General features: G+C 66.4%; 52 protein-coding genes and 2 tRNA genes (2 of these 54 running past the window's edge). 20 read left to right on the top strand and 34 right to left on the bottom strand.

The window, feature by feature from the left end; translation table 11 throughout:
• The 9 genes from BM436_RS08810 to BM436_RS08850 all read right to left on the bottom strand — a co-directional run.
• Positions 1 to 841, bottom strand: the 5' portion of a protein-coding gene (locus BM436_RS08810; RefSeq protein WP_093555136.1) for a peptide chain release factor 3. It extends 827 nt beyond the left edge of the window; 841 of the gene's 1,668 nt are visible here — the first part of the coding sequence; the start codon lies at positions 839 to 841; its stop codon lies beyond the left edge, outside the window.
• Between the two features lie 63 nt (positions 842 to 904).
• Entirely contained in the window at positions 905 to 5,530 is a 4,626-nt protein-coding gene (locus BM436_RS08815) for a PilC/PilY family type IV pilus protein (protein WP_093555137.1), read from the bottom strand.
• Positions 5,531 to 5,583: 53 nt separating this feature from the next.
• Positions 5,584 to 6,162, bottom strand: coding sequence for a hypothetical protein (locus BM436_RS08820; protein ID WP_093555138.1), 579 nt, complete (start codon positions 6,160 to 6,162; stop codon positions 5,584 to 5,586).
• Positions 6,159 to 7,331: a PilW family protein gene (locus tag BM436_RS08825; RefSeq protein WP_229489687.1), complete on the bottom strand. Its 1,173-nt coding sequence runs from the start codon at positions 7,329 to 7,331 to the stop codon at positions 6,159 to 6,161. The genes BM436_RS08820 and BM436_RS08825 overlap by 4 nt, the downstream gene beginning before the upstream one ends.
• Positions 7,328 to 7,819: a type IV pilus modification PilV family protein gene (locus tag BM436_RS08830; protein WP_229489689.1), complete on the bottom strand. Its 492-nt coding sequence runs from the start codon at positions 7,817 to 7,819 to the stop codon at positions 7,328 to 7,330. The genes BM436_RS08825 and BM436_RS08830 overlap by 4 nt, the downstream gene beginning before the upstream one ends.
• Positions 7,771 to 8,403: a pilus assembly FimT family protein gene (locus BM436_RS08835; protein ID WP_093555140.1), complete on the bottom strand. Its 633-nt coding sequence runs from the start codon at positions 8,401 to 8,403 to the stop codon at positions 7,771 to 7,773. Before BM436_RS08835 ends, BM436_RS08830 begins: the two co-directional genes overlap by 49 nt.
• Complete coding sequence (locus BM436_RS08840) at positions 8,391 to 8,819, bottom strand: type IV pilin protein (protein ID WP_307664846.1); 429 nt, start codon at positions 8,817 to 8,819, stop codon at positions 8,391 to 8,393. The genes BM436_RS08835 and BM436_RS08840 overlap by 13 nt, the downstream gene beginning before the upstream one ends.
• Positions 8,820 to 8,946: 127 nt before the next feature.
• A complete protein-coding gene (locus BM436_RS08845) occupies positions 8,947 to 10,314 on the bottom strand; it encodes a sensor histidine kinase (RefSeq protein ID WP_093555141.1) in 1,368 nt (455 codons plus the stop codon).
• 2 nt (positions 10,315 to 10,316) lie between these two features.
• On the bottom strand, positions 10,317 to 11,003 hold the full coding sequence (locus tag BM436_RS08850) for a response regulator transcription factor (RefSeq protein WP_093555142.1): 687 nt from the start codon (positions 11,001 to 11,003) through the stop codon (positions 10,317 to 10,319).
• Positions 11,004 to 11,132: 129 nt separating this feature from the next.
• On the opposite strand from BM436_RS08850, the gene BM436_RS08855 reads away from it, so the two are divergent.
• Together BM436_RS08855 and BM436_RS08860 are read left to right on the top strand one after the other, a co-directional pair.
• Entirely contained in the window at positions 11,133 to 13,175 is a 2,043-nt protein-coding gene (locus BM436_RS08855) for a methyl-accepting chemotaxis protein (RefSeq protein WP_093555143.1), read from the top strand.
• Between the two features lie 222 nt (positions 13,176 to 13,397).
• Complete coding sequence (locus BM436_RS08860; RefSeq protein WP_093555144.1) at positions 13,398 to 14,207, top strand: Crp/Fnr family transcriptional regulator; 810 nt, start codon at positions 13,398 to 13,400, stop codon at positions 14,205 to 14,207.
• Here the strand turns inward: BM436_RS08860 and BM436_RS08865 are convergent.
• From BM436_RS08865 to BM436_RS08920, 12 genes are all read right to left on the bottom strand, one after another.
• On the bottom strand, positions 14,110 to 15,621 hold the full coding sequence (locus BM436_RS08865) for a CHASE3 domain-containing protein (protein ID WP_093555145.1): 1,512 nt from the start codon (positions 15,619 to 15,621) through the stop codon (positions 14,110 to 14,112). The genes BM436_RS08860 and BM436_RS08865 overlap by 98 nt on opposite strands.
• Positions 15,622 to 15,734: 113 nt before the next feature.
• Positions 15,735 to 16,367, bottom strand: coding sequence for a response regulator (locus BM436_RS08870; protein ID WP_093555146.1), 633 nt, complete (start codon positions 16,365 to 16,367; stop codon positions 15,735 to 15,737).
• A gap of 185 nt (positions 16,368 to 16,552) precedes the next feature.
• Positions 16,553 to 16,957: a MerR family transcriptional regulator gene (locus BM436_RS08875; RefSeq protein WP_093555147.1), complete on the bottom strand. Its 405-nt coding sequence runs from the start codon at positions 16,955 to 16,957 to the stop codon at positions 16,553 to 16,555.
• Positions 16,958 to 16,979: 22 nt separating this feature from the next.
• The gene (locus BM436_RS08880; protein WP_057157010.1) at positions 16,980 to 17,327 is read right to left on the bottom strand and encodes an integration host factor subunit alpha; all 348 of its coding nucleotides are present in this window, start codon (positions 17,325 to 17,327) and stop codon (positions 16,980 to 16,982) included.
• A 184-nt stretch (positions 17,328 to 17,511) separates the two neighbouring features.
• The gene (gene pheT, locus BM436_RS08885; RefSeq protein ID WP_093555148.1) at positions 17,512 to 19,938 is read right to left on the bottom strand and encodes a phenylalanine--tRNA ligase subunit beta; all 2,427 of its coding nucleotides are present in this window, start codon (positions 19,936 to 19,938) and stop codon (positions 17,512 to 17,514) included.
• Positions 19,939 to 19,952: 14 nt separating this feature from the next.
• Positions 19,953 to 20,969, bottom strand: coding sequence for a phenylalanine--tRNA ligase subunit alpha (gene pheS / locus BM436_RS08890; RefSeq protein ID WP_093555149.1), 1,017 nt, complete (start codon positions 20,967 to 20,969; stop codon positions 19,953 to 19,955).
• Between the two features lie 104 nt (positions 20,970 to 21,073).
• Entirely contained in the window at positions 21,074 to 21,433 is a 360-nt protein-coding gene (rplT, locus tag BM436_RS08895) for a 50S ribosomal protein L20 (protein ID WP_093555150.1), read from the bottom strand.
• A gap of 25 nt (positions 21,434 to 21,458) precedes the next feature.
• Positions 21,459 to 21,656, bottom strand: coding sequence for a 50S ribosomal protein L35 (gene rpmI, locus BM436_RS08900; RefSeq protein ID WP_057262756.1), 198 nt, complete (start codon positions 21,654 to 21,656; stop codon positions 21,459 to 21,461).
• A 198-nt stretch (positions 21,657 to 21,854) separates the two neighbouring features.
• A complete protein-coding gene (gene infC / locus BM436_RS08905) occupies positions 21,855 to 22,376 on the bottom strand; it encodes a translation initiation factor IF-3 (RefSeq protein ID WP_093555151.1) in 522 nt (173 codons plus the stop codon).
• 54 nt (positions 22,377 to 22,430) lie between these two features.
• Positions 22,431 to 24,338: a threonine--tRNA ligase gene (thrS, locus tag BM436_RS08910; protein ID WP_093555152.1), complete on the bottom strand. Its 1,908-nt coding sequence runs from the start codon at positions 24,336 to 24,338 to the stop codon at positions 22,431 to 22,433.
• 205 nt (positions 24,339 to 24,543) lie between these two features.
• A tRNA-Val gene (locus BM436_RS08915) sits at positions 24,544 to 24,620 on the bottom strand.
• Positions 24,621 to 24,682: 62 nt separating this feature from the next.
• A tRNA-Val gene (locus tag BM436_RS08920) sits at positions 24,683 to 24,759 on the bottom strand.
• Positions 24,760 to 24,868: 109 nt separating this feature from the next.
• Here BM436_RS08920 and BM436_RS08925 point away from each other — a divergent pair.
• A complete protein-coding gene (locus BM436_RS08925; RefSeq protein WP_177307068.1) occupies positions 24,869 to 25,327 on the top strand; it encodes a cache domain-containing protein in 459 nt (152 codons plus the stop codon).
• Positions 25,328 to 25,332: 5 nt separating this feature from the next.
• Entirely contained in the window at positions 25,333 to 26,280 is a 948-nt protein-coding gene (locus tag BM436_RS08930) for a cation diffusion facilitator family transporter (protein WP_093555154.1), read from the top strand.
• A gap of 91 nt (positions 26,281 to 26,371) precedes the next feature.
• Here the strand turns inward: BM436_RS08930 and BM436_RS08935 are convergent, their stop codons facing one another.
• From BM436_RS08935 to BM436_RS08945, 3 genes are read right to left on the bottom strand one after another with little or no spacing between them, the layout of a single operon-like run.
• A complete protein-coding gene (locus BM436_RS08935; RefSeq protein ID WP_093555155.1) occupies positions 26,372 to 28,624 on the bottom strand; it encodes a RelA/SpoT family protein in 2,253 nt (750 codons plus the stop codon).
• A 42-nt stretch (positions 28,625 to 28,666) separates the two neighbouring features.
• Positions 28,667 to 29,017 (bottom strand): RidA family protein, encoded by a 351-nt coding sequence (locus BM436_RS08940; protein WP_093555156.1) that lies wholly within the window; start codon positions 29,015 to 29,017, stop codon positions 28,667 to 28,669.
• A 25-nt stretch (positions 29,018 to 29,042) separates the two neighbouring features.
• The gene (locus tag BM436_RS08945; protein ID WP_093555157.1) at positions 29,043 to 29,930 is read right to left on the bottom strand and encodes an alpha/beta fold hydrolase; all 888 of its coding nucleotides are present in this window, start codon (positions 29,928 to 29,930) and stop codon (positions 29,043 to 29,045) included.
• A gap of 114 nt (positions 29,931 to 30,044) precedes the next feature.
• Between BM436_RS08945 and BM436_RS08950 the strand changes: the two genes are divergently transcribed.
• Positions 30,045 to 30,839 (top strand): 3-hydroxybutyrate dehydrogenase, encoded by a 795-nt coding sequence (locus BM436_RS08950; protein WP_093555158.1) that lies wholly within the window; start codon positions 30,045 to 30,047, stop codon positions 30,837 to 30,839.
• A gap of 152 nt (positions 30,840 to 30,991) precedes the next feature.
• Positions 30,992 to 32,311: a dicarboxylate/amino acid:cation symporter gene (locus tag BM436_RS08955; protein ID WP_229489790.1), complete on the top strand. Its 1,320-nt coding sequence runs from the start codon at positions 30,992 to 30,994 to the stop codon at positions 32,309 to 32,311.
• Positions 32,312 to 32,371: 60 nt separating this feature from the next.
• Here BM436_RS08955 and BM436_RS08960 read toward each other — a convergent pair whose 3' ends face one another.
• Together BM436_RS08960 and BM436_RS08965 are read right to left on the bottom strand one after the other, a co-directional pair.
• The gene (locus tag BM436_RS08960) at positions 32,372 to 33,022 is read right to left on the bottom strand and encodes a CoA transferase subunit B (protein ID WP_093555159.1); all 651 of its coding nucleotides are present in this window, start codon (positions 33,020 to 33,022) and stop codon (positions 32,372 to 32,374) included.
• A 10-nt stretch (positions 33,023 to 33,032) separates the two neighbouring features.
• Complete coding sequence (locus BM436_RS08965; RefSeq protein WP_093555160.1) at positions 33,033 to 33,731, bottom strand: CoA transferase subunit A; 699 nt, start codon at positions 33,729 to 33,731, stop codon at positions 33,033 to 33,035.
• 99 nt (positions 33,732 to 33,830) lie between these two features.
• Between BM436_RS08965 and BM436_RS08970 the strand changes: the two genes are divergently transcribed.
• Positions 33,831 to 34,391 carry a LuxR C-terminal-related transcriptional regulator gene (locus BM436_RS08970; RefSeq protein ID WP_093555161.1) on the top strand — a complete coding sequence of 187 codons (561 nt, stop codon included), beginning with the start codon at positions 33,831 to 33,833 and terminating at the stop codon, positions 34,389 to 34,391.
• Between the two features lie 21 nt (positions 34,392 to 34,412).
• On the opposite strand, the gene BM436_RS08975 is transcribed toward BM436_RS08970, so the two are convergent.
• On the bottom strand, positions 34,413 to 35,189 hold the full coding sequence (locus BM436_RS08975; protein ID WP_093555162.1) for an SDR family oxidoreductase: 777 nt from the start codon (positions 35,187 to 35,189) through the stop codon (positions 34,413 to 34,415).
• Between the two features lie 264 nt (positions 35,190 to 35,453).
• Here BM436_RS08975 and BM436_RS08980 point away from each other — a divergent pair, with 264 nt between their 5' ends.
• The 3 genes from BM436_RS08980 (at position 35,454) to fliK (ending at position 39,318) form a co-directional block, all read left to right on the top strand.
• On the top strand, positions 35,454 to 37,082 hold the full coding sequence (locus tag BM436_RS08980) for an electron transfer flavoprotein-ubiquinone oxidoreductase (RefSeq protein WP_093555163.1): 1,629 nt from the start codon (positions 35,454 to 35,456) through the stop codon (positions 37,080 to 37,082).
• Positions 37,083 to 37,369: 287 nt separating this feature from the next.
• Positions 37,370 to 38,257: a flagellin N-terminal helical domain-containing protein gene (locus BM436_RS08985; protein ID WP_093555164.1), complete on the top strand. Its 888-nt coding sequence runs from the start codon at positions 37,370 to 37,372 to the stop codon at positions 38,255 to 38,257.
• A 104-nt stretch (positions 38,258 to 38,361) separates the two neighbouring features.
• Positions 38,362 to 39,318 carry a flagellar hook-length control protein FliK gene (gene fliK, locus BM436_RS08990; RefSeq protein ID WP_093555165.1) on the top strand — a complete coding sequence of 319 codons (957 nt, stop codon included), beginning with the start codon at positions 38,362 to 38,364 and terminating at the stop codon, positions 39,316 to 39,318.
• Between the two features lie 12 nt (positions 39,319 to 39,330).
• Here the strand turns inward: fliK and BM436_RS08995 are convergent, their stop codons facing one another.
• The 7 genes from BM436_RS08995 to BM436_RS09025 are packed head-to-tail and all read right to left on the bottom strand — an operon-like array spanning position 39,331 to position 45,671.
• Entirely contained in the window at positions 39,331 to 41,418 is a 2,088-nt protein-coding gene (locus BM436_RS08995) for a flagellar biosynthesis protein FlhA (RefSeq protein WP_093555166.1), read from the bottom strand.
• The gene (locus BM436_RS09000) at positions 41,415 to 42,554 is read right to left on the bottom strand and encodes an EscU/YscU/HrcU family type III secretion system export apparatus switch protein (protein ID WP_093555167.1); all 1,140 of its coding nucleotides are present in this window, start codon (positions 42,552 to 42,554) and stop codon (positions 41,415 to 41,417) included. Before BM436_RS09000 ends, BM436_RS08995 begins: the two co-directional genes overlap by 4 nt.
• The gene (locus BM436_RS09005) at positions 42,547 to 43,353 is read right to left on the bottom strand and encodes a flagellar biosynthetic protein FliR (protein WP_093555168.1); all 807 of its coding nucleotides are present in this window, start codon (positions 43,351 to 43,353) and stop codon (positions 42,547 to 42,549) included. The genes BM436_RS09000 and BM436_RS09005 overlap by 8 nt, the downstream gene beginning before the upstream one ends.
• A 12-nt stretch (positions 43,354 to 43,365) precedes the next feature.
• Positions 43,366 to 43,638, bottom strand: a complete 273-nt coding sequence (fliQ, locus tag BM436_RS09010; RefSeq protein ID WP_093555169.1) for a flagellar biosynthesis protein FliQ — start codon at positions 43,636 to 43,638, stop codon at positions 43,366 to 43,368.
• A 22-nt stretch (positions 43,639 to 43,660) separates the two neighbouring features.
• The gene (gene fliP, locus BM436_RS09015; RefSeq protein WP_093555170.1) at positions 43,661 to 44,425 is read right to left on the bottom strand and encodes a flagellar type III secretion system pore protein FliP; all 765 of its coding nucleotides are present in this window, start codon (positions 44,423 to 44,425) and stop codon (positions 43,661 to 43,663) included.
• On the bottom strand, positions 44,422 to 44,799 hold the full coding sequence (locus BM436_RS09020; protein ID WP_177307080.1) for a FliM/FliN family flagellar motor switch protein: 378 nt from the start codon (positions 44,797 to 44,799) through the stop codon (positions 44,422 to 44,424). The genes fliP and BM436_RS09020 overlap by 4 nt, the downstream gene beginning before the upstream one ends.
• Before the next feature lie 5 nt (positions 44,800 to 44,804).
• Positions 44,805 to 45,671 (bottom strand): FliM/FliN family flagellar motor switch protein, encoded by an 867-nt coding sequence (locus BM436_RS09025; protein ID WP_143133023.1) that lies wholly within the window; start codon positions 45,669 to 45,671, stop codon positions 44,805 to 44,807.
• 482 nt (positions 45,672 to 46,153) lie between these two features.
• Here BM436_RS09025 and fliE point away from each other — a divergent pair, with 482 nt between their 5' ends.
• The 10 genes from fliE to BM436_RS38465 form a co-directional block, all read left to right on the top strand.
• Complete coding sequence (gene fliE / locus BM436_RS09030; RefSeq protein ID WP_093555240.1) at positions 46,154 to 46,513, top strand: flagellar hook-basal body complex protein FliE; 360 nt, start codon at positions 46,154 to 46,156, stop codon at positions 46,511 to 46,513.
• Between the two features lie 87 nt (positions 46,514 to 46,600).
• Positions 46,601 to 48,391, top strand: a complete 1,791-nt coding sequence (fliF, locus tag BM436_RS09035; RefSeq protein WP_093555172.1) for a flagellar basal-body MS-ring/collar protein FliF — start codon at positions 46,601 to 46,603, stop codon at positions 48,389 to 48,391.
• Complete coding sequence (locus tag BM436_RS09040) at positions 48,375 to 49,403, top strand: flagellar motor switch protein FliG (protein ID WP_093555173.1); 1,029 nt, start codon at positions 48,375 to 48,377, stop codon at positions 49,401 to 49,403. The genes fliF and BM436_RS09040 overlap by 17 nt, the downstream gene beginning before the upstream one ends.
• Positions 49,403 to 50,101 carry a flagellar assembly protein FliH gene (gene fliH / locus BM436_RS09045; RefSeq protein ID WP_093555174.1) on the top strand — a complete coding sequence of 233 codons (699 nt, stop codon included), beginning with the start codon at positions 49,403 to 49,405 and terminating at the stop codon, positions 50,099 to 50,101. The genes BM436_RS09040 and fliH overlap by 1 nt, the downstream gene beginning before the upstream one ends.
• Positions 50,098 to 51,408 carry a flagellar protein export ATPase FliI gene (fliI, locus tag BM436_RS09050; RefSeq protein WP_093555175.1) on the top strand — a complete coding sequence of 437 codons (1,311 nt, stop codon included), beginning with the start codon at positions 50,098 to 50,100 and terminating at the stop codon, positions 51,406 to 51,408. Before fliH ends, fliI begins: the two co-directional genes overlap by 4 nt.
• Positions 51,405 to 51,842, top strand: a complete 438-nt coding sequence (fliJ, locus tag BM436_RS09055; protein ID WP_093555176.1) for a flagellar export protein FliJ — start codon at positions 51,405 to 51,407, stop codon at positions 51,840 to 51,842. Before fliI ends, fliJ begins: the two co-directional genes overlap by 4 nt.
• Before the next feature lie 107 nt (positions 51,843 to 51,949).
• The gene (fliD, locus tag BM436_RS09060; protein WP_093555177.1) at positions 51,950 to 53,338 is read left to right on the top strand and encodes a flagellar filament capping protein FliD; all 1,389 of its coding nucleotides are present in this window, start codon (positions 51,950 to 51,952) and stop codon (positions 53,336 to 53,338) included.
• 44 nt (positions 53,339 to 53,382) lie between these two features.
• On the top strand, positions 53,383 to 53,772 hold the full coding sequence (gene fliS / locus BM436_RS09065) for a flagellar export chaperone FliS (protein ID WP_093555178.1): 390 nt from the start codon (positions 53,383 to 53,385) through the stop codon (positions 53,770 to 53,772).
• A 31-nt stretch (positions 53,773 to 53,803) separates the two neighbouring features.
• Positions 53,804 to 54,082, top strand: a complete 279-nt coding sequence (locus BM436_RS09070) for a hypothetical protein (protein ID WP_229489700.1) — start codon at positions 53,804 to 53,806, stop codon at positions 54,080 to 54,082.
• On the top strand, positions 54,079 to 56,210 hold the 5' portion of the coding sequence (locus tag BM436_RS38465; RefSeq protein WP_143133025.1) for a flagellar hook-length control protein FliK. It continues 202 nt past the right edge of the window; only the first 2,132 of its 2,334 coding nucleotides appear in the window; its start codon is at positions 54,079 to 54,081; the stop codon falls past the right edge of the window. Before BM436_RS09070 ends, BM436_RS38465 begins: the two co-directional genes overlap by 4 nt.

Below are 56,210 nucleotides of genomic sequence, written 5' to 3' on the forward strand. Positions count from 1 at the left end.
TGGCGGAGCCGAAGAACACGGGCGTCTGCACGCCGGCCAGGAATTCCTCCAGGTCGAACGGGTGCGAGGCGCCGTTCACCAGCTCCACTTCCATGCGCAGCTGGTCCATCTCGAGCGGGAACATCTCCTGCAGGCGCGGATTGTCGATGCCCTTGATGACCTCGAAGGACTGGTCGGCGCTCTCCTCGCCGGCGCGGAACAGCAGGATCTCGTCGCGCAGCAGGTGGTACACGCCGCGGAAGTTCTTGCCCATGCCGATCGGCCAGGTCACCGGCGCGCACTGGATTTTCAGCACCGATTCCAGCTCGTCCAGCAGTTCCAGCGGGTCGCGGCATTCGCGGTCCAGCTTGTTCATGAAGGTGACGATGGGCGTGTTGCGCATGCGGCAGACGTCCAGCAGCTTGATGGTCTGCGCCTCCACGCCCTTGGCCGCGTCGATCACCATCAGCGCCGAGTCCACCGCCGTCAGCACGCGGTAGGTGTCTTCCGAGAAGTCCTGGTGGCCGGGGGTGTCGAGCAGGTTGATGATGTGGTCGCGGAATTCGAACTGCATCACCGACGAGGCGACGGAAATGCCGCGCTGCTTCTCGATCTCCATCCAGTCCGACGTGGCGTGGCGGCCGCTCTTGCGGGCCTTGACGGTGCCGGCCATCTGGATCGCGCCCGAGAACAGCAGCAGCTTCTCGGTCAGCGTGGTTTTACCGGCGTCCGGGTGGGAGATGATGCCGAAGGTGCGGCGGCGCTTGACTTCGCGCGCGATCAGCGCGGGCGTCTTGCCGCCCGCCGCTTCGCTGTTCTCAACACTGTTTTCCGGGTTACTGCTGTCGATTTCGTTGGCCATAATTCGCGACCATTTTATGGCCCCGCAAAAAACCCATGATTTTACAGGTTTACAACCCCGCCTTCAATCTGTCTTCACCCTGCGCCAGCCCACCTTGTGCGCGTTGGCCGAATTGAGCTCGGTCAGCGGCTTGGTCAGGGTCTCGCCCTTGGCGGTGGTGACGATCATCTTCAGCTCGCCCTTGGGCAGGCGGATGATGATGAAGCCCACCGCCGCCGACGTGTTGGACAGCGTGGTGCCGGCCACGGTGCCGGTGGGCGGCGTGCCGGTGCACACGTCCAGGCCATACACGTTGCTGGAGCCGCCCACCGAGCAGGCCGACGAGGAAGTCGGCATGTTGGTCACCACGTTGGCCACGCCGCTGACGATTTTCGGGTCCAGGTTCATGCGCTCGCCCGCGTTCAGCGTCCAGTCGAAGTACCAGCCGCTCTGGGTGTTCAGGTCCACGTCGTTGGTGGTGATGGTGTAGGTGTTGACGTTGCTGCTGGAGCCTTGCAGGCTCAGGGTCTGCCGCACCATGCCGGCGCCGCGCACGCTGACGGCCGCGTTCACGTCCTTCACCAGGTACAGGCTTTGCACGTCGGTGTTGGCGGTGTCGGGTACGTCCAGCAGCCGTCCGGTGCCGAACAGCACCACGCGCTGCGCGTACAGGGTGCCGGAGGCGTCGGCGGCCTGGCACAGCGTCACGTCCGGCCGCGTGGTGATGGGTTGCAGCGCGCCGGTGTCGCCCAGTTTCAGCAGGCCCACGTTGGTGGTCGCCGTGTCGGTCAGGTCGAAGCGCCACAACTGGCCCTGGTTGTCGCCGCCGTAGATGTAGGTGACCACGGGGTCGGTGGCCGGGTCGGCCGAGATGGCGGTGATCTTGGCCAGCCCGGACGGCGTGGTGGTGTCACCGGCCAGCGTGGACACCTTCTTCAGGATGGCGCCGGTGGCCACGTTGACGATGTACAGCGTGCCCTGCCCGTTGCCGGTCGCCACGCCGTCGGTGCCGGGCACGTTGTTGTAGCCGGAGGTGAGGAACACCACCCACTGCCCGCGCCACATGCCGTATTGGGCGTTGCCGAAGGTCAGGCCGATGTCCGGGTCGTTGAGGGCGCAGACGGTGGAGTCGGCGCACAGCTCCCACAGCACCACCGGGTTGGCGGGGTCGGTCACGTCCAGCGCGTAGAAGCCGCGGCCACCGCCGTTCAGGCCCGCCACCAGCACGGTCTTCCACACGCCGCCGATCTGCACGTCGCCCAGCTCGGGCGAGCCGTCGGTGGTGAAGATGTGGTTGGTGCCGTAGGTGGTGCTGGAGAGGTTGTACAGCTTCTTCATGGTGATGCGCGGCACGTAGGCCCACAGTTCCTCGCCGGTGGCGGCGTCGAAGGCGTGCAGCATGCCGTCGTTGGCGGCGGTGAAGACGGTGCCCGCGCGGGTCGCGTTGTCGGTCTTGAACTGGTCGTAGCCGGTGGTGGTGTAGCTCTTGCGCGGGTCGCGCATGTAGGCCGGCTTGGACGAGGCGATGTCGCCCAGCACGATGGGGATCGGACCGGCCGCGCCGGACGGCGTGTTGGTCGTCATCGTGTAGGCGCGGAAGATCTCGTCGTTGGCGTAGGTCTGCACGCCGCGCAGCCAGTTGACCATGTGGGTGCCGTTGTTGACGATGTCGCGGTCGCTGGAGGACAGCAGCGTGCACTGCGACAGCGAGGTGCACTTGTTGGCGAACCAGGCCTTCTCGGTGGCGTTCATGGCCGCGTACTTGAATTCCTTCTTGGCGCCGGTGGTCGCGGTGTCCTGCATGTAGATGGTGCGCGAATCGTCGGCCACCTTCAGGCCCACGGTGTCCGAGCTGACCCACACGGCGGTGGTACCGACGATGCCGGTGGCGGGGTCGATCTTCTTGTCCGACAGCTCGCCGTACCATTTCACGGTGGTGAAGGTGTCCGAGAAGATGTCGTTGTCCTGCTGCGAGATGTTGGGGGTGGAGGTCGCCGCCGCCGCCGCCGCGCCGACCGAGACCTGCATGTTGGCCAGCGCGGACGCCAGCCCCTCCACCACTTCCTTCGGTTCGTTGGCGCTGAAGTACTTGCCGTGGCCGTTGATGGCCGCGTGCCACAGGTCGTCCACCCGCTCTTGCACGGTGCTGGCGGTGCTGGTGGTTTGCGGGTCCGGCCAGACGTAGGCGCCGCCGCCGTTCCAGGGGCAGCCGCTGGTCACGCCGGTGATCAGGTTGTAGAAGTCCCCGCCCACCTTGGGCGCGGTGTCGTAATTCGCCTCGTAGGTCATCACGCCGTCCATGCCCAGGCCCAGCGTGTAGGTGTTCATGTGCAGGTGGGTGTTCTCGCCGGCGGCGGCGGGCACCGATCCGGGCTTGGTCATGTCCGGTTCCAGCGAGGGCCGCAGCGAGACCGTGCCGGTGCTGGAGCCGCCGTTGTACCAGTGCAGCGCCACGTCCGAGATGGAGGGCTGGGTTTGCGCGCGGGGGTCCACGCAGCCGCGGCTCTGGGTGCAGAAGCGGTCCGAGCTCTCCACGTTGTCGTTGTTGACCACGTTATTGGTGCTGCTGCCGTTCCAGTAGCCGTCGGTGGTCAGGATCAGGAAGTTGGGCTGGCACGGGTACTGCACCACCTCCTGGCCCGCCGCGTAGTTGTAGGGCGTGAGGTTGGCGTACATGCGGCCCACGTTGTCCATCGCCGTGCGGATCGGGGTCGAGCCGCTGGTGGTGGTGTTGTACAGGGTGCTGTACCAGTTGGTGCGCGAGGTGCCGGTGAAGTCGGCCGGTTTCATGTCGATCGCGCCCGCCGCGCCGGCGGCGGACAGCTTCACGTAGCCGACACGGTAGTTGGCGTTGATGGCGGCGAAGGCGATGCCCACCGACGTCTTCATCATTTGCAAGCGGCTCTTGTAGTAGGTGTACCAGTTGGCGAAGTTGGTCATTTCCTCGGTATAGGTGCACACACCGGCGGTGGCCACGCAATCGACCCGGTCGGCGGCCTTGGGATAGGTGGTGCCGCTGACGATGTTCACGCGCACGAAGGTGCTGGGCGCCTCGGAACCGGACGACAGCGCCGCCGTGGTGGCCGGTATGGTGTCGGTGATGCTGGTGCCGCTGACGGTGGTGAAGGCGACGCTGCCGCCGTTGGTCAGCGTGCCGGTGGTGACGGTGCCGGTGTTGGAGGTGACCGTGCTGTTGACGATGCAGACCGTGGTGCTGGGTTGCTGCGCGCAGTAGCCGGTGATGTTGTTGCCGCCGGTGTAGGCCTTGATGGTGGCGCTGGTGGCGGCGTTGGCGTTGATGGCCGCGACGATCTTGGACACCACCGTGGTGGCGCCGACGTTCCTGGTCAGGCCGATATTGCTGGCGATGGTGGTGCCGGCCAGGCGCACGTAGGACAGCGCCGGCGTGCCGCTGTTGGCCGTGGTGCCGGTGACCGACAGCAGCGCCGTCGGCGGCTGGCCGGTGGTGGCCGGCGTGGCGGTGACGGTGTTGACGTTGACGGTGATGCCCCAGCCGGAGCGGCTGTTGTCGTTGATCGTCAGGCAGTTGGTGGTCGACTTGGCGCCGCTGCACAGCACCGGCACCACGGCCACCACGCTTTCGCTGGCGAGGGTGATGCCGAAGGTCGAGCAGGCCGGCACGGTGGGCTGGCCGATCGGCGTCTTCACGCAGGCGTAGTACTGGTTGGTCAGCCCGGTCTTGGCGATGATGCTGGCCGCCAGCGCGCTGGCCAGAGTCTGCTGCTTGAGGGCGGTGTTGGTGCCGCTGGAGGCCGTCACGGTGCCGTTGGTGATGGTGCGCTGGGTGGAGGGGTCCGGGATGGTCACGGACGTGATGTTGAGCGAGCTGCTGGAGCCGGAGGCGCCGATCGTGATGGTGCCGTACGACGCCACGGCGCCGCTGGCGGTCGAATAGCGGGGATAGATGTAGCTGCCCACGCGCTTGGCCTGGCAGGTCACCAGCGCGGTGGTGGTGCACCAGCGTACCTTCACCGGCACCGGATAGCCGGCCGGCGCGGCGGCGCCGGCGGCGGTCGATTTGCATACCGTCATGGTGTCGTCGGTGCAGTATTCGGCCACCGCGATGTTGTAGTAGTACGGCCCGGTGGTGATCGCGGTGGCGGTCCTGTAGGTGTTGTCCGGGTAGGTGTAGGTGGCGGTGTTGAAGCGGCAGTCGGTGGTGTTGCTCGGGTCGCACCACTTGAGGTCGGGGAAGCCGTTGGTCAGGTTGATGGTGGTGTCGCTGGCGCCGTACAGGTCCTTGTTGAACACGCCGAAGCCGTCGCTGGCCACGCTGGTCCAGTTGCTGGTGGCGGTCGCCGTCTGTTCCGCGTAATAGGTGCCGTCGGCCTTGATCGGCGGCTGGTAGCGGATCTTGGGGTTGTAGATCTGGCGGTTGAAGTCCGGCGACATGAACGGCGGATGGCCCACGTTGCACGAGGTGACCCCGTTCGACAGCTTGGCGCTGGAGCGGCACAGGTTGTCGTTGACGTGGTCCGGCGTGTAGTGCTGCTCCATGGAGCCGGAGTTGTCGAACAACAGCATCAGATTGGGCTTGACGGTGCCCGTGCCCGTGATGTTCAGCAGCGGCACCTGCGCGATGTTGGTGGTGGCGGCCAGCGCGGCCGGCGGCAGCAGGGCCGCCGCCAGCGCGAGGAGGGCGAACAGCGGCGCGGCCGGGCTGGCGAGGGTGGCGAGTTTGCGGTTCATGTCGGGTCCTAATAAAAAGGCGGTGCGGTGCGGCGGAGGCGTGCGGCGGGCCGTCACGGCCCCATCATCACCACCGCCTGCGTGACCACATTGCCGCCGCGCGCGCCGAAGATGCGCGAGGTGACGACGTAATGCAGTTCCGGAATGGCGTTGTACTCCGAGCGGTCGGACGACAGGCTGTCGCCCAGGCGCGTGGCCGCCCCCACCCGCGCCTTGCTGGAGGTGACGGTGCAGCGGTTGACCGGGTTGGTGGAGTTGTAGTCCCCGGCGAACATGCACATGCGGTTGATCACGTACTGCACCCGGTTGCCGGCCGGGTCGGTCAGCGTCACGGCGCCGGTCCAGAAGCCCGTGCTGTTGACCGACAGCGTGGGGTTCATCGTGGCCTGGTAGCCGTTGGCGGCGTCGTTCTGCAGCAGCGTCGCGCGCGGCGTGGTGCTCAGATACTGGAACGCCGTGTGCAGCCCCAGGTCGGCCGCCTTGCTGAGCGCCGAGTCGTAGGCCAGGTTGGAGGTCGTCAGCGTGGTGGAGGTGGTGGACTTCACCAGGTACACGCTGCTGATCAGCATCACCGTCAGCATGATCAGCATGACGGGCAGCGCCAGGCCGCTTTGTCGTTGATGGGGCGTCATGCCGGCCTCCAGCCCGCGTTGCGGATAGGGACGATGGTTTCGAATACCCGGTAGCGGTAGCACTTCCAGTCGACCGGGTCGCCGGTGATGGCCACGCTCACCGTGACCGGCGCGGCGGCCACGCCGGCCGGGCTGGCCGCGGCGAACGCGGTCGGCAAGGTGCTGGTGGCGCTGCACACGCCGGAGGAGCCGGGCTTCTCCGGCGCCGCGCTGCGCGCCACCACGGCGATGCGCACCGCCGCCACGCGGCGGTAGTCGCCGGCGCTGCCGACGCCGCCCAGCCCGTCCGCGTCGATCATGGTGTTCGACCATTGCGACACCTGCATGCCGGCCGACGCGCTGAAGATGGCGTCGGCGCGGGTGTCGAAGCCGTATTGCGCCTTGAGCGCGACGATGTTGTCCACCACCGCCGAGCCGGCCGTGGTGGCGCCGGCCAGGTTGCTGGCGCGCAGCAGCAACACGCCGTTCTGCACCGACCAGGTGTGCAGCGACAGGTTGCGCGCCGGCCCCAGGTTGAACACGCGGGCGCGGCCGGCGGTGTAGGCGTTGCCGCCCAGCGTGCCGCTGTTGAAGCGCGCCGCGCCGCCGCTGGCGAAGGCCAGCGTCGAGGTCAGCGGGTCGGCGCTGAGCTGGGCCACGGCGCAGTTGCCGCCGCCGCTGGGCTCGGGCGCCACCACCACCACGTCGCCGCTGGCGAAGCCGAACGGGGCCTGGGTGTCGATGTCCAGCGCGTCCGCGCCCAGGTAGGTCGAGCGCACCTTGACCGAGCCCACGCCGCTGGACGCGCTGCCCGAGTACAGGCTGAGCTGGTCCGAGCCGGTGGCGCTGTTGGTGATCACCACCGGCGCCAGCGGCGTGATGGTGGCGGCGCCGCGGGTGGCGCTGGCCAGCGTGTAGCCGTCGGTGTCGCTGAGGGTGGTGTCGCAGCCGACCAGCAGCTCGTCGTTCAGGCCCCAGCCGGCCTGGGCCGCGTCGCCGTTGATGGAAAACAGCGCCAGCATGCCGTTCTGCATCTGGTCCGAGCCGCCCAGCGAGGACGTCTTGTTCTTCTCGGCGCCCACGATCAGGCGGGTGGCGAACATGATGGCCAGCAGGCCCACCGTCACCGCCACCATCATCTCGACGATGGAAAAGCCGCCGGCGCGGCGCGGACGAGTGAGGCGCATCATGACGCGTCCGCCACGTAGGAGGTCAGCACATGGCGGTTTTCGGCGCCGCCGGCCTTGCGGGTCCAGCGCATGCTGATGTCCACCCGCGAGCGGCCCACCTGCGGCGTCACCACCACCGACACGATGGCGTTCGGGATCGCCACCCGCGTCTCGGCCAGCCAGGGCGACAGCTGCGCCGTCGGCGTGCCGTTCTCGGCCACCGCGTAGCTGGCCAGGTTGGCCGTGTCGTTGCTCATCATGCCGAGCAGGCGCTCGCCGGCGATGGTGGCCTCGGCGCGCGCGCCGGCGTCGGACAACGCCGAATAGGCGCGCGCCTGCATGCCGACCGTGCCCATCAGGCCGATGCCGAGGATGACGATGGCGATGATGGCTTCCAGCAGGGCCACGCCGCGCTGACGGCGCGGCGCCGGGGGCCGGCAAGGGATGCGGGGTGGCGTGTTCATGGCGGGCAGGCGCGCGAATCGGGCGCGTTCACGGTGGGGTTGCATTTGGTCGCCATGCCGGCCAAGGTCACGCTGACGGCGACGGACGGGATTTCGCCGTGGTAGCGATCGGCCGGGTCCAGGCGGATGCGGGTCAGGCGCGCGTCCACCGTGGTGTCGACCCAGCCCAGCGAGGTGAAATAGATGGTCGAGGCGCCGTCGGGCACCAGGCTGGGCGCCAGCACGTCGGACTGCGGCAGCGAGTCGGCGGCGCGGAACACGGAGGTGAAGCCGGCCGCGCCGTCCGGGTCGTTGGCGGCCGCCGTGGTGGTGGTGGACCACGCGCCGCTCTGGTCGTTGCAGGGCGTGCCGGTGACGGGGAAGCAGATGTCGACCTGCCAGTCCATCTGGCCGTTGGCCAGGTTGGGCGACAGCACGATGCGGCTGGCGGCGTTGTGCAGCACGGCCTGGCGGCGCGCCATCGAGAAGCCTTCCGCGTAGAACTCGCCGGCCGAGGTGGCCTTGTTCATGGTCACCCAATGCGACATGCTGGGCATGCCCAGCGCCAGCACGAAGGCGATCACGGCCAGTCCCATCATCAGCTCGATGAGGGTGGCGCCGCGCTGCCGGCGTATGCCTAGTGGGAACATACGCCGCCCTTGCGGTCCACCCAGCAGGTGGCGCTGGTGCCCCAGCCGCTCGGCGAGCCGGTGGTGGCCTGGCTGCCGTTCTGGTTCACGGTGTAGACGAAGCCGTCCGTCTTGCCGATGCCGGTGGCGGTGATGACGTAGGCCGAGGTGGTGGCGCCGGACAGCGCGTAGGTGAAGTTGGACGTGTTGGCGGGGAAGGTGCTGGCGGCGTCGAAACCGACGTAGGTGCGGTTGTTGGCCCAGAACTGCTCGGCGGCCGGCTGCGCCCCGCCCAGGGAGGAGAAGGCCTCGCTCAGGCGGCCGCGGGTCAGGTAGTCGGTGTACGCCGGCAAGGCCACGGCGGACAGGATGCCGACGATGGCCACGACGATCATGATCTCGACCATCGAGAAGCCGTGTTGTATGCGTTTCATCATGGTGCGCTCCGTGGTTGCATGGCCCCATGCCATGCCGGTCATGGTAGCGTCCGTAGCTTGCATTTCCCTGAGGAAATGCTGACAAATTCCTGACAAGCGCACAAACCTTGGATTTTCGGGCGGATTTTCAGGGGAAACGCACGGAGAACAGCGCGCCCTGCCCGCTTGGGCCGGCACCGACGGCGATCGCGGCGCCGTGCGCGGCGGCGATGTCGCGCACGATGGCCAGGCCCAGGCCGCTGCCGGTGGTCTTGTCGTCCAGCCGCACGAAGCGGTTGAACACCGCCTCGCGCCGCGCCGGCGGGATGCCGGGACCGGAATCCTCCACCTCCAGCAGGCCGCCGCCCTGCGCGCCCGCCGCGGCCGGCGCGCAGCGCACCGTCACCGTGCCGCGCTCGGGCGTGTAGCGCAGCGCGTTGTCGACCAGGTTGTCGATCAGGTCGCGCAGCAGGAAGCGGTCGCCCATCACCTCGGTGCGCTCCAGTTCGAAGCCCAGGTCGATGGACTTGCGCGCCGCCTGCTCGACGAATTGCTGCACGCTGTCCTCCACCAGCAGGTTCAGTTGCACGGGCTCCAGCCGGGTCTTCTCGAAATGGCTGGGCTCGGCGCGCGCCAGCGCCAGCAGCTGGTTGGTCTGCCGTATCATGCGCTCGGTCGATAGCAGCATCAGCCGTATCGAATGGGCCGTCTCCGGCTCCTCGTGGCGGTCGGCCAGCCACTCGAGCTGGGCCTTCAGGCCGGCCAGCGGCGTGCGCAGCTGGTGCGCCACGTTGGCCAGGAAGTCGTGCTGGGCCTGGGCGCCCTCGCTGACCTTGGCCAGCAGGCCGTTGAAGGCGTGCACCACGGGTTCCAGCTCGTAGGGCACCTCGGCCTGCTGGATCGGCGCCAGGTCGTCGCGGGCGCGCGCGTTCAGGTTGGCGCGCATGCGGTCCAGCGGGCGCAGGCCGTTGGTGACCGAGAACCAGATCAGGCCCACGCAGGCCAGCGTGAACAGGCCGTCCAGCAACACCAGCGCGCGGAAAATGGCCTGGCGGATCTGCGTGCGCTTGCGCAGGGTCTTGGCGACGCCGATGTAGGCGATGTCGGCCGGCGCCGCGCCAGCGTCCAGGCGCAGGGAGGTCACCCTGACCGCCTCGCCGCGCATCACGCCGTCGTAGGCGAGCGCCGCCCCGGCCCGGGCCGGCTGGCGCAGCGCGGGGAAGTCGGCGTCGCCGGCGATGGCGCGGCCGGCGCGGTCGCGCACGACGAAATAGACGGCGTCGGCGTCGTCGTTGCGCAGCACCTGCTCGGCCTGCGGCGGCAGGTCGATGCGCCAGGCGCCGCCCTCGTTGGACAGGCGCGCGCCGAGCGCGCCGGCGGCGTCGGACAGGCTCTGGTCGAAGGCGATCTGCGCCGGCAGCCAGGCCAGCATATAGGTCAGCGCGCCGCCCGCCAGGTTGATCAGCAGGATGGGGGCGATCAGCCACTTGAGCAGCCGCAGCCGGATGCTGGACACGGTCAGGCGCCCGCGGAAGGTGTCTGTTCCAGCATATAGCCGAAGCCGCGGATGGTGCGGATGGTGATGCCGGCGTCGGCGATCTTCAGGCGCAGCCGCGAAATATAGACCTCCACCGCGTTCAGGGTCATCTCCTCGCCCCAGGGCAGGATGGCGTCGATGATCTGCTGCTTGGACACCACGCGGGCGCCATGCTGCAGCAGGTATTCCAGCACCGCCCATTCGCGCGCGGACAGTTCGATCGTGCGGTCCTTGACGCGGGCGCGCTTGGTGTCGCCGTCCAGCGCCAGGTCGCCCAGCGCCAGCACGGCGGGCTTGGGCGCGTTGCGCCGCACCAGCGCGCGCAGCCGCGCCACCAGTTCCGGCGTGGCGAAGGGTTTCACCAGGTAGTCGTCCGCGCCCAGCTCCAGGCCGCGCACGCGGTCCTCGATGGCGTCGCGCGCGGTCAGCAACAGCACCGGCGTGTGGTTGCCGCGCGCGCGCAGGCGGCGCACCACCTCGAAGCCGTCGATGCCGGGCAGGCCGATGTCCAGCACCACCACCGCCACCTCGGCGGCCTCGGCGCGCTGCAGCAGGGCGTCCGCGTCGGTGCCGCTGCGCAGCACGTCGACCGCCATGCCGTGGCCGGTCAATATGCGGTTCAAGCCATCCGCCAGGACGGCATCGTCTTCCACCAGTAACACGTGCATCAATCGCCTTTCGCCGCGGCCCCGCCGCATGGTGCCCGTACTATAGAGCCGCGCCGGCCATTCATCAAGTTGTCATATTTCGCAGGCATTATTGCGTTGAAGCAATTTCAATCCCCTACGGAATCCCCCATGAAGACCCTCCTCCGCCCTGCCATCGCCCTGATGCAGCGCCTGCGCCTGTTCCACAAGTTCATGCTCGTTACGCTGGTGTTCCTGTTGCCGCTGCTGTTGGTGGCGGCGTTGCTGATGAACGAGTTGCACAAGTCCATAGCCGTCACCGAGCGCGAGCAGCGCGGCGTGGCCTACATCGGCCAGTTGAAGGACGTCACCCGGCTGGTGCAGCGGCACCGCGCGCTGGAACGGCTGCGCCTGGCCGCCCGCCAGCAGGTCGACGGCAAGGCGCTGCGCGACGACATCGCGTTCCGCTTGAAACGCCTGGATGCCTGGCAGAAGGACGCCGACGGCCTGTCCGGCCTGCCCGAGTGGGCCGCCGTGCGCCAGGCCTGGAGCGCGCTGTCCGAACGCCAGGCCGCGATGGACGCCAAGGACAGCGTCGCCCTGCACGGCGCCCTGATCGGGCAGATCGGCAAGCTCGGCACCCTGGTGGCGGACCGCTCCAGCCTCAGCCTGGACCCGGAGGTGCAGACCTACTACCTGATCGCCACCTTCATCAAGACCCTGCCGGACATCGCCGAGGACTTGTCGGTGATCGCCGCCCGCGGCGGCGCCTACATCGACAGCGGCCTGTTGGAGGGCAACGAGGACCAGCTGCTGAACGCGACCGCCATGATCGCCCGCCACAACCTGGACCGCCTGCCGGCCCAGGTCGCGGCCATCCTGCAGCACAATCCGCAATTGAAGGCCGCTTTGCAGCCCCACATGGGCGCCGCGCCCGCCGCGCTGGCCTTCCTGGAACGCAGCAGGAACGAGGTCACCAACTCCTACAACCAGACCTCCGGCAAGGAATTCAACGCGGCCGCCAACCAGGCCATCGACGGCCTGTACGCCTTCGCCGGCGCCTCGGCCAAGGCGCTGGACCAGCTGCTGGCCGAGCGCATGGCGCGCGACCTGCTGCGCCGCGACTTGATGCTGCTGGGCGTGCTGGCCGCGATGGCCGCCGCCGCCTACCTGTTCGCCGGCTTCTACCTGTCGTTCTCGCGCGACGTGGGCAGCCTGAACCGCGCGGTGCAGGCCGCCGCCGCCGGCGACCTCACGCAAACCATCGCCTCCCCCGCGCGCGACGAGATCGGCGCGCTGGTCAACGCCTTCGGCGGCATGACGCGGGCGCTGGCCACGCTGGTGGAGGGGATCCGCACCGGCGCCGGCCGCATCGCCGACGGCGCCGACGAGCTGGCCGGCGGCAACACCGAGCTGTCCGGCCACACCGAGGCCCAGGCCGGCGACCTGTCGGCCACCGTGGCCTCGATGCGCGCGCTGACGGCCAACGTGCAGCGCAACGCCGCCCACGCCGAGAACGGGCGCCAACTGGTGCAATCGGCCACCGCCATCGCCCGCCAGGGCGGCCAGAGCGTGGCGGCCGTGGTCGACACCATGGCCGCCATCCGCGCCAGTTCGGACAAGATCAGCGACATCATCGGCGTGATCGACGGCATCGCCTTCCAGACCAATATCCTGGCGCTGAACGCGGCGGTCGAGGCGGCGCGCGCCGGCGACCAGGGCCGCGGCTTCGCGGTGGTGGCCGGCGAGGTGCGCAACCTGGCGCAGCGCTCGGCCGCCGCCGCGCTGGAGATCAAGAAACTGATCGTCGACTCGGTCGGCAAGGTGGAGGCAGGCAGCGAACTGGTGAACTCGGCCGGCGCCACCATGGAGCAGGTGGTGCGGTCGGTGCAGCAGACCGCCGCCATCATCGCCCAGATCAGCGCCGCCGAGGCGGCCCAGCGCGCCGAGATCGAACAGGTGGACCACGCGCTGGCCCGCATCGACGATATGACGCGCCAGAACGGCGCACTGGTGCTTCAAGCCTCTGTAGGAGCGGACCTGCTGCACGACGAGGCCGTACAGCTGAGTCAGGCCGTCAGCCGCTTCCGCCTGGACCACGCGGCCGGCCAGGCGCCCCGCGCCGCGCTGGAAACCGTGGCCCAGCCCCGCGAACGCAGCGCAAACAAGCCCAGCATCGTGTCGCGGAAGAGGCCCCTGATACGCCAGGGTTGAGGTTTTATCCCTGCCGCAATTTGTTGCAGTAGGACTAGACTTACAAGCCGCCATGCAAGGAGCCTACACGGGGGCGGAAAGCCGTCTTATGTTCGCGGCCTACATAAGAACTTAAAGTAACTACAACGCGATCGATAAAGTGGAGCGAGAACAGAAGCCCACCCGGAGACAGCAAACCGGCATCGAAACGCTACTGTGTACTTTAAGTCTGTGAGGAATAAAATGAACAACACTCAACTTGGCGATACCGTGATGCAGGCGCTGCCCCAGGCAATGCCTGTCGATTCCCGGGAATTCAAAGTTGCGTCCCGGCCGGTTGTCAGCTACAGCGGTACCCAGCAGAACGAACTGCTGGCCGCCCTGCCTCGTGAAGTCCTGGAATCCCTGTTTGAGCATTTGGAACTGGTCGCCCTGCCGTTCGGCAAGGAACTGTTCGAGTATGGCAGCAAGCTTGAAAACGTGTATTTCCCGACCACCGCCATCGTCTCGCTGCTGTATGTGATGGAGGACGGCGCCACCACCGAGATCGCGGTGGTGGGCCACGAGGGCGTGGTCGGCGTGTCGATGTTCCCCGGCGAGCGCGCCATGTGCAGCGCCGTCGTGCAGAGCGCCGGCTACGGCTACCGCCTGAAGGCGCAAGCCCTGCGCGACGCCTTCAACCAGGGCGGCGCCCTGCCCCAGTTGCTGATGCGTTACAACCACGCGCTGTTCGCCCAGATGGCGCAGAACGCCGTCGGCGGCCGCCACAGCTCGATCGAGCAGAAACTGTGCCGCTGGCTGCTGGACCGCCTGGACCGCTCGGTCAGCAACGAGTTGAAAGTGACCCAGGAAATGATTTCCATCATGCTGGGCGTGCGCCGCGAAAGCATCACCGCCGCCGCCGGCAAGCTGCAGGAGGACGGCCTGATCACCTACCGCCGCGGCAACATCACCGTCATTGATCGTTCAGGCTTGGAACGCTATGCGGGCGAGTGCTATAAGGTGGCGAAAACGGAGTACGATCGCCTGCTGGTAGACGTGTCCAGCTGCTGACCCCTTCCCTGCCCGCTCCGCTTCCCTTGCCCCGCAACGGAATATGCACCTCGATACAGGTACCCTTGTCATTGCGGCCGCGCCGTATGGTGAGGGTGCCTCCCAGCAGCAAAGCCCGCTCCCGCATTCCCAGCAGCCCGTGCGACATCGGCTTCACCAGCGTGTTGGAGGCGATGCCCACGCCGTCGTCGATGACCCGCAGCGTCAGCACGTCCTCGCCGCATTGCAGCGTCACGCTAACCTGGGTGGCCTTGGCGTACTTGCGGATATTGGTCAGCGATTCCTGCACGATGCGGAACAGCGCGATGGCCAGGCTGGCGTCGCGCGCCTTCGCCACGCCGTCGACATGGCTGGCGATATCGGTGTCGCAGGGCACTTGCGCCAGGCGGCTGAATTCCTCGCAATAACTCTCGATGGCGGCGCACAAGCCCAGGTTGTCTAGCAGGCTGGGGCGCAGGTTCTCGATGATGCGCCGCTTCATCTCCACCGTGTCGAGCAGGGTGGCGCGGGCGCGCTTGAGCTGTGACGCCAGTTCCGGCTGCGTCTTGGCCAGCTGGTGCATGACGGCGGCCACGTCCATGCTGATCGAGGTCAGGTTGGCGCCCATCTCGTCGTGCAATTCGCGCGACAGGCGCACCTTTTCCTCCTCGCTGATGCTGATCAGGTGACGCGACAGCACCGACAACTGCTCGGTTCGCTGTTCGACCGTGGATTCCAGGTTTTCATTGGCCGACTGCAAGGCGTGCTCGACCGCCGCGCGCGTCATGAAGCTGCGCCGCACCAATTGGTAGAACATGATCAGCACGACGATGGCGACCGCGTTGATGCCCATGCCCAGCAGCACCGCCTTCTGGTATTCGTGATAAAACGCCGCGCTGCGCTTGGTCAGCATCTCGTTTTGCTCCTGCACCATGATGACCACCAGCAGGCGGATCTCGTCCATGGCGGAGCGGTCGTCGCTGACCTTGGCGATGTTGACGATCTCCTCCAGGCCGGCCTGCCGGTAGACGTCGATCGCCTGCGTCATCAGCGCCAACTTGCGGCGCACCAGCGCGTGCAACTGGGCCAGGTTCTTGGATTGGCTGGGGCTGTCCGCCAGCAGCAGTTCGAGTTCCTTGAATTCGGCTTCCGTCTCGGCCGAGACGGTGCGGGTGGGGCCCAGGTAGGCCTCCTTGCCGGAGACGAAATAGCCGCGCATGCTGCTTTCGGCGTCGAGCACCAGCACGTTCAGGTATTGCAGGCGCTCGGCGACCCGCGAAGTCTGGCCCAACAGGAAGTTGGCGCCCTTGAGCGACTGCAGGTTGTGGAACAGGCTGAACCCGTTCACGATCAGTATCAATGCGCAGGTCACGCACAACACCGTCTTGTACAGGGGCAGTCGATGCTGGGGCGCCGATTCGACGGTGAAATACATCCTGATAAGCATCCTAAGGTTGGCACGGCGGGTCCGGGGAATTATAGACCCAGTAGAAATTTGCCGCAGCGCACAAGTTTCTACCGTGCGCACCTTTTGCGCTTAGGAAATCGCTATTCCAGCAGGTTGTTCTTCATCGCGTAATACGTCAGGTCGCTATTCGATTGCAGGCCCATCTTTTCCATGATGCGCGTGCGGTAGGTGCTGACGGTCTTGATGCTGAGCGACAGCGCCACCCCGATATCGGACACGGTCGCGCCCCGCGCCAGGCGCAGGAACACCTGGAACTCGCGGTCCGACAGCTCCGTGTGCGGCGCCGTGTTGGGATCGCGGTCGAAACTTTGCGCCAGCAATTCCCCCACCTGCGAACTGACATAGCGGCGGCCCTGGAACACCGTGCGCACGGCGGTGATCAGCTCGTCCGCCTCGCACTCCTTGTTCAGGTAGCCGTTGGCGCCCATCTTGAACAGGTTCAGCGCGTATTGCTGGGCCGGATAGCCGGACAGGATCAGCACCGGCAAATCGGGCTGGCCCTGGCGTATCGTGCGCAGCGTGTCGATGCCGGACTGGTCCGGCATGGCGATATCGAGCAACAACACGTCGCAGATCTCGCGCCGCGCGATGTCGAGCGCCTCGCGCCCCGTGCTGCCTTCCGCGACCACGCTGAAATCGTCCGACGACGAGAATATCTGCTTGAAGCCAGCTCTTACTATTTGATGATCGTCACATATGGCAACGCGTATCATTGTTTTCCCTCGTGTCTTCCTTGCGTTTGGAGAGAATGGACTGTCATGAACACTTCCACTGGCAAAAGAATAACATTAATATTGTAGCACCGTTATTTTACACTTCCTGTCCGCAAGCGACGGTTCCGCTGCGCGGCGGACGAAAAAAAAGACGCGCCCGCGCCTTCTTTAGCAGCCCGGCCGCGTCAGCCGAGCAGAGCGAGGATGGCCAGCAATTCCTTGCGCACCATTTCCCTGTCCAGCGGCGGCGGTCGCGGCGCCCGCGTTTCCCCGGTGTGTCCTTCATCATACTCTGTCTGCCCACCGTCCGCGTGCCGGCTGTCGAGCTTATTGCGCGCGCCACTGATGGTGAAGCCCTGCTCGTACAGCAATTCCCGTATACGGCGTATCAGCAGCACTTCATGGTGCTGGTAGTAGCGCCGGTTGCCGCGCCGCTTGACCGGCTTGAGCTGTGTGAACTCCTGCTCCCAGTAGCGCAGCACATGGGGCTTCACGCCGCACAGCTCGCTCACCTCGCCTATCGTGAAATAGCGCTTGGCAGGGATAGGCGGCAGCACCACCAGTTCAGTCTTGCCGAGACGATCATTCATGGGCGGCGCTCACTCGGGTCGATCAGGCGGCGCGCGCCATCGGATTGCTTTCCTCGACCATGCTCTTGAGCTTCTGGCTGGCATGGAACGTGACCACGCGGCGCGCGGTGATCGGTATCTCTTCGCCCGTCTTCGGATTGCGGCCCGGCCGCTGCGGCTTGTCGCGCAGCTGGAAATTGCCGAAACCGGACAGCTTGACGGCCTCGCCGCGCTCGAGCGCGTTGCGGATCTCGTCAAAGAAGGTCTCCACCATGTCCTTGGCTTCCCGCTTGTTCAAGCCCACCTGCTCGAACAGCAACTCGGCCAGCTCCGCCTTGGTCAGCGTGGGCATGTCCTTTTCGGCTTCCTGGCGCACCTTGGCCACCAGCATCGCGCTGTGCAGTTCCGCGTCCAGCGCGGACTGCAGTACAGCGGTTTCGACGTCGTTATTGTTAATTTTGCCACCCAACCTAAAAAATATTGCGGGGTCTGGGGTCAGACCCTCCGCGCCACAAGCCGCCGATGCTGGCCCGCGACAGGCATCGCGAGTCTGACCCCGGTTACGTCGGCCTCTATCAAGCCCGCAGTTTCGCGCCGTGTTTTTGCGCGGCCGCCTCGGCCAGCGCGGCCATCACGGCATCCACCACATCGTCCTGCAGGGTGTTTTGAGTATCTTGCAAGCTAAAGCGGAAAGCAAGCGATTTTTCGTCCGCCTCCAAGCCCTTGCCGCGATATTCATCAAACAAAACAATGGCTTGCACAAGCTTGCCTTGCGGATTTACTTTCTGCGCAGCAGCAAAAGAGTCCAGCAGGTCCTGCGCCGGCACCTCCTGTTTGACCACCAGCGCCAGGTCGCGCGTGGCGCCGGGGAACTTGGAGATCTCGCTGTATTTTGGCACATTTCGTTGCTGCAAGGCAATTGCATCGACCTCGAACAGCACGGGCGCCTGCGGCAGGTCGTATTTCTGCAACCAGCGCGGGTGCAGCTCGCCGATGAAACCGATCACCTTGCCGTCCAGCTCCACCGAGGCCGAGCGGCCCGGATGCAGCGCCGGATGGGCGGTCTTGCTGAAGCGCAGCGTTTGCGGCGCGAACAGCTGCTCCAGGTCGGCCTTGACGTCGAAGAAGTCGACGGCGCGGCTGCCCTGGCCCCACTGCTCGTCCGCCACCGGGCCGTAGGCCAGCGCGGCGACGCGCTGCGGCTGGTCGTAGCCGGCCACCGTCAGCGCGCCGTCGGACACGCCGCCGTCGCGCTTGAAGATGGCGCCCACTTCGAACACGCGCACGCGGTTCGTTTTGCGGTTGAGGTTGTAGCGCACGTTGGCCAGCAGGCCGCCGATCAGCGTCGAGCGCATCACGCTCATCTGGCTGGCGATCGGGTTCCGCAGCTTGATCGGGTTGTCGTTGCCGGCGAAGTCCAGTTCCCACTGGCTTTCCACGAAGCTCATGTTGACCACTTCCTGGTAGCCGAAATCGGCCAGCTGGTGGCGCACGGCGAACAGCGAACGGGTGTTCTCGGGCGCGATGCGCATGGTGTTCGGCGCCACCGGGGCCACGGCCGGGATGTTCTCGAAACCGTAGACGCGGGCCACTTCCTCGATCAAGTCTTCCTCGATTTCGATGTCGAAACGGTAGGAAGGCGCGGTCACCGAAAAGACGCCGTCGTCCAGCGTGAACGGCAGCGCCAGGCGCGTGAAGATGTCGGCGATCAGCTCGTCCGTCAGCGGCACGCCGATGACCTTCTGGGCGCGCGCCGTGCGCATGCGCACCGGCTGGCGCTGTGGCAGGTTGACCACATGGTCGTCCACCGGGCCCACTTGCGTGGTGGCGGTGCCGCAGATCTCGACGATCAGCGCGGTGATGCGCTCGATGTGCTCGACCGTGGTGGCGTAGTCGACGCCGCGCTCGAAGCGGTGCGCCGCGTCGGTGGAGAAGTTGTACTTGCGGGCGCGGCCCTGGATGGCGTTGGGCCACCAGAACGCCGCCTCCAGGTAGATCGCGTCCGTGTCCAGCGAGACGGCGGTGGCGTCGCCGCCCATGATGCCGGCCAGCGATTCGATTTCCTTGTCGTCGGCGATCACGCCCACCCATTCATCGACCGCGATGGTGTTGCCGTTCAACAGCTTCAGCGATTCGCCGGCCTTGCCCCAGCGCACGTCCAGGCCGCCGTGGATCTTGGCCAGGTCGAACACGTGGGTCGGACGGCCCAGTTCCAGCATCACATAGTTGGAGATGTCCACCAGCGCGGACACCGAGCGCTGGCCGCTGCGCTCGATGCGCTGCTTGAGCCAGTCCGGCGTCGCCGCCTTGGCGTTCAGGCCGCGGATCACGCGGCCGCTGAAACGGCCGCACAGGTCCGGCGCCGACACCTTCACCGGCAGCACCTCGTCGCTGGTGACGGGCACGGCGCGGAACGCGGGCGCGTGCAGCGGCGTGCCGGTCAGCGCCGACACTTCGCGCGCCACGCCCAGCACGGACAGGCAGTCGGCCTTGTTCGGGGTCAGCTTGATGGTGAATTTGAGGTCGTTCAGCGCGTAGTAGTCGCGGAAGTTCTGGCCGACCGGGGCGTCGTCCGGCAGTTCGATCAGGCCGGCGCCCTCCTCCGACAGCTTCAATTCCTTCGCCGAGCACAGCATGCCCTGCGATTCCACGCCGCGCAGCTGGCCGACCTTGATTTCGAAGGGCTTACCGTCCGCGCCGGGCGGCAGCACGGCGCCGGCCATCGCGCACACGACCTTCAGGCCCGGGCGCACGTTGGGCGCGCCGCACACGATGTTGAGCAAGGTGCCGGTGCCGACGTCGACCTGGCACACGTTCAGGCGGTCCGCGTTCGGGTGCTTGGCCATCTCGCGCACGTGGCCCACGACCACGTTGTTGAACGGCGGGGCGACCGGCTCCACTTCCTCGACTTCCAGGCCGGACATGGTCAGCAGATGCGCCAGTTCGTCCGAAGTCATCTTCGGATCAACCAGGGTGCGCAGCCAGTTTTCAGAGAATTGCATAGTCGTCTACCGTATTAGTTGAACTGTTTCAGGAAGCGCAGGTCGCCTTCGTAGAACAGGCGCAGGTCGTTGATGCCGTAGCGCAGCATGGTCAGGCGCTCGAGGCCGGAGCCGAACGCGAAACCGATGAAGCGCTCGGGATCGAGCCCGAAATTGCGCACCACCGACGGGTGCACCTGGCCGGAGCCGGACACCTCCAGCCAGCGGCCCTTCAGCGGACCGCTGCCGAACGCGATGTCGATCTCGGCCGACGGTTCGGTGAACGGGAAATACGAGGGACGGAAACGCACTTGCAGGTCGTCGGTCTCGAAAAAGGCCTTGACGAAGTTCAGGTACACGCCCTTCAGGTCGGCGAAGCTGATGTCCTCGGCGATCCACAGGCCCTCGACCTGGTGGAACATCGGCGAGTGGGTGGCGTCGCTGTCGACGCGGTAGGTGCGGCCGGGCGCGATCACCTTGATCGGCGGCGTGTGGGTGCGCGCGTAGCGCACCTGCATCGGGCTGGTGTGCGTGCGCAGCAGCAGCGGCTTGCCGGTGCTGTCGTCGCCGTCGATATAGAAGGTGTCCTGCATCGAGCGCGCCGGATGGTTTTCCGGGCTGTTCAAGGCGGTGAAATTGGTCCAGTCGGTCTCGATCTCGGGACCGCCGGCCACGTCGAAGCCGATGGAGCGGAAGATCTCTTCCACGCGTTCCCAGGTGCGCATCACCGGATGCAGGCCACCGCCGGCGCGGCCGCGGCCTGGCAAGGTGACATCGATCGCCTCGGCGTTCAGACGGGATTGCAGCTGGGCTTCGGCCATGGCGTCGCGGCGCGCGGTCAGCGCGGCCTCGATCTGCACTTTGGCGGCGTTGATCAGCGCGCCCTGCGCCTTCTTGGCGTCCGGGTCGAGCTTGCCCAGGCCCTTCATCATTTCGGTGATCTGGCCGGTCTTGCCCAGGTACTGGGCTTTGGCGTTTTCTAGTGCGGCAGCGTCCACGGCGGCGATAAAGTCAGCACGGGCCGAGACGACGAGTTCTTCCAGGGAATTCATGATGCGGTAATCCTGTCGTGGAAATTAAAAACGGGGCACAGGTTCACACCTTGCCCCGCTCTCATGCGCCGCCCTGCGGCGGCGCCACGCATAGCTCGCTGCGATCAGGCGGCGAGTTGTGCTTTGACGGTGTTGACAATCGCGGCGAAGGCCGGCTTGTCCATCACTGCCATATCGGCCAGAACCTTACGGTCCAGCTCGATGTTCGCCTTCTTCAGGCCGTTCATGAACACGCTGTACGTCACGCCATGCTCACGGGAAGCGGCGTTGATACGGGCGATCCACAGACGACGGAAGACGCGCTTCTTGTTACGGCGATCGCGGTAGGCGTACTGGCCGGCGCGCATGACTGCTTGCTTGGCAATACGGTATACCTTGCTGCGGCGACCACGGTAACCCTTGGCCAGATTCAGTACTTTTTTATGACGGGCACGCGCAGTAACCCCACGTTTTACTCGAGGCATATTAGCTCCTTAGATGAGTGTGAGATTAAGCGGATGGCATCATACGCAGCACGGACGTGACGTCCGACGCGTTGATGTTACGGGTACCACGCAGCTGACGCTTGTTTTTGGTGGTTTTCTTGGTCAGGATGTGGCGTTTGAAAGCCATGCCCGATTTAACGGTACCACCTGGACGCACGCGAAAACGCTTCTTCGCGGAGCTTTTGGTCTTCATTTTTGGCATAACACATCTAGCCTTTCGGCTAGCTCCAAAGTAACAGGATTGCAGGTGGCAACACTACGTCGCGCTTAGAGGCCTGCTTTCACTTGTTGATGCAGCGGCCCGCTGCGGGGCCACTACATTTTGCCGGTGACCCGGCAAATTCTGCGCAAAACGGCGCGGGCGGGTGAGAACACCCGCCACGCAGTCCGCTATTGTAGCTTATTTTTTCTTCTTGGGGGCCAGAACCATGATCATCTGGCGGCCTTCCATCTTCGGGAACTGCTCGACCTGGCCATAGGGCTCGAGGTCGGCCTTCAGACGTTCAAGCATACGGAAACCGATATCCTGGTGCGCCATCTCACGGCCGCGGAAGCGCAGCGTGATCTTGGTCTTGTCGCCTTCATCGAGGAACTTGATGAGGTTGCGCAGCTTGATATTGTAATCGCCATCATCGGTGCCGGGACGGAATTTGACTTCCTTCACGGAGATGATCTTCTGCTTCAATTTCGCTTCGTGGGCCTTTTTCTGCTCCGAATACTTGAACTTGCCGTAGTCCATCAGACGGCACACCGGTGGAACCGCCGTCGGGGCGATCTCCACCAGGTCGACGTTCGCTTCTTCCGCGAGGCGGAAGGCTTCGGCCAGGCTCACGATACCGAGCGGTTCGTTTTCCACTCCGCTTAAACGCATTTCGGGAGCGGTAATTTCGCCATTGATGCGATGCGACTTGTCAGTAGCTATAGTCGTTTTCCTTTAAAAATCTGGATGAATGGCCGGTATGCGAGTTTCCTCGGATCAGGCTTTGGTTGCGACGTCTTGTTGGAGTCGGTCAACCAGGGCGTCGATGGACATCACGCCCAGATCGACATTGCCACGCGCCCGCACGGCCACAGTGTTGGCATCCCGTTCCTTGTCGCCCACCACGAGGATGTACGGCAGTTTTTGGACGGAATGTTCGCGTATTTTATACGTAATCTTCTCGTTCCGCAAATCGGTCTGCACGCGGAAGCCCTGTTTACGCAGCTTCGCGGCCACATCCTGCACATAATCGGCCTGCGCGTCCGAGATGTTCAGGATGGACACCTGCACCGGCGCCAGCCACATCGGCAGCGCGCCGGCGTAGTTCTCGATCAGGATGCCGATGAAGCGTTCCAGCGAACCGACGATCGCGCGGTGCAGCATGACCGGCACCTTGCGCGTGTTGTCGACCGCGACATACTCGGCGCCCAGGCGGCCCGGCATCGAGAAGTCGACCTGCATGGTGCCGACCTGCCAAGGGCGGCCCAGCGAATCCTTCAGGTGGTACTCGATCTTCGGACCGTAGAACGCGCCCTCGCCCGGCAACTCGGTCCAGGTCACGCCGCAGGCGCGCAGCGCCGAACGCAGCGCCTCCTCGGCGGTGTCCCACACCTCGTCGGAACCGATGCGGTTGTCCGGACGCAGCGCGATCTTGACGTCGATGTTCTCGAAGCCGAAATCGTCATACACCTCCATCGCCTGCGCGTGGAAGGCCGTCACCTCCGCCTCGATCTGCTCCTCGGTACAGAAGATGTGGCCGTCGTCCTGGGTGAAGCCGCGCACGCGCATCACGCCGTGCAGCGCGCCCGACGGCTCGTTGCGGTGGCACTGGCCGAACTCGCCGTAGCGCAGCGGCAGGTCGCGGTAGGACTTCATGCCCGAGTTGTAGATCTGCACGTGGCCCGGGCAGTTCATCGGCTTGAGCGCGTAGGAACGGTTCTCGGACTCGGTGGAGAACATGTTCTCGCGGTAGTTTTCCCAGTGGCCGGTTTTCTCCCACAGCGTGCGGTCCAGGATCTGCGGCGCCTTCACCTCCTGGTAGCCGTTCACCACGTATTTGTGGCGCATGTATTGCTCCACCTGCTGCCAGATCGCCCAGCCCTTCGGATGCCAGAAGATCAGGCCCGGCGCCTCGTCCTGGAAGTGGAAGAAGTCCAGTTGCTTGCCCAGCTTGCGGTGGTCGCGCTTCTCGGCCTCCTCCAAGTTGTGCAGGTACTGCTCCTGGTCTTCCTTCTTGGTCCAGGCGGTGCCGTACACGCGCTGCAACATCTCGTTCTTGGAGTCGCCGCGCCAGTAGGCGCCGGCCAGCTTCATCAGCTTGAACACCTTCAGCTTGCCGGTGGACGGCACGTGCGGACCACGGCACAGGTCGGTGAACGCGCCCTCGCTGTACAGCGACACGTCCTCGTTGGACGGGATCGAGGCGATGATCTCGGCCTTGTAGTGCTCGTTGATGGACTTGAAGTAGGCCACCGCCTCGTCGCGCGGCAGCACCTTGCGGGTGACTTGCTCGTCCTTCTTGGCCAGCTCGGCCATTTTCTTTTCGATCGCCGCCAGGTCGTCCGGCGTGAACGGGCGCTTGTACGAGAAATCGTAGTAGAAGCCGTTCTCGATCACCGGGCCGATGGTGACCTGCGCGTCCGGGAACAGCTCCTTGACGGCGTAGGCCAGCAAGTGGGCGGTGGAGTGGCGGATCACGTCCAGACCCTCGGGGTCGCGGTCGGTGACGATGGCGACGTCGGCGTCCCTCTCGATCAGGAAGGAGGTGTCGACCACCTTGCCGTCGACCTTGCCGGCCAGCGCGGCCTTGCCCAGGCTGGTGCTGATGTTGGTGGCGACCTGGGCCACCGTCACTGGGGCGTCGAACTGACGCACGGAACCATCGGGAAGTCGGACTGCAACCATCATGCTCTCCAATCGGCGTAAACGCCGGAAAAGTGGGTGAAACGGGATTTTAAGGGAAAAGACGGACGAAAAAAAACGCGGCTAGCCGCGTTTTTCTTCAATGTGATGAGCTAAAGAAAGCCGGTGACTAGCGTTACTTACTAACCTTGGTAGTAGTTCGCGGTGTCATAACCGGTTTGCCTTTCTCGCTCTTACATAGTGTTGGTGGTGGGCGGTGCAGAATTCGAATCTGCGACCCCTTGGATGTCGACCAAGTATTCTAACCAGCTGAACTAACCGCCCGTGGTGCTGCTAAAACTCTTTAAAGCTCTTTACTACCGCTAAAACCATCTTACTACATGTTCTGGTGGGCGGTGCAGAATTCGAATCTGCGACCCCTTGGATGTCGACCAAGTATTCTAACCAGCTGAACTAACCGCCCGAGGACTCGCATTATAGAGAGGGAAAACCACAAAAACAAGGGTCTAATGTAAAAACATTGCCCCGGGACCATGTGCTATAGTCGAACGGTCTTACAAAAGAGCAACTGTATGAAATTTTTGATCACATTTTTAACAAGCGCCCTGCTCTGCCTGGGCGCGGGTGTGGATGCATGGGCCGCCGAGCACGGCACGCGCGAGGAAGCCCTCGCCTTGATCGACAAGACCGCCGCCCACCTGATCGACGAGGGTCCCGAGAAGACCTTCTTCGAAGTGAGCAATCCCAAGGGACGCTTCACCTACCGCGACCTGTATATAGCGATCTACGATTTGCACGGCAAGGTGATGGCGCACGGCGCGCTGCCGCGGCTGGTCGGCGTCAACATCTACGATTACCGCGACGACGACGACAAATACTACATCCGCGAGATCCTGGACCGCGCCGCCAAGGGCCAGCAGGGTCCGGTGGACTATAAATGGATACATCCCGCCACCCGGCGCATGCAGGTCAAGTCGGCCTACTTCCGCCAAGTCGGCCTGTACGTGATCAGCGCCGGCACCTACCGCTAAGACCCATGCGCCAGGACACCGCCAGCGCCGCGCCGCGCGCCACCGACCCCGCCCACCTGCACGCCCACCGCGCGGGGGACGCGCGGCACCAGCACTACACGCGCGGGCGCAGCCTGAAGGTGCTGGGCTGGGCGCTATCGCTGACCCTGGGCTTCGCCTGCGTCGAGGTGGCGGCCGGCTTCATGGCCAATTCCCTGGCGCTGATCTCGGACGCCGGTCACATGGCCACCGACGCCGCGTCGCTGGGCCTGGCGCTGCTGGCGCAACTGATTTCCAAGCGGCCGCCGTCGGCGCGCTACTCCTTCGGCTTCGGCCGCGCCGAGGCGCTGGCCGCCTTCGTCAACGGGCTGGCCATGCTGGCGGTGGTGGCGTGGATCGTGTTCGAGGCGGCGCAGCGTTTCGCCGCGCCGCCGCAAGTGCGGGGCGGCACGGTGTTCGTGGTGGCGGGCATCGGCCTGGCCATCAATCTCGCGGTGGCCTGGGTGCTGTCGCACGACAAGGAAAGCATGAACACGCGCGCCGCGCTGGTGCACGTGCTGGGCGACCTGCTGGGCTCGATCGCGGCGCTGATCGCCGGCGCCGTGATCTGGTACACGGGCTGGATGCGAATCGACCCGCTGCTGTCGGTGCTGGTGTCGCTGCTGATATTGAAATCGACCTTCGGCATCCTGAAGGAGTCCTACCACCACCTGATGGAGGGCGTGCCCGAGCAGATCGATTACGTGAAAGTGGGCGCGGAGCTGGAGGCGATCGCCGGCGTGCTGTCGGTGCACGACCTGCACGTCTGGGCCATGTCGCCGGGGCAGCCGGCGCTGATTGGCCACGTCGAGATCGCGGACCTGCAACAATGGCCGGCCATCCTCGCGGCCATCAAGGCCATGCTGCTGGCCCGCCACGGCATCGACCACGTCACCCTGCAACCCGAAGCCGCCGGCCAACCCGCCCACGGCTGACGCCGCTTTGGGGTCAGACCCCAAAGCGGCGTCGACAGTGGGCGGAATCAAGCCCCATTGGGGGGCGGCCCCGAATGCCGCCCAGCCCGCTTTAGGCGCGGCGGGCCTCGAGCACGCCGCCCACCTCGGAGATCGCGGACAGGGCTTTTTGCAGCTGCGCCGTGGAGCCGATTTCGGCGGTGAAGGTCATGCGCGCCTGGCCCTTGGCGCTGGCGGTGTTGACGCCGATGACGTTGAGCTTCTCGCGCGAGAACACCTCGGAGATGTCGCGCAGCAGGCCCTGGCGGTCGCCCGCCAGCACGAAGATGCTGACCGGGTACACCGTGTCCGACACCGAACGCCCCCACTCCGTCACGATCACCCGCTCCGGCGCCTTGGCGCGCATCTCGGCGAAGTTCTTGCACGTGGAGCGGTGGATGGACACACCCTTGCCGCGCGTGACGAAGCCGACGATGCTGTCCGGCGGCGCCGGCTTGCAGCACTTGGCCAGCTGCGTCATCAGGCCCTCGGTGCCCACCACCAGCACGCCGGACTTGGCGCCCTGCTCCACGCTGGAGGCGCGGCTCTTGCCGACCACCACCGCGTCCTCCGGCACGGCCGGCTCGCCGCCGTCGTGCAGCGCCTGCTCCACGTGGCGCAGGCTGAACTCGTCCTTGCCCACCGACAGGAACAGGTCGTCCACCTTGGCGAAGCCCAGCTTGTTGGCCAGCGCCTCCAGGCTGACGGCGGTCTTGCCCTCGCGCTGCAGGGACTTCTCCACCAGCGCGCGGCCGTGCGACAGCGTCTCCTGCATGTCGATCGCGTGGAACCAGGCGCGCACCTTGGAGCGCGTGCGGCTGCTGACCGTATATTCGGGATTGAGCCAGTCGCGCGACGGGCCCGCCGTGCCGGGCGCGCCCTTGGCGGTGATGATCTCGCAGGTCTGGCCGTTGCGCAGCGGCGTGTTCAGCGGCACCATCACGCCGTCCACCCGCGCGCCGCGGCAACGATGGCCGACGTCGCTGTGCAGGTGATAGGCGAAGTCGATCGGCGTCGCGCCCACCGGCAGTTCCAGCACCCGCGCCTGCGGCGTGAGCACGAAGATGCGGTCGTCCAGCGCGGCCGATTTGAGCTTCTCCACCCACTCGCGCTGGATCTCCTCCTGGCCGACCACGGATTCGGCCACGTCCGATTTCCAGGCCAACAGCTGGCGCAGCCAGGCGATCTTCTCGTCGTACTTCTGGCCCTGGAAGTTGGAGCCGCCCTCCTCCTTGTAGCGCCAGTGCGCGGCCACGCCGTACTCGGCGAAGTTGTGCATCTCCTGGGTGCGGATCTGCACCTCCAGCGGGCGGCCGTCGTCGGCCGTCACCACCGTGTGCAGCGAGCGGTAGCCGTTGGGCTTGGGCCGCGAGATGTAGTCGTCGAATTCCTTGGGGATCGGGGTCCAGATGTTGTGGACCACGCCGAGCACCGTGTAGCAGGTCTTCACGTCGGCCACGATGACGCGGAAGGCGCGCACGTCGTACAGTTCCGTGAAGTCCAGCTCCTTGCCGCGCATCTTGCTCCAGATGCTGTAGATGTGCTTGGGCCGTCCGAACACCTCGGCCTGGATGCCGGCCGCGGCCAGCTCCGATTGCAGGCGCGTGATCGACGAGGTGACGAAGCCCTCGCGCATCATGCGCTTTTCCTCCAGCATCTTGGCGATGCGCTTGTACGTCTCCGGCTCGATGAAGCGGAACGCCAGGTCCTCCAGCTCCCACTTCAGCTGCCAGATGCCGAGCCGGTTGGCCAGCGGCGCGTACAGGTCCAGCGTTTCGCGGCCGTAGGCGCGCGTCAATTCGTCGAAGCGCTTGTTGTCGGCGAAGTAGCGCAGGGTCGTCACGCAGGACGCCAGGCGCACCAGCACCACGCGCATGTCGGAGGCCATCGCCAGCAGCATCTTGCGCAGCGTTTCCACCTGCGCCACGGCCTGCTGGGCCGCGTTCTTGCCGCGTCCCGGGCCGGCGCCGGCCGGCTGGGTCTGGGTCAGCTCGCGCAGCCGTATCAGCTGGCGCACGCCGCTCACCAGTTCGGCCACGGCGGGACCGAAGCGCGGCTCGATGGCCGGGGCCTGCTCGGGGTCGAGCAGGGTCAGTTCGAACATCAGGCCGGCGATGCGGGTCTCCGCGTCGATGCGCAGGAAGGCCAGCGTGCCGGCCACGCCCACGGCGAAGTCGAAGGCGCTCTGGCCGCTGCTGCAGGTCTTGTCGCCATACGCCTCGCTGGCTTGGTCGAGCGCGGCCAGGACCCGCGCGCCGTCTTCGGCGGACAGGCCCTGGACCAGCTGGTCCGACGTTGCGCTGTTCAGCGCTGCGATAGAAACCATGAAACCTCTTGCTTATAAAGCTCTATACGATGCGAAAGCGAATCAGCGCTGGGCTGCGACCACCACCACCTCGACCAGGCAGGCCGGGTTGGCCAGCTTGGCTTCCACGGTGGCGCGCGGCGGCGTGTGGCCGGGGGCGACCCAGGTGTCCCACACTTCGTTCAGGCCGGGGAACAGCGCCATGTCGGTGATGAACAGCTGGGTGCTGAGGATGCAGGTCTTGTCGCTGCCCGCCTCGGCCAGCAGGCGGTCCACGCTGGCCAGCACTTGCTGGGTCTGGCCCACGATGTCCTGGGTGGGATCGTCGGCGATCTGGCCGGCCAGGTAGACGGTGCCATTGTGGATGGCGATTTCGGACAGGCGCTTGCCCACGTGCAGTCGTTTGATTTCCATGCTAGGTGTTTCTTTCTGTTGTTGATCAATTCGGGTTGAGTAAAAACTTCCTCGCGATGGCGATCTGGTCGTCATGGAGGAAGGTGGGAGCGTGACCGACGTCCGGTATCTCCACCAGCGTGGCTTGTGGCCCGCGCCGCGTCATGTCTTCCGCCGTCGCGCGCGACAGCAGGTCGGATTGTTGTCCCCGCACCAGCAGGGTCGGGCAGCGGATCGCGTCGTACGCGGCCCACAGCCCCGCCTCGTCGGCCTTGGCCGACTCCGGCGTGGCCGAGCGGAACGGCAGCGCCAGGCCCATGTCGTAGTGGCGCACCCACTGGCCGTCGCGCTCGTCCCGCACCAGCACGTCGGCGGCCAGCTTGCGCCACTCGTCGTCGCTGTGCTCGCCGAACGGCAGCGACACGTCGCGCACGAACTTGGCGCCGGCCTCGAAGCTCGGGAAGCGCAGGTCCTGGCCGATGTAGTCGCCGATGCGCTGCAGCGCCACCGGGTCCAGCACCGGGCCGATGTCGTTGAGCACCAGCTTGCCGATCGGGCTGTCCGGCAGCGAGGCCAGGCCCATGCCGATCAGGCCGCCCATCGAGGTGCCGAACCAGTCCACGCTCTGGCGCTCGCCGTTGGCCAGCACGCGCGCGATCAGCGTCACCATGTCGGCCACGTATTGCGGCAGCCGGTACAGCTGGGGATTGCGCAGCTTGCCGGAGCGGCCGCGGCCGACCACGTCCGGGCACACCACCCGGTAGTCGCCGGCCAGCGCACGCGCCAGGTTGTCGAAGTCGTCGGAAACGCGGGTCACGCCGTGCACGCAGAGCAGCACGTTGGGATTGTCCTCGGCGCCCCATTCCTTGTAGGCCATCCGGTGCAGGCCGCTGGGCGAGATGCACTGGACAGACTTGATTTTGGCTTCAAGCATGCGATTTCCTTTTTTTCAATGCGACATTTTACAGGGTTACGCTTAAAATCCTAGGGAAGTGTAGCTCAGGCTTTTCCCCATAGACAACCCGCCCATCTCTTCAAGGACCAATCCATGACCAGTTCCCTCCTCATCGGCAAGACCGCCCTCGTGACCGGGTCCACCTCCGGCATCGGCCTGGGCATGGCGCGCGCGCTGGCCGCGCAAGGCGCCGACATCGTGTTCAACGGCTTCGGCGACAGCACCGAGATCGCGCAGCTGCAGCAGGACGTGGCGCGCGAATTCAAGGTGCAGACCGCCTACCACAACGCCGACATGTCCAAGGCCGGCGAGATCGAGGCCCTGTTCGCCTTCGCCAAGGACCGCTTCGGCGGCATCGACGTGCTGGTCAACAACGCCGGCATCCAGCACGTGGCCAACGTGGAGGACTTCCCGGTCGAGAAATGGGACTCCATCATCGCCATCAACCTGACCTCGGCCTTCCACACCTCGCGCCTGGCGCTGCCGCACATGCGCGCCAAGAACTGGGGCCGCATCATCAACCTGGCGTCGGCGCACGGCCTGGTGGGCTCGGCCGGCAAGTCGGCCTACGTGGCGGCCAAGCACGGCCTGGTGGGCCTGACCAAGGTGACCGCGCTGGAGACCGCGCAGACCGGCGTGACGGCCAACGCGATCTGCCCCGGCTTCGTGCTCACGCCGCTGGTGCAAAAGCAGGTCGACGCGCGCGCGCTGAAGGAGGGCTTGAGCAACGAGGAGGCCAAGCGCGCGCTGCTGGCCGACAAGCAGCCGTCGGGCGAGTTCGTCACGCCCGAGGAGCTGGGCGCGCTGGCGGTGTTCCTGTGCAGCGACGCGGCCAAGCAGGTGCGCGGCGTGGCGTGGAACATGGACGGCGGCTGGGTGGCGCAATGACGTCCGCGCGATGACCTCCGCGGCCGTGGCGGGGTAGCATTTCGTCTACGTGATCGCCACATTGTGGTTAACCTCAATAGTGATTGCCACAATAGTCCACAGCGTTATTTTCCCTCATGATCGGCCCCATTCACTACATCAATGGGGACCAGATCATGAAAAAACCATTCTACAAAGTCCTGTACATACAGGTACTTTTCGCCATCGCCTGCGGCGTGCTGCTGGGGATGTACTTCCCCACCGACGCCGTGGCCATGAAACCGCTGGGCGACGGCTTCATCAAGCTGATCAAGATGATCATCGCGCCGGTGATCTTCTGCACCGTGGTATCCGGCATCGCCGGCATGCAGGACGTTAAGAAAATCGGCCGCGTCGGCGGCAAGGCCCTGCTGTACTTCGAGGTGGTGTCCACCTTCGCGCTGGTGATCGGCCTGTTCGTCGCCAACATCCTGCGCCCCGGCGACGGCTTCAACGCCGACCCGGCCACCCTGGACGTCAAGTCCATCGCCCAGTACACGGAAAAGGCCAAGGCCCAGACCACCACCGACTTCGTGATGAACATCATCCCGAACACCATCGTGGACGCCTTCGCCAAGGGCGACATCCTGCAGGTGCTGCTGATCGCCATCCTGTTCGGTTTCGCGCTGTCCATGATGGGTGAGCGCGGCCGCCCGGTGGCCAAGTTCATCGACGACATCGCCCACGCCATCTTCGGCATGGTCAACATGGTGATGAAGCTGGCCCCGATCGGCGCGTTCGGCGCCATGGCCTTCACCATCGGCAAATACGGCGTCGCCTCGCTGAAGCCGCTGGCCTTCCTGATGGGCTCGTTCTACCTGACCTGCTTCCTGTTCGTGTTCGTCGTGCTGGGCGTGATCGCCAAGATGACCGGCTTCTCCATCGTCAAGTTCATCTCCTACATCAAAGAGGAACTGCTGATCGTGCTGGGCACCTCGTCGTCTGAAAGCGCCCTGCCCTCGCTGATGAAAAAACTGGAAAAACTGGGCTGCTCCAAGCCAGTGGTGGGCCTGGTGGTCCCGACCGGCTACTCCTTCAACCTGGACGGCACCAACATCTACATGACCATGGCCGCCCTGTTCGTGGCGCAGGCCACCAACACCGAGCTGACCCTGATGCAGGAACTGACCATCCTGGGCGTGGCGATGCTGACCTCGAAGGGCGCGTCCGGCATCACCGGCGCCGGCTTCATCACCCTGGCCGCGACCCTGGCCGTGGTGCCGACCATCCCGGTGGCGGGCATGGCGCTGATCCTGGGCATCGACCGCTTCATGAGCGAATGCCGCGCGCTGACCAACTTCGTCGGCAACGGCGTGGCCACCATGGTGGTGTCGAAGTGGGAAGGCGAGCTGGACATGGCAACCATGCACCGCGAACTGGCCAACCCGAGCCCGGCGAACACGACGGCCGAAGCGCCCGCCGCGCAACCGGCTCCAGTCAAGGTCGCCGCGTAACACCGCGGCCCCAAACGAAAACGGCACGCCGAGGCGTGCCGTTTTTTTATGCCTGAAGGATCACAGCGCCGAGAAATCCAGCTCGGTGCCGGTGGCGGCGGCGACCTGCTCGCGCGTCACGCCGGGCGCCAGCTCGGTCACCTTCAAGCCGCCGGGCGTCACTTCCAGCACGCCCAGGTCGGTGATGATCAAGTCCACCACGCCCACGCCGGTCAGCGGCAGGTCGCATTTCTTCAGCAGCTTGTGCGAGGTGCTGCCGTCCTTGGCGGTGGCCACGTGCTCCATCAGCACCACCACCCGCTTGACGCCGGCCACCAGGTCCATCGCGCCGCCCATGCCCTTGACCATTTTGCCGGGGATCATCCAGTTGGCCAGGTCGCCGTGCTCGGACACCTGCATCGCGCCCAGGATCGCCAGGTTGATCTTGCCGCCGCGGATCATGCCGAAGGAATCGGCCGAGCTGAAGAAGGCCGAGCCGGGCAGCGCCGTCACGGTCTGCTTGCCGGCGTTGATCAGGTCGGCGTCCACCTCCTCGTCGGTGGGGAACGGGCCGATGCCCAGCAGGCCGTTCTCCGACTGCAGGTACACCTCGATATCGGACGGCACATAGTTGGCCACCAGCGTGGGCAAACCGATGCCCAGGTTCACATAAAAACCGTCCTGCAGTTCCTTGGCCGCGCGCGCGGCCATTTCATCACGAGTCCATGCCATGTTCGTCTCCTCAGTTGGCGCGCACGGTGCGCTGTTCGATGCGTTTTTCCGGCGTCGCGTTGACGACGATGCGATGCACGAAAATGCCCGGGGTGTGCACTTCGTCCGGATCGATCTCACCGATTTCCACCAACTGCTCGACTTCAACGACGGTGATCTTGCCCGCGGCGGCCACGTTGGGATTGAAGTTGCGCGCGGTCTTGCGGTACACCAGGTTGCCGGCCTTGTCGGCCTTCCACGCCTTCACCAGCGACACGTCGGCCACCAGCGAGCGCTCCATCACGTACTGTTCGCCATCGAACTCGCGGATCTCCTTGCCGTCGGCGACGATGGTGCCGACGCCGGTCTTGGTGAAGAATGCCGGGATGCCGGCGCCGCCGGCGCGCAGCTTCTCGGCCAGCGTGCCCTGCGGCGTGAATTCCAGCTCCAGTTCGCCGGCCAGGTACTGGCGCGCGAATTCCTTGTTCTCGCCCACGTAGGACGCGACCATCTTGCGGATCTGGCGCGTCTCGAGCAGTTGGCCGAGGCCGAAACCGTCCACGCCGGCGTTGTTGGAGATGGCGGTCAGCTGCTTGGCGCCGGTGTCGCGCAGCGCGCCGATCAGCGCCTCCGGGATGCCGCACAGGCCGAAGCCGCCGACTGCGATGGTCTGGCCATCTTCGATGATGCCCGCCAGCGCGGCCGCGGCATCGGGATAAACTTTATTCATAGGTGTCCCTCGTCTTTTGTTAAGCTTGCACTGTTGTCCAGATGGCGTACCAGAATAGAATACGCCCTACAAAAGCACAATACAGTAGAAATACCAACGATGACCGAGACACGCACGATCGACTACGAGACGATTTTCCAGCAAGCCCCGGTGGGCATGTGCATTTCGGAGAACCGCATCATCCAGGCCTGCAACGCGGCGCTGGCCGCCATGTTCGGCTACAGCCGCGAACAACTGGACGGCCTGTCGTTCTGCCAGCTGTACCCGACGGTCGACGAGTTCGTGCGCACCGGCGACCGCATCATCCCCATCATGAACGCCAAGGGCCGCTATTCGGACGAGCGCATCATGCGCCGCGCGAACGGCGAACTGTTCTGGTGCCACGTGACGGGCCACGCGCTGAGGGCCAACGAGCCGCTGGGGCCGGGCATCTGGACCTTCGAGGATGTGAGCGAGAAGCGGCCGGTGACGGCGGAATTGACGCCGCGCGAGCGGGAGATCGCCGCGCTGCTGGTGGAGGGCAAGACCAGCAAGCTGATCGCGCGCCAGGTGGACCTGAGTCCGCGCACGGTGGAAATGCACCGCGCCCGCCTGATGCGCAAGTTCGAGGCGGCCACCTCGTCGGAACTGGTGCACAAGCTGGTGGGCCTGCACCTGTAGAGAGGGCTTGGGCCCTCTTTGCTACATGGCCGTCATGCCGTCGTCGGCCGAGATGACCGCGCCGTTGATGAAGTGGGAGTCCTCGCCGGCCAAGAGCAGCAGCAGGCCGTCCAGGTCCTCCGGCTTGCCGGGGCGGCGGCGCGGCAGCAGGTCGACCAGCTTGCGGCCCTGCTCGCTGGCGAAGTAATCCTCGTTGATCTCGGTCGAGATGTAGCCGGGGCAGATGGCGTTGGTGTTGATGCCGTATTTGCCCCACTCCACCGCCATGGCCTTGGTCATCTGCACCACGCCGGCCTTGCTCATGCAATACACGCCGATCTGCGGCAGCACCCGCAGGCCCGCCACCGACGCGATGTTGATGATGCGGTGCTGCTTCTTGGGGTCGCCCTTGGCGCGCGCGATCATGCGCTTGGCCGTTTCCTGCGCCACGAAGAAGGCGCCGCGCAGGTTGGTGTCCATGATGAAGGAGTAGTCGTCGGGCGTGACGTCGACCAGGCGTTGCGTGGTAGACACACCCGAGTTGTTGACCAGGATGTCGATCTGGCCCGCCTCCGTCTCCGCGTGCGCGATGGCCGATTTGATGCTGGCGTAGTCGGTCACGTCCAGCGCCACCACGTGGGCGGCGCCGCCGTCCGCCTCGATCTCGGCGCGCAGCTCCTTCAGCCGGTCGATCCGGCGCGAGGCAAGCACCACCTGGGCTCCCGCCTGCGCCAGCACCTTGGCGAAGCGGGCGCCGAGTCCGCTGGACGCGCCCGTCACCAGCGCGATTTTCCCCTCAAAATTGACTTCTATGCCCACGGCGCTACTCCTGTATCGGTTGTTGTCATTCACGCGGCGCGCGTGCGCGCTGTCTGTTCGTAATGATTACACAAAACGCCAGTATTAGATTGCGGCGTCTAAGATTGTCCCGCAAAATGGCGCCCAAGTTGCCAAAACCCGTAAAAAGAAGCACACTCGTGCTAATTTAAAAATCCCGCGTTACGGCTCGCGTAGAATCCGCAATACACTTACCTGAAAACCATGACCCAAAATCTCGTAGAACAATATGGCCCCCGCGACGCGATGGAATACGACGTCGTCATCGTGGGCGGCGGTCCCGCCGGCTTGGCCGCGGCGATCAAAATCAAGCAACTGGCCGCCGAAAAGGGCCAGGAAGTGTCCGTCGTCGTGCTGGAAAAAGGCGGCGAACTGGGCGCGCACACGCTGTCGGGCGCCATCATGGACCCGAAGGCGCTGACCGAACTGATCCCGAACTGGAAGGAACTGGGCGCGCCGCTGAACACGGCCGTGACCGAGGACCGCTTCATGCTGCTCACCGAGAGCAAGGCCTACAAGGCGCCCAACATGCTGCTGCCGGCCTGCTTCGAAAACCACGGCAACTACGTGGTCTCGCTGGGCAACGTGGTGCGCTGGCTGGGCCAGCAGGCCGAGGCGCTGGGCGTGGAGATCTTCCCCGGCTTCGCCGCCGCCGAGGTGCTGTACAACGAGGACGGCTCGGTCAAGGGCGTGGCCACCGGCAACATGGGCGTCAAGCGCGACGGCGAGGCCGGTCCGGACTTCCAGCTGGGCATGGAACTGCATGGCAAGTACACGCTGTTCGCCGAGGGCGCGCGCGGCCACCTGGGCAAGCAGCTGATCGCCAAGTACGACCTGAACAAGGGCAAGGACCCGCAATCGTACGGCATCGGCATCAAGGAACTGTGGGAAATCGACCCGGCCAAGCACCAGCCCGGCCTGGTGATCCACACCTCCGGCTGGCCGCTGGACACCAAGACCTACGGCGGCTCCTTCCTCTACCACCTGGAGAACAACCAGGTCGTGGTCGGCTACGTGGTGGGCCTGAACTATGAAAACCCCTATCTGTCGCCATACGAGGAATTCCAGCGCTACAAGACCCACCCGGCCATCCGCGGCTTCTTCGAGGGCGCCAAACGCATCTCCTACGGCGCGCGCGCCATCACCGCCGGCGGCCTGCAATGCCTGCCCAAGCTGGTGTTCCCGGGCGGCGCGCTGATCGGCTGCGACGCCGGCTTCCTGAACATGAGCCGCATCAAGGGCTCGCACGCCGCCATCAAGACCGGCATGCTGGCCGCCGAATCCGTGTTCGCCGCGCTGGGCGAGAACCGCCAGCACGACGAGCTGGTGTCCTACCCGGTCAAGTTCGAGCAGTCCTGGCTGCACGAGGAACTGCACGTGGCGCGCAACGTCAAGCCGTGGCTGAGCAAGGGCCTGTACCTGGGCTCCATCATGACCGGCATCGACCAGCTGATCTTCCGCGGCAAGGCGCCATGGACGCTGCACCACAGCCACGCCGACCACGAATGCCTGAAGCCGGCCTCGCAGTTCCAGCCGATCAGCTATCCCAAGCCGGACGGCAAGCTGACCTTCGACCGCCTGTCGTCGGTGTTCATCTCGAACACCAACCACGCCGAGGACCAGCCCATCCACCTGACCTTGAAGAACAACAGCATCCCGGTCGACGTCAACCTGGCCAAGTACGCGGGACCGGAGGCGCGCTACTGCCCGGCCGGCGTGTACGAGTTCATCAAGACCGACGAGGGCCAGGACCGGCTGCAGATCAACGCCCAGAACTGCGTCCACTGCAAGACCTGCGACATCAAGGATCCGACCCAGAACATCGTCTGGGTGACGCCGGAGGGCGGCGGCGGTCCGAACTATCCAAACATGTAATTTCTGGCAATATTACAACGGCGCGGCGCCCCCTGGCCCGCGCCGTTGTCGTTTCCGCGCCAATATAAACCGCCGATACCAAAGCCATTCCGACAAGAATTTCCCCCAAGGATGTGTTTCGGACCATAATCCTTGGATGCGCCGGCGCCGGGCCGCCAACAAAATTAAAAATATCTTCGGAATTTCTTCAAAGCATTTAATGTCCGGTCCGAAATGGTCGTCTTGTACTTGGGAGAGCGCAAATTAGCTAGCTGCTCTGAACTGAACCCACCTACCAGGAGTTTTTCATGCTGAGTCTTCACACCAACAATGCGGCGCTGTCCGCGCAAAACTCGATCTCCCGGACCCAGAGCAACCTGTCCACGTCGATGACCCGCCTGAGCACCGGCTACCGCATCAACTCGGCAATGGACGATGCTGCTGGCCTGCAGATCGCGACCCGCCTGCAAGCGCAAACCAGTGGCATGAACATGGCCATGCGCAACACGCAGAATTCGATTTCCATGATCCAGACCGCCGACGGCGCGCTGGACGAGACCACCAGCATCCTGGTGCGCATGAAGGACCTGGCGACCCAGGCCGCCGACGGCTCCGCCGCCGACACCGACCGCACCGCGATGCAGTCGGAATACGACGCCCTGACGGACGAGCTGACCAACATCATCAGCAACACCTCCTTCGGCGGCACCACGCTGCTGAGCAGCAAGGCCGACAGCAAGTTCAACGTCGCCATCACCTTCCAGATCGGCTCGGCCGAATCGGAAACCATGGACGTCGACCTGGCCACCATGCTGGGCACCATGCACACCGACCTGACCGCCACCAACGCCGGCCACACGTTCGATGCGGGCGGCGTCGTCGGTGCCGGCGCCGGCACCGGCATCGCCGCGCTGGCCGACGCCAACAACATGATCTCCACGCTGGACACCGCGATCGAGTCCGTGTCGACCGTGCGTTCCGCCCTGGGCGCCGCCGCCAACCGCCTCGACCACGTGTACAATAACTTGTCCAATATGTCGACCAACACGAAGAACGCCTCCGGCCGCATCATGGACGTCGACTTCGCGACGGAAAGCGCATCGATGATGTCGAGCCAGATGCTGCTGCAGGCCGGCACCGCGATGTTGAAACAAAGCAACAGCCAGTCCTCGCTGGTTCTGTCCCTGCTGCAATAATGTTGTAGCAGTGCTCTCCGGGGCGCTTACGCGCCCGGGAACGCAAGAGCCAACCGGACAGACGGTTGGCTTTTTTTATAGCCTCATCGGCACGAGATGGCTTCATGGCAATAGACCGACTTTCGCCGCCCGCTGCGACGCTGACGATACCGGAACGCATAGTCCGGGAACAACCTGGCCAGGCCCAGGTGATCCCCCCTGTCGCGACGGTCGCCGGCGAGGAAGCCAGCTTCACGCTGCCCCCCGGTCTGCCCGCCGCCATCGGGGCATTGGTGGATGCGCCCGATGGCGTGCTGCGGCAGAACGGCCCCGGCGCGCTGGCCGGCCTGCTGCAGGCCCAGTCCGGCCACCTGGCGGACCCGGCCTCCCTGCGCCCGGACCAATTGCAAATGTCGCGCCAGCTGGTCTGGCAACAACCCGACGCCGCCACCATGGCCATTTCCTGGCAGGTGATGGTGCGCACCTACGGCGAGCAGCGCGCCGCGCTGCAGGACCAGGCCGCCGGCCAGAAATTGCCGTCCGGCCTGTTCATGACCGAGCACGCCCAGGCCGTCGTGCGCGACGGCCGTGAGGGCCGCGCCGCGCCGGCCATGGTGAGCGAACTGGAATCGTGGCGTTTCGCCGTGTACGCGTGGGGCGCCGAGAAACTGGTGCTGCGCGTGGTGTCGCGCGATCCCGGCGAGGAGGAGGAGCCGCGCCGCCGCCGCGCCCGCATCGCCATCCGCCTCGAGCTGCACCTGCCCGGCATGGGCAAGGTGCTGGTGCAGATGGAACCGTCCGGCGACGGCGTGGTGCTGGAGATCGGCGCCAACCAGAACGCCGCCATGCAATACATGCGCGACCTGCTGCCCCAGCTGGCCGCCATCATTTCCCGCAACGGCCTGTCGCTGGTGCGCTGCCACCTGATGCGCGAACTGGCGCCGGTGCGCGAGGAATACAACAATCCGACCCGGGTGCAGACCGCGATGCTGACCCAGTCCGTCTTCAAGTCCATGGCCGAGGTGGCCGTGCTGCTGTCGCAGCCGCAGCAGCCCAGGGACTTGTTCTCCGAATCCGCCTGACCCGGTCCCGGTTTAACCCACCGTCCCGATGATGCTGACCTCGCGGTTCTCCGGCACCTCGTTGTAGGACAGCACATGCAGGCCCGGCGCGAACAGGCGGGCGTAGCGCGCCAGCAAGGGCCGTATCTGCGGCAGCACCAGCAGCAGCGGCGGCGTGGCCTGCTGCTTCATCTGTTCGCGCGCCACCGGCATGTTGACCTGCAGCTGCGCCAGCAGGTGCGGATCGATAGGATAGTTGTCCAGCACCACCTTGCCGCTCTGGCGCGCCTGGTTCAGCGAGCCCAACAGCATGTTCTCCAGCTCGCCGCCCAGGTTGAAGGCCAGCATCTCGGTGCGCTGCCCGAACAGGCCGGTGACGATCTGGCGCCGCAGCGCGCAGCGCACCTCGGCCGCCAGCAGGATCGGGTCCTTGGTGGTCTCCGAGCTGTCCAGCAAGGTGGTGGCGATGGGCACGATGTCCTTGAGCGACACGTTTTCCGTCAGCAGCACGCGGAACACGCGCAGCAGCTGGGTGTGGGTGAGCGCCTTGTCCAGCTGGCCGGCCAGTTTGGGCGCCAGCGCCGTCAGCCGCTCCAGGATGGCCGGCACGTCCTCGTGGCGGAACAGTTCCGGCAGGTATTCGCGGATCAGCTTGGAGACGTGGGTGGCGATCGCGCTCGGCGCCTCCACCACCTGGTAGCCCATGCCCAGCGCGTTGGCCTTCTCGCCCTGCTCGATCCACGTGACCGGCATGCCGTAGGCCGGCTCGACGCCCGGGATGCCGTCGATCTTGCCGTACACGGTGGGCGACGGGATCGCCATCAGCCGGTCCGGGAACACCTCGGCGGTCGACACCACGCTGCCCGACAGCACCACCGCGTACTGCGACGGCTTCAGGCCCAGGTCGTCGCGCACGACGATCGCCGGCAGCACCATGCCCATGGCCTCCGACAGGCTTTGCCGCACGCCGCGGATGCGCTTGGTCAGCGGCTCGCCGTGGGCCTTGTCGATCATGCCCACCAGCTTGTAGCCCAGGGTCAGCTGCAGCGGCTGCACGGCCGGCAGCGACTGCCATTCCAGCTCGGGCGCCTTTTCCTCGCGCAGCGCGGCCTCGATGGCCTGGATCGCCGTGTTGTCCGGCGCCTGCACCTTGTTGGCCAGCTTCCAGGCCACATAGCCCAGCACGATGGCGAAGGTCATGAACATCAGCGACGGCATGCCCGGCACCACGGCCAGGATCACCATCAGGCCGGCCGCGCTGCCCAGCACGCTTGGCGAGGCCAGCAGCTGGTTGCCGACGGTTTCCTCGAAGTCGCCGGAATCGCTGATGCGGGTCACCAGGATGGCCGAGGCGGCCGACAGCAGCAGCGCCGGGATCTGCGCCACCAGGCCGTCGCCGATGGTCAGCAGCGCGTACTGGCGGAAGGCGTCGCCGAACGACATGTTCTGCATCAGCGCGCCGATCGCCACGCCGCCCACCATGTTGATGATCAGGATCAGGATCGAGGCCACGGCGTCGCCGCGCACGAACTTGGAGGCGCCGTCCATGGCGCCGTAGAAGTCGGCCTCCATGGCCACGTCGCGGCGCCGCTCCTGGGCCTTTTCCTGGTTGATCAGGCCGGCGTTCAGGTCGGCGTCGATCGCCATCTGCTTGCCCGGCAACGCGTCCAGCGTGAAGCGGGCCGACACCTCGGAGATCCGCTCGGCGCCCTTGGTCACCACCACGAAGTTAATGATCATCAAGATCACGAACACCACGATGCCGACCACGAAGTTGCCGCCGATGACGACATTGCCGAAGGCCTCGATCACGCGGCCGGCCGCGTGCGTGCCCTCGTGGCCGTGCAGCAGCACCACCCGGGTGGAGGCCACGTTCAAGGTCAGCCGCATCAGGGTGGTGGCCAGGATCACGGTCGGGAACACCGAGAAGTCCAGCGGCCGCTTGGCGGTGACGCTGACCAGGATCACGATCAGCGCCAGCACGATGTTGAACGTGAACAGCACGTCCAGCAGGATGGGCGGCAGCGGCAGGATGATCATCCCGAGGATGGCCATCACGAAGATGGGCGTGGCGAACTTGTGACGGCGCAGCTCTGCGACGATCTTGTTCAGGAGATTCATGCGGGTGGGACCTCACTCATGGAAGCTGGCACGGCAACTTCGTTGGGGAATGCCGGCTGGACGTTGCGGCGTCCGGCGCGGAAAGCTTGTAACTGCAGCACATAATTCAGCACCTGCGAGACGGCCTGGTACAGCTGCACCGGGATCTGCTGGTTGACCTGGCTGGTATTGTAAATGGCCCGCGCCAGCGGCGGCAGGGCCAGCACCTCGATCTTGTGCTCCTCGGCGATCTGGCGGATGTACAGCGCCATCTCGTCCACGCCCTTGGCCAGCACAAACGGCGCCTCGGCGCGCTGCTCGTCGTATTTCAGGGCCACCGCGTAGTGCTCCGGGTTGACGATCACCACGTCGGCGTTGGGCACGGTCTTGCGCGCGGCGCGCTGCGACATCGCGCGCTGCAGCTGGCGGATGCGGTTGCGCACCTCGGGCCGGCCCTCGTTGCTCTTGTACTCCTCCTTCAAGTCCTGCTTGCTCATGCGCTGGTTCTTGGCGAAGAAGAAGGCCTGCGCCGGCACGTCGATGATGGCGAACATGATGAACACCGACACCAGCGCCATCAGCCCGTCCAGCATCAGCCGCGAGCCCGACAGCAAGGCCTCGTTCAGCGGCAGCGACTGCAGCCGCGTGTAGTCGGCCAGGGTCGAGGTCGCCACATGCACCAGCACCCAGCACAGCACCACCGACTTGGCCACCGACAGCCCGAACTCGAACCAGTGCTTGCCCGAGAACAGCCGGCCCAGGTTGGTCACCGGGGAAAAGCGCTCCAGCTTGGGTTCCCAGTGCTTGCTGGAGAACACCCAGCCGCCCGGCACCAGGCCGCCCAGGACGATGGCCAGCGGCACCACGAACAGCGGCACGATCATCTTGATCAACAGCCACATGGCGGTGGCGAAAATGGTGGAACCGGTGTTCTCCAGCGCGCCCTCGGCCTCGAAGGTCGCGAAGCTCTGGTGGAACAGCTCTCGGAAATCCAGCATATAGGACGGCAGCAGCCAGATGAACAGCTTGAGCGTGACCAGGATGCCGAGCGCGGTGGCCAGGTCGCGCGAACGCACCACCTGCCCCTCCTCGCGCGACTTCTTGAGCTTCTGCGCCGAGGCCTTTTCTGACTTGTCGCCGGTGCTGTTCTCAGCCATTGCCCGCCGCCCTCGCCGCCACCTGCGCGGCTATCGTCATTTGCTGCTGGATCATCTCCAGCACCCGCCCCGACATGCGCACATAGTGCTCGGGGATGAAACGCACCACCTGGGCCAGCATGACCAGGCCGAACAGCGTGATCACGGAAAAGCCCAGCGAAAACAGGTTCAGCGTGGGCGCCACCCGGTTCAGGAAACCGAAGCCGATCTGCACCACCATGGTGGAGAACACGATGGGGATGGCCAGCAGCATGGCCGCCGCGAACACCCACGCCACGTTCCAGGCCACCGTCTGCAGCAGCAGCGGCCCGTAGCCGCCGCCCAGCGGCCAGGCCTGGAAGCTGCCGCCGATGACGCCGGCGATCACCAGGTGGCCGTCGATGGCGAAGAACACGATGATGGACAGCATCGTCAGCAGCGCCGACACCACGTCCGACGACTGGCCGTTGACGGGGTCGTTCATCACCGCCATCGAGAAGCCGATCTGGCTGGACACCATATAGCCCAACACCATCACCGCCGACATGCTGTAGAAGAACGCCAAGCCCAGCACGCCGCCGATCACCGCCTGCTCCAGCGTGGCGGCCACGCCGGCCATCGAGATCGGGTCGATCGGCAGCGCGTTGCGCGTCAGCGGCAGCATCAGCACCGACAGCACCAGGGCCAGCAGCACGCGCACCGTGACCGGCACCATGGCCTCGCCGATGACGGGCGCGGCGGCCAGCATGGCCAGCACGCGCACGAAGGGCCACCACCACGCGTTCAGCAGCGACGGCAGGGCGGCCAGGATCTCTTCCATCGGCCCGCGTCCTCAGCCGACCAGCGTGGCCGCGCGCGTGAAGACGGAAACGCAGTAGTCCATCAGGTAGCCCGCCATCCAGCGCCCGGCCAGGATCAGCGCCAGCAGCGTCACCAGCAGGCGCGGCAGGAAGCTCAGGGTCTGCTCGTTGATCTGCGTGGCGGCCTGCACCAGCGACACCAGCAGGCCCGTGACCAGGCCCGGCACCACCAGCACCAGCACCAGCACCATCACGATGTGCAGCGATTCGACCACCAGGTCGACCGCCATGTCCGGCGTCAGCATGTTCTTCGTCCCCCCAGCGACACTAGTAGGCTTGTATGCTCGTCACGAGCGTGTTGACGGTCAAGGTCCAGCCGTCCACCAGCACGAACAGCAGCAGCTTGAACGGCAAGGAAATCACCAGCGGCGACAGCATCATCATGCCCATCGCCATCAGCACCGACGATACCACCAGGTCGATCACCAGGAAAGGAATGAACAGCAGGCAACCGATCTGGAAGGCCGTCTTCAGCTCGGACAGCACGAAGGCGGCCAGCTTGACGGTGAAGGCGTGGTCGGCCGGCTTGCTCACGTTGTCCTCGCCGGCCAGGTGCGCGATCTGCTTGAGCGCGGCCTTGCTGGTCTGGGCCAGCATGAAGCGCGAGATCGGCGCCTCGGCGATCTTCAGCGCCTCCTGCAGGCCGATCTTGTCCTGGTCGTAGGGCACGAAGGCGTCGCGCCAGACCTGGTCGCCGATGGGGCGCATCACCAGCAGCGTGAGGATCAGCGCGATGCCGGTGACGATGCGGTTGGGCAAGCCCTGCTGCAGGCCCAGGGCCTGGCGCAGCAGCGACAGCACGATGACGAAGCGGGTGAAACTGGTCATCATCATCACCAGCATGGGCAGCAGGCCCAGCAGGGTCATGATGATCAGGATCTGGGTCTTGACCGTCAGTTCGGTCTTGGCCCCCGGCACGATGCCGGCCAGCAGATCCTGCGCCTGCGCGGGCGCCAGGGCCAGGCACAGCAGGCCAACGCCCGCCCCGCCCAGCAACGCGGCCTTGGGGCCGCGGCGGGACGCCAGGATCATGGCGCCATCATGTCGAGATTCAGCCCGTCCAGGTCGATCACCTTCAGCCCGTAGTTCTCGCCGGCCACCACCACCTCGGCGCGGCCGATGGCGGTGCCGTTGACCTTGATGATCAGCGGCTCGCCGGCCAGCAGGTCCAGTTCGACCACGCTGTCCGGGCCGATCGACATCAGTTCCTGCAGCGAGATGCGGGCCGAGCCCACCTCCAGCGTCAGGGTGACGGGGATCTTGCGCATCATCTGCGGCAGGTCGCGGCGGGCGCCGCCGCGGGCCGGCGCCATGTCGGCCAGGTCGCTGCCGACCTGGTCGATGATCATCTCCTCGGAGATGTCCTCCAGCAAGGCGTCACTGGTGCTGTTCGCGTTTACGTTCATCATGTTTATTCGACGTCTTCAAAAGAGGTTAAACAGATTTTGCCTTTGTGCTCGCTGACCGCCGCCGTGAACAGGCGCGAATCGTCGAGCAGGACGTCGGCCCTGTGCATGCTGATCGGAATCACGTCGCCGATCTGCAAGTCGAACAGGGTGCCCAACTGCATTTCCTTGGTGACCAGGCGGCCGTCCAGCCGCACCGGCAGGCGCGCCGCCAGCGGCGCCAGGTCGTACATCGCGCGCCGCGCGACGTCGCGCTCGGGCGCCAGGCCGCGCAGCACGCAGGTCATCAGTTGCTGGTCCAGCGCGAACCAGAAACGGCCCGACAGCGGGGTCGCGCCGGCGCTTTCCGGGTCGCTGACGGTGACGGCCACCACCCAGGCGCCCTTCTTCGGCTGCGCGGCGGGGACCGGCTGCATGTCCTCGCCGGCCGGCAACTTGGCCGTGGCCGGCAGGTTGGCCTCGATGCGGGCGGCCAGGGTGCCGGCCAGCTGCTGGCCCAGCACCACGGCCAGGCGCTCCTCGGTGGCGGTGATCTTGACGGCGCTGTCGTCCACCGCGCTGTCGCTCTTGGCGCGGCCGTAGCGGAAATTCAACACGCTGAGCAGCACCTTGCGCTCCAGCGCGAAGCCGATGCTGCCGGCCGGCGCGGCGAAGCTGAGCCAGCGCAGCCGCGGCTCGCCGCCGTCCAGGCGGCTGAACTCCACGCCCTCCACCTGGAAGGTGCCCCAGTAGCGGCGGTTCACATTCAGGCGCATCGCCTGGCTCAGGTCCTCTTGCAGCTGGGCTGCGAACCTGGGCAGCCGGTGCACGGGACGCCCCAGCAGGCAGGGATCCAGCACTTGATGCTGCGCGGTCTGTTTTATGATGGTCATTTATGTGTTCAGGTCGGTACTCTGCCGGTACTCCGCCGGCAATCTGCCTATATGCGCCGGCGCGCGCCGGGCGCGCCGCATGCCACATCCTAGCTTAAAAACGGGCCGAGCGAGGCGAAGCTTACATGAAATTGTTGCGCCTTGCCACGGATCAATATTTTGATGCAAGCCAATTAAGGCTTTACAGAAATATTGCTAGCTAGTAAGCTTATTCATAGCATGATGCACGTGATGCTGCCTCGCAACAAAAATCGGCGGAATTGCGCTTAGTGCATGATTAAAAAGGAAATTCTGTCTCCTGCAGGGTACAGAAGCCCAGCTTTTCTGTTGTATCGGCACAATGAAATGCACCGAACTAATTTCCAGCATGTATCATTCCCTGAGTCCGATGGCGTCCCGGCGACAATCCCGGAACGCCCTCTGGAATGCGTGGAGGCTATGGTAGCCATGTGTGAGCAACGTTGCAATAATGGAGGTGCATGATGGCTAACGAATTCGCCAGCCTGATCCAGGCGGATCTGGCATCCCTGACCAATGCGGCGGCCGAGCTGTCGACCAACGCGATCGCACCCGCCCACCAGTTCGGCGCCACGCCGGGCCAGTCCGGCCAGGCCGGCGGCCCCTTCTCCTTCGCCCAATCGATGCGCGAAGCGGTCAACAAAGTCAACGCCGACGACCAGATGGCGGCCCAGAAAATGGCCGACGTCGACGCCGGCCGCAGCGACGACCTGGTGGGGGCCATGCTGGCCAGCCAGGAGGCCAGCCTGTCCTTCTCGATGCTGATGCAGGTGCGCAACAAGGTCATGGGCGCGGTCGAAGACCTGGTCAAGCTGCCGCTGTAACGTGCGGCGTCCCTTGAGCGCGGTCCGCCCCCGGCAGGCTTTGCATTCGCAGTTATTTCCGTCCCCCTTTCCGAGCGAAAGTCCATAGTGATCAACACCCTCAAGTCCGCCTTCGGGCGCTTGCGTCCGGGCGCCGGCGAAGCGCCGGCGCTGCCGCCCGCGTTGCTGAAAAACCTGACCCCCATCCTGTTGCTGGCCGTCGGCCTGACCGCGCTGGTGCTGATGGTGCTGTGGAAAGACCAGTCGGCCTACAAGCCGGTGTTCGGCGCGCGCGAAAAAGTGGTGGCGGCCGACATGATGGGCGTGCTGGACGGCGAACAGATCCCCTACCGCGTCCACCCGGACAGCGGCCAGGTGCTGGTGCCCGAGGAAATGCTGGGCAAGGTGCGCATGCTGCTGGCGGCCAAGGGCGTGACGGCGCAGCTGCCGGCCGGCCTGGAGCTGATGGACAAGAACGACCCGCTGGGCGTGTCCCAGTTCGTGCAGGACGTGCGCTTCCGCCGCGGCCTGGAGGGCGAGCTGGCGCAAAGCATCATGACCTTGGACGCGATCTCCCAGGCGCGCGTGCACCTGTCGATCGCCCGCTCCACCTCCTTCGTCTCGGCCGACGGCGACAAGTCGTCGGCCTCGGTGGTCATCGCCACCAAGCCGGGCCGCAAGCTGACGCCTGAAACCATCGCCGCCGTGGTCAACATGGTGGCCGGCAGCGTCGCCAACCTGAGCCCGGCGCGCGTGAGCCTGGTGGACTCGGCCGGCAACCTGCTGTCGTCCCACGTCGACCTGGCCGACGGCTTCGACGCCAGCTCGGCCGGCAACGAGGCCGGCAAGCACGCCCAGGACGCCATCAGCAACAACATCCGCGGCCTGCTCGGCCCCATCGTCGGCGAGGACAATTTCCGCCTCAGCGTGACGGCCGTGGTCAACAACGACAAGGTCGAGGAGACGGTCGAGAAGTTCGGCGAGGCGCCCAAGGTCACCAGCGAGGCCATGCGCGAGGAGCAGGACCGCAACCGCCTGGTGATGGGCGTGCCCGGCACGCTGTCGAACCGCCCGCCGCCGACCAGCACCGACGCCGCCAAGGCCGGCACGCCGGCCGCCGGCGAGCCGGACGGCAGCGCCCGCAAGAACGCCACCACCCGCCAGTACGCCTACGACCGCAGCATCACCCAGACCAAGCACGCCCGCGGCCAGCTGGAGCGCCAGAGCATCGCCGTGGTGCTGGCGCAGTCCGCCGCGCCGTTCCCGAAAACCGGCTGGACCGCGGCCGAGCTGGCCAACATCGACAAGGTGCTGCGCAACGGCCTGGGCATCAACGCCGAGCGCGGCGACGCGCTGGTGGTGACGGCCATGAACTTCCCGCCCAAGGCGCCGGTCGCGGCCTGGTGGGAGGAGCGCGACAACGTGGTCGACCTGAGCACCTACGCCATCTACGGCGCCGCCGCCCTGTTCGGCTACCTGCTGCTGCTGCGCCCGATCCTGCGCGCGCTGACCTCGCGCCTGGCCCCGGCCGGCGCCACCCAGGTCGCGCCGCGGGCCGGGCCGGCCCGCGCCGGCGCCACCGCCGAGGCCGTCGTCACGCCGGCCGGCCAGCCCGGGCAGGCCGGCCAGCCGGGCCAGCTGCCCGGCCAGGCCCCGGCCGCCGGCGGCGCGCCCGCCCTGGCCTCGCCGCCGGGCGCCGCCGACGCGGCCCAGCCGGCCACCGCCGGCGCGCGCTCCGGCATGCCGGTGGTGCCGCTGCTCGAGAATTACGATTTGCCGCCGACCGGTTCCAGCGTGGACGTGATGGTCGATCACCTGAAGATTCTGGCCGAGAAAGAGCCGGAACGCGTAGCCGAAGTAGTCAAACAATGGATGCAGAAAAATGGCCGATCTCAATAACTCCGACCTGCAAGACGCGGGTTCCCTGCTGACGCCGGTGGAACAGGCGGCGATCGTCCTGCTGAGCATAGGCGAGGAGCCGGCCGCCGCCGTGCTGCGCTGCCTGTCGCGCGAGGAATTGCTGGAGGTGACGCAGGTGATGTCGCGCATGAGCGGCATCAAGGTCGATTCCGTCAAGACCGCCATGCAGGCCTTCTTCGACGACTATCGCGAGCAGTCCGGCGTGCACGGCGCCTCGCGCAGCTACCTGAAGCGCTCGCTGGACCTGGCGCTGGGCAACGACATCGCCAACACCGTGCTGAACAACATCTACGGCGACGAGCTGCGCCCGAAAATGGCGCGCCTGCAGTGGGCCTCGCCGAAGTGGCTGGCCGAATACATCGCCAACGAGCACGTGCAGATGCAGGCCGTGTTCCTGGCCTTCCTGCCGCCCGCGCTGGCCGGCCAGATCATCGACGCGCTGCCGCTCGAGGGCCGCGACCTGGTGCTGCTGAACCTGGCGCGCCTGGACGAGATCGACCGCGACCTGCTGGCCGAGCTGGACGAGCTGGTCAACCGCTGCCTGGGCAGCTTCGACAGCCAGAGCACCAGCGTCGAGGGCATCCGCCAGGTGGCCGAGATCCTGAACCGCCTGCCGGGCAACCGCGCCCAGATCGTCGAGTTGCTGCGCGCCCACGACCCCGAGGTGGTGAACCAGATCGAGCTGTCGATGTACGACTTCCTGATCCTGTCGACCCAGACCGAGGCCACCCTGTCGCGCCTGATCGAGGAAGTGCCGCTGGAACAGTGGGCCATCGCGCTCAAGGGCGCCGAGATGTCGATCCGCGACGCCATCCTGAAAACCATGCCGAAGCGCCAGGCGCAAGCCTTCGAGGACATGATGCGGCGCGCCGGCCCGGTGCCGATGTCGCGCATCGAGTCCACCCGCCTGGAGATCATGGCCACCGTCAAGGCCCTGGCCGACGCCGGCGAGGTCGAGGTCCAGCTGTTCGCCGAAACGGTGATCGAATGATGAAACAATTCCGCCCCTACCGCTTCCCGCCCCTGTCGCAGTTCGCGCCGCCGCCCTCGCGCGCCGGCGGCAACGGCCTGACCACCGACAGCGCCCAGTGGCAAGCCTCGGTCAGCGAGGGCTTCGAGCAGGGCCAGCGCGACGGCTACGAGATCGGCCTGCAGCGCGGCCAGGAGGACGGCTTCGAGGCCGGCCGCAACGCCGGCTTCGAGCAGGGCCGGGAAGAGGGCCGCAACGAGACCCTGGTCGGTTTCGACACCATGGCGCGCCCGGTCGAGGCCATGCTGAAGGGCCTGAAAAAGCTGCGCGCCGACTACCGCGCGGCGCAGCGCAAGGAGGTGGTGGACCTGGTGGCCAAGGTGGCGCGCTCGGTGATCCGCGCCGAGCTGGCGCTGCAGCCGGTGCAGATCATGGCGCTGGTCGACGAGACGCTGGCCTCGATGCCGCCGACCCGCGAGGAGATCGACGTCTACCTCAATCCCGAGGAGCTCAAGCGCATCGCCGACCTCGACCCGAAGCGCACCAAGCGCTGGAACCTGATCCCGGACACCCGCCTGGACATCGGCGAGTGCCGCATCCGCGCCGGCGACAACGAAGTCGATGCCGGATGTCATCAACGTCTTGCCGCTGTCATGGAACAGGTCGATAATCAATTAACCGCCGCCGACGGCGGCGACGAGCCGGAAAGCGAAGAATGATAGCCGATGCCTTGCGCAAGCTGGAGCTGGACGCGGTCCCGATGGCCACCCCGACCGGGCGGCTGGTGGGCGCGCAGGGCTTGCTGCTGGAGGCGGTCGGCTGCCCGCTGCACACCGGCCAGCGTTGCCAGATAGAAATGGTCACCGGCGAGTGGCTGGACGCGCAAGTGGTCGGTTTCCGCGAAAAAGTGTCCTACCTGATGCCGTTCAAGAAGGCCATCGGCCTGCAGACCGGCGCCCGGGTGCTGCCCTGTCCCGAAAAGATCAACCTCACCATCGGTCCCGGCTGGCTGGGCCGCATGGTCAACGGCCTGGGCGAGCCGCTCGACGGCCTGGGCAAGCTGGGCGGCGACTTCCCGCTCGACTACACGCCGCCGCGCGTGCATCCGCTGCGCAAGAAACCGGTGACCGAGCCGCTGGACGTGGGCGTGCGCGCCATCAATTCCATGCTGACCCTGGGCAAGGGCCAGCGCGTGGGCCTGATGGCCGGCTCCGGCGTCGGCAAGTCCGTGCTGCTGGGCCTGATGACGCGCCAGACCGTGGCCGACGTGGTGGTGGTCGGCCTGATCGGCGAGCGTTCGCGCGAGGTGCGCGAGTTCGTCGACATGTCGCTCGGCCCCGAGGGCCTGCGCAAGGCGGTGCTGGTGATCGCCCCGGCCGACGAGTCGCCGCTGATGCGCATCATGGCGACCGAGTTGTGCCACTCGATCGCCGCCCATTACCGCGACCAGGGCAAGAACGTGCTGCTGCTGGTGGACTCGCTGACGCGCTACGCGATGGCGCTGCGCGAGCAGGCGCTGGCGCTGGGCGAGCCGCCGGCCACCAAGGGCTATCCGCCGTCGGTGTTCTCGAACCTGCCGCAACTGGTGGAATCGGCCGGCAACGGCGAGAACCCGGCCGGCAGCATGAGCGCCATCTACACCGTGCTGGCCGAGGGCGACGACCAGCAAGACCCCATCGTCGACACCGCGCGCGCCATCCTGGACGGCCACATCGTGCTCACGCGCGAGCTGGCCGAGCGCGGCCACTACCCCGCCATCGACGTGGGCGCCTCGATCAGCCGCTGCATGAACCAGATCATCAGCAAGGAGCACATGCTGGCGGCGCGCGGCTTGAAATCGTCGATGGCGCGCCACGACCGGGTGCGCGACCTGATCCCGCTGGGCGCCTACGTGCCCGGCGCCGACCCGGTGACCGACAAGGCGGTCGGCCTGCATCCCCACATCGAGGAATTCCTGTGCCAGGGCGTGAAGGAAGCGGCGCCCTACGCACCGTGCGTCGCGACTCTTGAAAGGCTGATGGCATGACCCAGAGCAAGCACATGATCCGCAACCTGTCCACCCTGGTCGAGCTGCGCTCCACCGAGGTCGAACGCCTGCAGACCGAGATGGCGGCCAAGAAAAGCCTGCAGGAACGCTACCAGAAGAACCTGGACCGGCTCAACGGCCTGTGCCAGGCCAGCGGCGCCAGCGGCAAGCTGCCGCTGGCGCTGGCGTCCAACTGCGGCGATTACAAGCAGGCCGTGATGCAAATGGCCGACAGCCACCGCCTCGACCTGTCGATGCACGAGGCGGACATGGCGGTGTCGCAGCGCGCGCTGAACGCGGCCTACGTCAAGCGCGAGGTGCTGGACAACGTGCTGCAGAAGAAACAGCAGGCGGTGGTGAAGGAAGGCAACCGCCTGGAACGCAAGCAACATGACGAACTGGCAACGCAACTGTGGTTGCGCGGCCAAAAATAGCACGCGATAGCCACATTTTTTGAATCGGCAGCCAGGATTTCATAAGGATGATGCGGCGGTCGCCTATTACTTAGGTACACTTCCCATACTTTCCTCGGAGCACGAAAATGGCAACGACCACCACTTACGATCCCGCCACCAGCGCCACCCAGCTGGCGACCGCGTACACGTCGGGCCGCCAGGCCATGCTGACGGCGCAGGCCAACCGCACGCAAGCGACCGGCACCGCGTTGACCAAGCTGAACTCGGCGATGAGCACCTTCGAATCCAGCCTGGCGACGCTGAGCGCGCAGAAGAGCATGGTGAGCAACTCGGCCACGTTCAGCTCCGCGGTCGGCACCGCCACGGCCGGCCCGAGCGCCGCCGCCGGCGTGTACAGCTTCTATGTCGAGACGCTGGCCACGGCCGGCCAGGTCGCCTACGGCGGCGTCACCGACACCTCGGCCGCCGGCAGCGGCAGCCTGAACGTGATGCTGGCCGACGGCAGCAATTTCAACGTCAACCTGACCAACGCCGACAAGGACATGGACGGCACCCTGACGGCGCAGGAGATCGCCACCGCCATCAACGTCGCGGCCGACAACGGCTCGCGCGTGACCGCCTCCACCCTGACCCTGAACGGCGAGCCGACCCTGGTGCTGAGCTCGGTCGACACCGGCGCCGACAACGCCGTCTCGCTGGACACCGGCAACGTCACCAACGCCGCGCTGAAGGCCATGCTGGACGACGCCAGCAAGCAGACCACGCTGTCGGCGGCGCAGGACGCGGTGGTGTGGTTCGGCCCGCAAGGCACCGGCACCCGCATGCAACAGGCCTCCAACACCTTCGACGTGGTGGACGACGTGAAAATCACCTTCACCCAGGCGCAGGCGCCCGCCGCGGCGCCGGTCACCGTCACCGTCGGGCTCGACAGCAGCGCGACCCAGGCCAATGTGCAGTCCTTCGTCGACTCGTACAACGAGCTGAGCAAGGTGCTGGCCGACCTGACCGCCTCCGGCGACCCGGCCTCCGGCAAGGCGGCCGGCCCGTTCGCCCACGATTCCGGCCTGATCGCCCTGCGCAACCGCCTGACCGGCACGCTGCGCCAGCTGTCCGGCGACCAGAGCCTGCCCACCTTCGGCATCACCGCCCAGCGCGACGGTTCGCTGGCGCTGGACGGCGCCCGCCTGAAAAAAGCCATCGCCACCCACCCGGACACGCTGGACAAGATCTTCGGCAGCGCCAGCGCCAACGCCCCGAGCGGCGTGCTGGGCGGCCTGGACAAGCTGATGAACCAGTGGACCAGCAGCGTCGACGGCCAGATCACCCAGCGCAAGAGCTCGGTGTCCAAGATGCAGATTTCGCTGATGGACCGCCAGGCCACGCTGGACGAGCAGTACAACAGCGCCTACAAGCGCTACCTGACCCAGTTTTCCTCGCTGCAATCGCTGCAGAACCAGATGACGCAGAACACCGGCCTGTTCGACGCCATGTTCAGCAGCGGCGAGGATTCCTAAATTGAACCCGGCGCGGGGTTCCCGCCCCACATGGAAGAGACACGATGATGAACCAGGAAGCCTATAGCAATTACCACTCCGTCAACCTCGACGCGCAGACCGCCCGCGCCTCGCCGGTGGAGCTGGTGCTGGTGCTCACCGACGGCCTGCTCGAGGAGCTGGCGCGGGCGCGCGGCCATATCATCGGCCGCCGCTACGAGCTCAAGGCCCGCAGCCTGAACAAGTGCACCGAGATCATCAACGGTCTGTCCAGCTCGCTCGACTTCGAGCAGGGCGGGGACATCGTCGCCAACCTGGGCCGGCTGTACGACTACTGCGTGGCGCGCCTGTACCGCGCCGGCGTGGACATGGAACCGGCCATCATCGACGAGGTGAGCGGCCTGCTGACGACCATCAAGCAGGGCTGGCTGGGAGTGCAGGCCAAGAATGGATAGGGAACAATCCTTGCTGCAGCTGGGGCAAAAAATGAGCGCCGCCACCGCCTCCTCCGACTGGAAGGCGCTGGCGGCGATTAACACGTTAATGGCGTCCTCGCTGCCGGCCATGGCGGCGCAGGGGCCGTGGACGCCGGCCGAGCGCGCCGCGCTGGCCACCCTGCGCCAACTGCACCTGCAAGCCCTGCAACACACGCGCAACACCAGCCACGAGCTGGGCAAGCATCTGAGCGACATGCAAGCCAACAAGGAAGGCTGGCTGGCCTACGCGCTCACCAATGAAACCGCCGCAACCGGAACTCCCGCATGACTATGATTTCGAATCCCGCGCCGGCCGCCCCGGCCCTGACGCCCGCCACCCAGCCGCTGTCGCTGGTGGCCGGCGCGGACCAGGCGGCGGGCGGGCAGCCCGCCGCCCCGTCGCCCTTCGCGCGCCTGCTGGACCCGGCCGCCGCCCCGGCGCCCGCCGCCGACGGCGACGCTCCGGCCGCCGCCGCGCCCGATGAGGACAGCGCAGGCGCCGGCGACACCGGCCTGTCCGCCATGGCCGCCATGCTGTTCGCACCGGCGCCCTCCCCCGTTTCCATCGCCGCGCTCGCCAACCAGGGCGGCCAGGGCGCCGCAGCGCGCGCCGACGGCATCGCCATCACCGGCGCGGGCGCCATCGCCTCGCCGCAAGCGGCCGGCGCGCAGGCGTTCGCCGGCACGGCCGCGCCTGGCGCCGGCGCGGCCCTGTCCGCGCCCACCGGAGCGCCCCGGGCCGCCATGACGCCGGCCGGCGCCATCGCACCCGGCGGCGCGCCGCAAGCGCCGGACGCCGCCGGCCTGTCCGCCGGCGCGCAAGCCGCCGCGCCTTATGGCACCACCACCACCGCGCCCGGCGCCGCGCCGCTGACAACGGCCGCCACCGCCGCGCCGACCGCCGCATCCATGGCGGCGGGCCCGGCCGCGCCAACGAACGCGCCGCTGGCCGCCGGCACCGCGGCGCCAAGCGGCGCGCCAGGCTTCGTCTCGGCGCCCACCGGCGCCCCGGCCGCCGCCGGCACCACCGCTCCCGGCAACGCCCCATGGGCGGCCGCGGGCACCGCCGCGCCGACCGCCGTTACCGGCGTGTCATCGACCATCGGAACACCCACGGGCCCCGGAGCGTCCTCGGCCATCGGCTCATCGCTGGCCGCCGGCTCATCCTCGGCCGCGGGCTCATCCTCGCCGACCGGCGCACCGGCCTTTGCCGGCACGACATCCCCGACCGGCGCGCCGCTGGCCGCCGCCGGCACAGCCGCGCCTGGCAACGCGCCAACGGGCGCCGCTCCGACCAGCGCCCCGTTCGCCGGCACCGGCACGGCCGCCCCGACCGCCGCCGCGCGCGCCGCCTCGGGCATGGCCCCGACCGGCGCGCCGCTGGCCGCCTCGGCCGCCACGACCAACGCACTGTCCGGCTCAACCTCGTCGACCGGCGCCCTCCTGTACGGTTCGGCCGCGCCTACCGGCGCGCCCCTGCACGGTTCGGCGGCGCCGACCGGAACGCCGCTGACCGCGGCCGGCTCCGCCGCGCCTACCGGCGCGCCACGCGCCTCGACCACAGCCTATCCATACACGACCGGCGCCGCCGCCCCGGCGGGCGCCCCGCTGTCCGCCGCCGCCTTGGCCGCGGCCTCCTATTCCGCGACCGGCGCCAATGCCGCGGGCGGCGCGCCGGCCACCGGCGCGTCCGACGAGGCCGCCGCCGCGCAAACGCAACCGGCCGGCTGGCTGGCGCCGTCCGCGCTGCCCTCGGCCGCGCCCGCCAACGCGGCGGCCGCCGCCGCGCTGGCCCGCAACGCCGTGCAAGGCGCGCGCGATAGCAACGCCCCCGCGGCCCCATCGCCGTTCCCCGCGGACGCCTCCGCCAGCCCGTCGGCCGCGCCGCAACCGGCGCTGTCGCCGGCCGTGTCCCCGGCCGCCAACAGCGCCATGCAGCTGGCGGCGGACCAGCTGCTGCAAGCCCAGCGCCCCACCGCCGCGCTGCGCGGCGACGGCGCCACCACCTTCAGCGCCGCCACGCTGGCTGCGGCGGCCGCCCCCGGCGCCGGCAACGCCAGCCTGGCCGCCGGCGGCGAATCGGCGCCGGTCCACTTCGCGCCACTGAGCCAGCTCAACCTGAACGCGGCCAGCGGCGCCGTCCAGCAGGCCGCCAACGGCCTGGCCGGCGCGGACACCGTGCGCCTGGACGGCTCCCCCGAACAATGGCAGCAGCCGCTGCGTGCCGCCCTGGGCGACCGCCTGCAGCTGCAACTGCAACGCAACAACGACCACGCGCTGATCACGCTGGAACCGCCCAACATGGGCCGTATCGAGATTTCGATCCGCCACACGGCGGGCGCCCTGCAGGTGAACCTGTCGGCCACCAATAGCGAAGTGCTGCGCCAGCTCAACACCATCGGCGACAGCGTGCGCCA

The sequence above is a fragment of the Pseudoduganella namucuonensis genome (assembly GCF_900116645.1).
Lineage (GTDB): Bacteria > Pseudomonadota > Gammaproteobacteria > Burkholderiales > Burkholderiaceae_D > Rugamonas > Rugamonas namucuonensis.

Excerpts from the sequence above, each read along its gene's own strand:
- BM436_RS08815 (WP_093555137.1), bottom strand. The coding sequence starts at position 5,530 with ATGAACCGCAAACTCGCCACCCTCGCCAGCCCGGCCGCGCCGCTGTTC.
- BM436_RS08820 (WP_093555138.1), bottom strand. The coding sequence starts at position 6,162 with ATGACGCCCCATCAACGACAAAGCGGCCTGGCGCTGCCCGTCATGCTG.
- BM436_RS08825 (WP_229489687.1), bottom strand. The coding sequence starts at position 7,331 with ATGATGCGCCTCACTCGTCCGCGCCGCGCCGGCGGCTTTTCCATCGTC.
- BM436_RS08830 (WP_229489689.1), bottom strand. The coding sequence starts at position 7,819 with ATGCAACCCCACCGTGAACGCGCCCGATTCGCGCGCCTGCCCGCCATG.
- BM436_RS08835 (WP_093555140.1), bottom strand. The coding sequence starts at position 8,403 with ATGTTCCCACTAGGCATACGCCGGCAGCGCGGCGCCACCCTCATCGAG.
- BM436_RS08840 (WP_307664846.1), bottom strand. The coding sequence starts at position 8,819 with ATGATGAAACGCATACAACACGGCTTCTCGATGGTCGAGATCATGATC.
- BM436_RS08850 (WP_093555142.1), bottom strand. The coding sequence starts at position 11,003 with ATGCACGTGTTACTGGTGGAAGACGATGCCGTCCTGGCGGATGGCTTG.
- BM436_RS08855 (WP_093555143.1), top strand. The coding sequence starts at position 11,133 with ATGAAGACCCTCCTCCGCCCTGCCATCGCCCTGATGCAGCGCCTGCGC.
- BM436_RS08860 (WP_093555144.1), top strand. The coding sequence starts at position 13,398 with ATGAACAACACTCAACTTGGCGATACCGTGATGCAGGCGCTGCCCCAG.
- BM436_RS08865 (WP_093555145.1), bottom strand. The coding sequence starts at position 15,621 with ATGTATTTCACCGTCGAATCGGCGCCCCAGCATCGACTGCCCCTGTAC.
- BM436_RS08870 (WP_093555146.1), bottom strand. The coding sequence starts at position 16,367 with ATGATACGCGTTGCCATATGTGACGATCATCAAATAGTAAGAGCTGGC.
- BM436_RS08875 (WP_093555147.1), bottom strand. The coding sequence starts at position 16,957 with ATGAATGATCGTCTCGGCAAGACTGAACTGGTGGTGCTGCCGCCTATC.
- BM436_RS08880 (WP_057157010.1), bottom strand. The coding sequence starts at position 17,327 with ATGCTGGTGGCCAAGGTGCGCCAGGAAGCCGAAAAGGACATGCCCACG.
- pheT (WP_093555148.1), bottom strand. The coding sequence starts at position 19,938 with ATGCAATTCTCTGAAAACTGGCTGCGCACCCTGGTTGATCCGAAGATG.
- pheS (WP_093555149.1), bottom strand. The coding sequence starts at position 20,969 with ATGAATTCCCTGGAAGAACTCGTCGTCTCGGCCCGTGCTGACTTTATC.
- rplT (WP_093555150.1), bottom strand. The coding sequence starts at position 21,433 with ATGCCTCGAGTAAAACGTGGGGTTACTGCGCGTGCCCGTCATAAAAAA.
- rpmI (WP_057262756.1), bottom strand. The coding sequence starts at position 21,656 with ATGCCAAAAATGAAGACCAAAAGCTCCGCGAAGAAGCGTTTTCGCGTG.
- thrS (WP_093555152.1), bottom strand. The coding sequence starts at position 24,338 with ATGGTTGCAGTCCGACTTCCCGATGGTTCCGTGCGTCAGTTCGACGCC.
- BM436_RS08925 (WP_177307068.1), top strand. The coding sequence starts at position 24,869 with ATGAAATTTTTGATCACATTTTTAACAAGCGCCCTGCTCTGCCTGGGC.
- BM436_RS08930 (WP_093555154.1), top strand. The coding sequence starts at position 25,333 with ATGCGCCAGGACACCGCCAGCGCCGCGCCGCGCGCCACCGACCCCGCC.
- BM436_RS08935 (WP_093555155.1), bottom strand. The coding sequence starts at position 28,624 with ATGGTTTCTATCGCAGCGCTGAACAGCGCAACGTCGGACCAGCTGGTC.
- BM436_RS08940 (WP_093555156.1), bottom strand. The coding sequence starts at position 29,017 with ATGGAAATCAAACGACTGCACGTGGGCAAGCGCCTGTCCGAAATCGCC.
- BM436_RS08945 (WP_093555157.1), bottom strand. The coding sequence starts at position 29,930 with ATGCTTGAAGCCAAAATCAAGTCTGTCCAGTGCATCTCGCCCAGCGGC.
- BM436_RS08950 (WP_093555158.1), top strand. The coding sequence starts at position 30,045 with ATGACCAGTTCCCTCCTCATCGGCAAGACCGCCCTCGTGACCGGGTCC.
- BM436_RS08960 (WP_093555159.1), bottom strand. The coding sequence starts at position 33,022 with ATGGCATGGACTCGTGATGAAATGGCCGCGCGCGCGGCCAAGGAACTG.
- BM436_RS08965 (WP_093555160.1), bottom strand. The coding sequence starts at position 33,731 with ATGAATAAAGTTTATCCCGATGCCGCGGCCGCGCTGGCGGGCATCATC.
- BM436_RS08970 (WP_093555161.1), top strand. The coding sequence starts at position 33,831 with ATGACCGAGACACGCACGATCGACTACGAGACGATTTTCCAGCAAGCC.
- BM436_RS08980 (WP_093555163.1), top strand. The coding sequence starts at position 35,454 with ATGGAATACGACGTCGTCATCGTGGGCGGCGGTCCCGCCGGCTTGGCC.
- BM436_RS08985 (WP_093555164.1), top strand. The coding sequence starts at position 37,370 with ATGCTGAGTCTTCACACCAACAATGCGGCGCTGTCCGCGCAAAACTCG.
- fliK (WP_093555165.1), top strand. The coding sequence starts at position 38,362 with ATGGCAATAGACCGACTTTCGCCGCCCGCTGCGACGCTGACGATACCG.
- BM436_RS08995 (WP_093555166.1), bottom strand. The coding sequence starts at position 41,418 with ATGAATCTCCTGAACAAGATCGTCGCAGAGCTGCGCCGTCACAAGTTC.
- BM436_RS09000 (WP_093555167.1), bottom strand. The coding sequence starts at position 42,554 with ATGGCTGAGAACAGCACCGGCGACAAGTCAGAAAAGGCCTCGGCGCAG.
- BM436_RS09005 (WP_093555168.1), bottom strand. The coding sequence starts at position 43,353 with ATGGAAGAGATCCTGGCCGCCCTGCCGTCGCTGCTGAACGCGTGGTGG.
- fliQ (WP_093555169.1), bottom strand. The coding sequence starts at position 43,638 with ATGCTGACGCCGGACATGGCGGTCGACCTGGTGGTCGAATCGCTGCAC.
- fliP (WP_093555170.1), bottom strand. The coding sequence starts at position 44,425 with ATGATCCTGGCGTCCCGCCGCGGCCCCAAGGCCGCGTTGCTGGGCGGG.
- BM436_RS09020 (WP_177307080.1), bottom strand. The coding sequence starts at position 44,799 with ATGAACGTAAACGCGAACAGCACCAGTGACGCCTTGCTGGAGGACATC.
- BM436_RS09025 (WP_143133023.1), bottom strand. The coding sequence starts at position 45,671 with ATGACCATCATAAAACAGACCGCGCAGCATCAAGTGCTGGATCCCTGC.
- fliE (WP_093555240.1), top strand. The coding sequence starts at position 46,154 with ATGGCTAACGAATTCGCCAGCCTGATCCAGGCGGATCTGGCATCCCTG.
- BM436_RS09040 (WP_093555173.1), top strand. The coding sequence starts at position 48,375 with ATGGCCGATCTCAATAACTCCGACCTGCAAGACGCGGGTTCCCTGCTG.
- fliH (WP_093555174.1), top strand. The coding sequence starts at position 49,403 with ATGAAACAATTCCGCCCCTACCGCTTCCCGCCCCTGTCGCAGTTCGCG.
- fliI (WP_093555175.1), top strand. The coding sequence starts at position 50,098 with ATGATAGCCGATGCCTTGCGCAAGCTGGAGCTGGACGCGGTCCCGATG.
- fliJ (WP_093555176.1), top strand. The coding sequence starts at position 51,405 with ATGACCCAGAGCAAGCACATGATCCGCAACCTGTCCACCCTGGTCGAG.
- fliD (WP_093555177.1), top strand. The coding sequence starts at position 51,950 with ATGGCAACGACCACCACTTACGATCCCGCCACCAGCGCCACCCAGCTG.
- fliS (WP_093555178.1), top strand. The coding sequence starts at position 53,383 with ATGATGAACCAGGAAGCCTATAGCAATTACCACTCCGTCAACCTCGAC.
- BM436_RS09070 (WP_229489700.1), top strand. The coding sequence starts at position 53,804 with ATGAGCGCCGCCACCGCCTCCTCCGACTGGAAGGCGCTGGCGGCGATT.